The organism is Comamonas sp. MYb21, assembly GCF_037479395.1.
In the GTDB taxonomy this organism is placed as follows: Bacteria; Pseudomonadota; Gammaproteobacteria; order Burkholderiales; family Burkholderiaceae_C; genus Comamonas.
The window spans coordinates 25,797-83,467 of the sequence record NZ_JBBGZC010000017.1; the positions used below are offsets into that span (position 1 = coordinate 25,797).

The following is a 57,671-nucleotide window of genomic DNA, read 5'->3' on the forward strand; positions in this document are numbered from 1 at the left end:
ATGTATGCGGGAATAGCTCAGTTGGTAGAGCGATACCTTGCCAAGGTATAGGTCGACGGTTCGAACCCGTTTTCCCGCTCCAACACATTGCGAAAAAGAGCCTCAGGGCTCTTTTTTGCTTTTCAGCGCCAGCCTTTTGCTTGCCGGAGCTCGCTGCCACCGCGAGCCTGCGAGTCGCGCAGGATTCGCAGCTTCCTTCTTCTCTGTCTTCATGCGCTACACCAGCGCTTGCAATCATCGCTGCAGCGTTGCGCTCAGCCACGATCTGCCGCTGTCTTCCTCCAACAGCGTAGCTGGAGCAGCTAGAATGGCAGGCTGCGTGCCTCGATGGTGAAATTGGTAGACACCCGGGACTTAAAATCCCGTGCCGCGAAAGTGGCGTGCCGGTTCGATCCCGGCTCGAGGCACCATCAACATGATGAATTCCAACAGGAATTCACTCGCCACACAGAGCCCCGTGAAGCTCCAAGAATTCACGGGCATCTCCTGCGGACACATCGCAGAACTCAAGCAAACCCATCAGCAATGCAGCCTCAACTGTGCCGCTGCAGGGAGCCTAACGTTCATCCTTCAGCGGAAAACGCTGACCCGGAAAGAACACGCGCTCAATCTCTCGCAGCGTGCGTGCACCAATCGTGTGGATCTTCAATAGCTTATGCGGATAGGCCTCACGCAGTTGCTCAGGCGTCTTGATGCCGGCGCGGGCAAGTGTGCGCACGGTCACCAGCGGCAGCCTGTCGTTCAAGGCCGAATCCTGGGCAAACCGGATGGATGGCGGGGCAAAGTCCGGCTCAAAGCACTGGTCCGGGAAGAAGGCCATCTCGATCTTGCGAAAGCGCAGCATGCCGATGCCATGCATGCGCAGCAATCGCAGTGGATAGGCTTGTTTGACGGCTTCCACCGAATGCACGCCATTTTTGGCCAGGATTCGGATGATGCGCTCTGACAAATGACCGTCTAGTGGGGTGTGGGGAGGGGGAGATTTGTTGTATTCATTCGACATCCAGCAAGATCGTAGAACCTGCTAGTACGGAGGAATGACGGTCGGCAGAGGGCATCGGCTGTAGGCCTTGGCAGACAGCAAATGCCAGCGCATTTCAGAGGCGGCCCTCACTGCATCTGCGCTTTGTGCTTAGCGGTCCTGCAAATGTTGTTTTTCCCCGCTGGCCTGGATCCCTTCGCGATCAGTCGATTCGTCCTCTTCCAACGGATGCAGCGGCCCCATCCACCGGAACGGCCTGCGGTTGGGGCTTTGTTGGCGCGCCAGCGCATCGACCGATTGCAGCCACTGGGTGAGTTCTTCGGCCCGCATGGTGGCGCTGCGCTGCGCACCCAAACGGCCCAGAAAGCGGCCCAGTTCCTCGTGCCAAGAGGCATAGTCGCCGCAGCCATGGGTGCACCAGTGCGGGCGCATGCCCAGCCAGGCCTTAATGCTGGGGTGCTGGCTCAGCGCGCTGGTGTCGAGGATGCAATGCACATCGACATGCGGGGGGAACATTGCTTCAACTTCGCGCAGAAACACCAGAAACTCCTGGTGCCGCAGGCGTGGTTTGCACTGCGCGGCGGGGCTTTTGCAGACGCTGTTCAGTGCCTTGCAAAGTGCGGCTGATAACGGATGCTGGCAGCCTTCGCTGCCCGGCAGGGTTGAGACTTTGCGAGGTGTTGCGGGGGCTGCCGGCAGGCTGAGTGGGCTCTTGGTATCCAGGCAGATGACCAGCGCCTTGTCGCTGCCGCTCAGGTAGATCGCGGCGGGCGCCTGCAATTGCTCCAGCAGCAGTGGGTCGCTGAAGAGTGCAAAGTGGGGGCGGGACTTGGTCTTGCCCAGCAGCTGCAGATAGCGGGCCACGCTGCTTTTGGACATGCCCGTGCGTGCAGCCAGGGCACGTACGCTGTCGGATGCGGTGTCCTCAGACGCCAGTGCTGCTTTGGCGGTGGTGGTGATAGCTTGCAGCTGGCGGTCATCGATGGTGCGGGGTTTGCCGGTTCGCATGCTGTCGTACAGACCCAGGATGCGATGGCTCGCAAACCGGCGGCGCCATTTGCCCACTGTCGCCTGGGTCAGCGCCATGCTGTTGGCAATGCTGACATTGCTGTCGCCTTCCACGCTGCGCAGGATGATCCTGGCGCGGGTGGCGATATGGGCGGGCTGGCCGGGCTTATTGGCTAAGTGTTCGAGCTGTTCTCGTTCACGCGCAGTCAGTGTGATCCCTGACTTGGGTCTGCCTTTTTCCATCGTGATTTCTCCGTCTCTCGGAATCTTCTGCGAAGCCTTTGCTGAGGGGAGCGGCTAGGAGTTGGGACGCAGCGTAAGGCGTTTTCGCAAGTCAACAGACAGCTATTGACAAGGAAGAACGAGCAGCGAGTCGCCCGAGCCTGCATCCAGCCGACCCCAGGGTTTTCCAGAAGATTCCTTGCTATGTGTTGAGGCAGCCTTTAATGCTGCTTATTTAATGGACAGATGAAATGATTACCAGCTAATTATGGTAATTTATTTTGGGACAGTATCGAATATCGATTGCATATATATGTTGTGTAGTTATGGGACGGGGCTTCATGTGGATAGCTTGGGTCATGATTTCTATGGAATTATTGTGGGATCTGTGCATCTCTGCCTAGGATTGTTCAATAACCCATGGATGTCATCAATATGACAGTTGAAAAATTTCATCTCGCAACAAATTAATTTTGACAAATAAGCTTATTCGGTCTATTTAGAGCAAGAAACACTTTGTTAACATTTTAATGAAAATGGCATGTACATTGACAAAACAGATAGATACCATTGCGCCGTTCAGTAATTGCGCTGCGCGGTCGCATGGCATGGTTTCTGAAATCACTGAATTTTCATCTGAATGATCCATGAATGAGGAGCTAGCCTTGAATATGACAAATCACACCAATTCCCATAGTGCAACTATTGCCAAGCCTGTCGCCCAGCGCAAATCGCGCGGCCAGGGTATGACGGAATACATCATTATCTTGGGCCTGATTGCGATTGCCGCGATTGCTGCTTTCAGCTTTTTTGGCCAAACCGTTCGCAGCCAGGTCGCAGGTATGGCCAAGGAAGTGGGTGGTGAATCGGGCAAGGAAGGTATTACTGCCGCACAGGCTGCTTCGGGTAAGGCGCTGACCAATGCCCAGAAGAATATGAATATGTCGACCTATACCGAAGGCGGTAACGACGGCGCCAAGTAAGAGCCGTTGTCGCAACCCTGGGTACCTTGCTGCAAAGTCGCAGGCCTTGGCCTCTGTCGTACGGTGGTAATGTCTGCGGCTTAGGCTGGGTACTCAGTGCAAACCCTTGGGGTATGCCAGGTTGAGATAATGGTTTGAAGTTATCCATGGGAGGGAGGGCCTCCGGAATTCAACGAATTACATAATAGTGGCAATCATGCATAAACCATCTTCGTATCGGTCTGGCGATCGCGTACAAAAAGGGCAGGTGATTGTCTATTTGTTGGCCATGATTCCGGTGGTTTGTCTCAGCATATTCTTGGTCTATAACACGGCCATTGTTGCGCGAGACAAAATGAAGCTGCAAAACAATGCCGATGCGATGACCTATAGCGCGTCCACGGTATTTGCGCGGCAATTGAATTTTCTGGCCTATACCAACCGGGCCATGGCCGCGAATGAAGCGGGCGTGGCGATGCTGGCCAGCTTTCAGACATCGATTGGCATGGTGGTCAGCACGGCGGCCAATATTCAAGTGGCGCGGGTGGAGATCGAAGGGCAGAAGGGCGTGTGGAACCTGGCCCAGGCATCGGCGGCAGCTGCGCGTTATGACTTCATCAGCGCCATCAATTACCTGGTCAAGTGGGGCCGCAATGTACAGGCCGCTGCCAAGTACCAGCGCCAGGCCAACAATATCGCCAAGGCGATTGAGCCCTCGGCCCGGCCGTTCCAGATCATGGTCGATGCACTGCGGGTGCTCAACACCGCCATTTCGCTGGCCCAGGCGGCAACGACTGGCGTCAGCATTCCCGAGGCCATCGTGGTCGCCAAGGATGTGCTCAACGACAACGACGACAAGGCCTATTTGCCGGTGGCGGCCAATGCACCGCTGATTGCCAGCTCGTCGCTGGAGTTTCTCAACTTCATCAAGCTCTACAGCACCACGTCGGACCGCCGCAACGACGAGGACGATTTTTTTGACGCGATGCGCTTTGCCCATGCGGCGCAGGCCACACGCGATGACTTCACCAAGGACCGGCGCATTTTCCCGGGCTTTATCAAGCAGGGCATCACCGGCATGCAAAACGAGGGCGACAGTTTTGACCTCTCCAGCGGCCCGATTGCCACGGCCATGCAAGAGCTGCTCAAAGGCACGGTGTCCTGGAAGGGCGGCACCGAGCTAGTCGCCACCCGGGGCTCGGATGTGCTGGACGAGCGTGGCCGCATCCGTTGGCAATCGGCTGACTCGGTGAACGTGGCCGGCGCTGGCGTGCTGCTGGCCGAGCGCTTTGTTGGCGACTTCGGTCTGGGCGCGGCCACCGCCACGGGCGGCTCCGGCTATGCGGACAAGGGCTGGTCCGGCAACCGCCTGGCCTTGCGCTCCTACGACAAGAACTTCAAGCCGCGCAATGTGGACCCCGAATACCAGAGCGATGAAAAGCGCGACTACGGCAAGCTGACCAAGGACGGCCTGTCCGACAGCGCCATCTATGCGGCGGGCCGCGACCGCGATGGCAATACACTGCTCGTGCCTTTCGCCGTGCTGCAGTTCAACTCGGCCTACAAGTACAAGCCGCGCACCGACATTGGCCTGGTCACCAAGAATTTCTCCTTGCCCCGCTACTGGGATGTGCGCCAGCTGCGCACGCTCAAGGGCCGGGACCAGGACAAGTGGTACGGCGACCTGTCGATGACCAGCATCAACCCGCGCAAGTGGGGCAGCCTGACCGACAAGGGGCCCACGATCTCGGTGATGGTTGCGCGCAAGGGCAGCGATGTTCGCACCGGCGAGCAGGCGGGCTTTGGCTATGCCAAGGACGACTACAGCATTGGCCTGCGCGACCGCATGTTTGGCGGTGATATGAGCGCGCTGTCGTCGGCCCAGCTGTATTTCAAGCGGCCGCAGGACCGCTGGCAACGCCGCGACATGACCAAGGACCAGTACAAGTCGCTGCAGATTGCCGGGCGCACGATCAAGGTCGGCTTTACCGGCGGCTATATCGAGCACAAGAACCTTTTCTCCCCGTACTGGCAGGTCCACCATGTCGAGCCCTCCATCTGGGCGCGTGGCGTGGCCGTGGCCGGATCGGCCCTGGGCGGGTCGGATGGCCTGTTCGGGGGCGGCGAGCCCGACAACCAGGATGCGGCGCAATGATGTCCCAGACTCCCCCGATGAAGACCCTGCGCCGCCGTGCCCGGCGCCGCGCGCAGCAGGGCAGCGCGTTGGTCGAGGTGACCTTGATCAGCGGCTTTGCGGCATTGCTGATGGCGGCTATCCCCTTGATCGCCGATTACGGCCAGGCGCGCATGCAGGTCACCGCAGCGGCCAAGCTCAATGCCTGGCAGCGCTCGGTCTGGTTTCCTGCAGCGACGGAGACCGAGGTCATGTCGGCCGACCAGTACAAGGGCGCGAGCGGGTCCATCCGCAAGTCCGATGCCGAGCTGAGCAATGATTTGCGCCGCCATGTGTTCCGTGATCCGGCGCAGGACACCGACACCGGCGTGCATGGCGAGACCGTGTCCGAGTTCACGTCGGGCCAGGCGCGCATGCCTGATTTCAACGAGTCGCTCACGGCCAAGACCACGGCCGCGCCGCTGCCCTCGGTCGCCGCCTTCATGGACACCATCTTCTCCAAGGTCGGTGAGGTGCAGAACCTGGCCAAGGGCGAGTCGATTGCCAAGTTCCGCTTTGTCACCCAGGGCTATATGCGCACCGAGGTGGCGCTGGAGCGCGGTGCCGGTTTTTCTGCCGAGCGCTTTCCTACCGAGTTCGGCAAGGTCGCATCGGCCTTGCACAAGAACGACATGCCGCTGCCGCTCAAGCTGCAGATCAAGGACCATGTGACCATGCTGTCCGAGCCCTGGAGCGCCGGCGGCACCAACCGCGAGGAGTCCAAGATCCAGGGCCTGGTGCCGATGAAGCTGCTGGACCGGCCCGAGTACCAGGACTTCCGCGCGCCGCTGGGGCAGCTGGGCAGCACGCTCAAGTGGCTCTGGCCCACCTTTGACCACAACCTGCTCACCATGGGCCTGGCGCCAGGCGATGCGCAGGAGAAGTCGGTACCGCTGGACCGCTACGAGTGGCTGCAGAAGGTGCCTGCGAATGAGCATTACAACGACAACCCGGGCGAGCATGAGTGCGGACCGCTGGAGAAGCCCGACGGCAAGGACTGCTTCCGCTTCTACCGCGCGTTCCCGCCGCCGCCGGTCGTCAACACCTTGCCATGACAATGATGCTGTTGCACCGGCCCAGGCGGGGAGCGTTGGCTGCCCGCCGGCCAGCAGGGCTGTGGGGGCCGCTGGCCTGGTTGCTGTTGGCCGCGCTGGCGGCCGCCATGCCGCTGGCAGCGCGCGCTGCACCCGCCAGCGCCATTGCCTGGCCGGCCATCCTGTTCCCCGACAAGAACCTGTCGCCCTACTGGGTGGCTGAGTTGATCGTACAGAACAAGATACCGATGCAGATCCAGGCCTTTGATGTCGATGGCGACACGCGCAAGGCCCAGCGTTTCTACCAGGAATGGCTGGGCGGCAAGGCCGATTTTTCAGAGACCACGCTCGACGGCATTCCGATCCTCGGCGCGCGTGACGGCAATTTCCGCATCACGGTGGAATTCCGGCCCCTGCCCAGCGGCAAGCAGCAGGTGCGCATCTCCTCGGCCTGGCTGCACGGCGCCGTGCCGCAACTGGTCAGCGACCAGCTGCAGCGCCGCAGCCACCTGGCCGTGCCGATGGGCAGCGATGAGTTCTCCGACACCTTTTCGTTCGATGCAGACCGGGTCAACCGCACCAGCGTCTGGGGCAATACCTTGAGCGTCGAGGCCAATGAGCTCTACATCCGCGAGCAGGCGCTGGTGGCGGGCTGGACGGTGTTGAGCCGCAAGACCATCAAGGGCGGCACGCGTGCCCAGGTGGTGCTGCGGCGTGGCGGGCAGGAGGCGGTGATCGCCATCGCCCACAACGGCGTGGGTTGCTCCATCGTCATCAGCAACACCTTGCCGCAGGCCTAGCCGCGTCCCCCATGCCGATACCCAAGCACCCCACCCCTGTTCCTCGCGCCAGCCGGCAATCCGGGCAGATCATGACCGAGTACGTGATCGTCGCCGGTGTGCTGGCCGCCGTTTTCTTTGCACCGATGCCGGGTGCCGACAAGTCTTTGTTTCAGCTGCTGATTGATGCCTTTCGCGCAGCCTGGGCTTCCTATTCCTACACGATCTCTTTGCCATGGTGACCCCAAACTCTCCCAAACCGAATCGTTTCTCACGGCTGGCCAATGGCTCGCGCCGTGCCGCCCCGCTGATCGCCGCCATTACCCTGGGTGTGGTGGCCGCGGGCCTGGGCTGGTACTACCTCAAGACCTCCGAGGCCGAGATCCAGGCCAACCTGGAGTCCGAAGCCGAGCGCCTGCGCACCGATGTGGTGGTGCCGATCCAGAACATTCCCGCTGGCACCGCGCTCTTGCCCGAGATGGTGGCCAAGCGCAGCGTGCCCTCGGCCTATGTGCATGCCGATGTGCTGACGCCGGACATGATCGACGGCTTTCTGGGGCGCCAGCTGTCGGTGGACATCAGTGCCGGCAAGCCGCTGCTGGCCAACTTTTTTGTCACGCCGCGCAAGCTGTTCTCCGAAGAGCTCGAAGCGGGCGTGCGCGCCGTGACCATTCCGGTCGATGAGGTCAGCACCATCTCGGGCATGCTGCGCGCGGGCGACCATATCGACTTTCTGTTCATTGCCGACAAGGATGGCGGCACCCAGGCCGAGGACGCCATCGTCGTGCCGCTGTTGCAGGACGTGGTGGTGCGTGCGACCGGCCAGATCACCTCCGAGCAGTTCTCCGAGCTGCGCAAGCGCCCTGATATTGCCAACACCGTCGATCCCTACCGCCAGCGCAGCTACACCACGGTGACCGTGGGCCTGCCGCCGGTCGATGCCCAGCGCCTCATCCTGGCGCAGAAGCTCGGCAAGATCGTTGCGGCCCTGCGCAATGCCGATGACCGCCAGAAGCTCGACACCGGCACCAACGCCCAGCAGCTGGCCAGCTATATCGACAGCTTCCGTCCCCAGCAGCCCGTCGTGCGCGCAGCGCCTACCCGCGCCCCGGCGATGGTCGAGTACATCGTGGGCGGTGGCGGGGTCAAGACCCAGATGCAAACCCCGCTGGCGGCCTTGCTGGGCGCTGCGGCCGTGCCTGGCGCTACGGTGCCCGCGCCCCAGGCGCCTGCCGTCACCGGTTCCTACTGATTTCCGCCCCGTCCTGCATTCTTCCCCGGCCACGCTGCGCCATTCGCTCCATAGAGTTGGTAGACCATGAATTCCTCGATGATCTGTATGCCTCGTCCCCGCCCAGCCCTCCCGACTTTGGGGGCAAGGGCTTGCGTTGCGCTCGCCCTGGCCCTGCCCATGGCTCCGTTGCTGGCCGCGCAGGCCTCCTCGGGCAGCACCTCGCCCACCGCGGGCGGCGCACTGGGCGATATGCTGCGCGCCGCGCAGCGAGCGTCGCTGCAGGCCGAGGCCGAGCAGCGTGACGGCGATGGCGGTGATTTCGCCCGCGATACCGAAGGGGGCGCGGCGCCTTCCGCATCGCCGGGCTTTCGCACCTTGCCCACTGTCAGCGTCAACACCCAGCCCGCCTCCGATATATCGGGCATCGGCGGTGTGCAGCCCTTGGTCATCAAGCACCTGCCCACGTCACTGTCGCTCTATGTGGGGCAGATGACCTTGATCGAGCTGCGCGACGTGGTGCGGGTGGCCGTCGGCAATGGCAAGGTGATGGAGGCGCGGGTGGTGGACCAAAAGAGCCTGCTGCTGACGGCGCTGGACGCTGGCGAAAGCACGGTCCATATCTGGCGCAAGGACGGCCAGGTCAGCAGCCTCAAGGCGCGCGTCAACGTGGTCGATCTGGACCGCATCGAAGGCGAGATATCGATGCTGACGGCCGGCATCACCGGTGTGAGCGTCTCCCGCGTGGGCGAGAAGATCATTCTTGATGGCGCCAACCTTGACCCGGCGGCAGTCTCGCGGCTGCGGGAGATTGCGCGCATGTACGGCCCGGCCGTGGTGTCCTTCGCCACCTCCGAGCGCCTGCGCGTGGACCGCATGATCGAGATGGACGTGCGCATTGTCGAGTTCTCGCGCTCGGCGCTGGACGACCTGGGCATGAAGTGGGATACGACCGGCGGTGGCTTCAACTTTGGCCTGTTCTCCGATATCGCCTCCAACGGCGGCTACCGCATCCTGCCGGAGAACTCGCCCTTTCTGAACCTGGACAGCGGCTACGGCCAGGGCTTTTTGGACCAGCGCCGGCGCAAGGCGCGCTACTACTTTGGCCTGAGCACGGCGCTGACCTCGGCCATCAACTTGCAGGTGCAGCGTGGCAATGCGATGCTGCTGGCCTCGCCCAAGCTCACCACCCGCAGCGGCGGCGAAGCGCGCTTCCTCTCGGGCGGTGAAATTCCCTTGCCCGCGATGAGCGCGCTGGGCACCGGCTCGGTCAACTACAAGCCCTATGGCCTGCGCCTGCATGTCAAGCCGATGGCCGATGGCGCGGGCAACATCTCCGGCTCGATCCTGGCCGAGGTCAGCAACATCGACCAGTCGGTCTCGGTTGATGGCATCCCGGGGCTGCTGACGCGCCGCACCGAGAGCGAGTTCAATGTCGATGACGGCGACACCATCATCCTCTCGGGCCTGCTCAGCCGCCAGTCCTCGCGCGCCACCGATGGCCTGCCGGGCCTGCGCAATGTGCCGGTACTGGGCTGGGCCTTCAAGAACAACAACGACAGCGACACCCAGATCGAGACCGTGGTGTTCATCACCCCGCGTGTGGTGACCGCCCGCGATTCGCGCCCCCGCCTGGAGCGCACGCAGCAGATGGAAGAGCAGATCTCCAACGGCTTTACCGACCTGACCGAAGACCTCTACCGCAACTCCAAAAAGGCCGAGCCGCCGATGCCCGAGCGCGGTCTGGACCCCGAGAGCTATTCGCACAACTGATGGCTGCGGCCGCTGATCCCGGAGAAGACCGTGCATAAGTTACTAGTCAATTCGCCCCGCCAGAAGGCGCAGGAGTTCGAGCTCGGCGCCGAGACTTTCACCATCGGCAAATCCAGCGACCGCTCCTTGCACCTGACCGGCTGGAACGTGGCCCGCGACCATGCGGTGGTGATGCTGCATGACGGCGATGTCTTCATCGAAGACCGGGGCAGCCTGTTTGGCACCTGGGTCAACAACGAGCGCGTGACCCGCTATGGCCCCTGCCGAGGGGGTGAGGAAGTGGTGGTCGGTGGGCACTCGATCATCGTCGTGCTCGATGACAAACTGGGCGGACAGCGCGAAGAAGCGCAGAGCCCGGGCCAGACTTCCCAGCCATTACTGGAGCACCAGCGCCCCACGCGCAACGAGCCCCGTCCCGAGGACCCGATGCTGCAGTGGCGCCGCCTGCTGCACCGCCAGTTGCTCGAGCAATTGGAAGCGCGCCGCATCGACACCATCAAGATGAAGGACGATGAGCTGCGCTCCAACGTGCGCGCGCTGATTGCCGAAATCATCCGCGACACGCCCAACCTGCCCGAGACCATTGACCGCGCCGAGCTGAGCCAGCAGCTGCTCGACGAAGCCATTGGCCTAGGCCCGCTGGAAGTGCTGCTGCAGGACGATTCGGTGACCGAAGTGATGGTCAACCGTTTTGACGAGATCTGGATCGAGCGGCGCGGGCGCCTGGAGCGCACCGATGTGTCCTTCACCAGCGACCTGGCGGTCAATGGCGCCATCGAGCGCATCGTGACGCCGCTGGGCCGGCGCATCGACGAGAGCTCGCCGATGGTTGATGCGCGCCTCAAAGACGGCTCGCGGGTGAACGCCATCATCCCGCCGCTGGCGATTCGCGGCCCCAGCATCACCATCCGTAAGTTTCCGAAGAAGCGCATGGGCGCCGAGGGCATGGTGCAGTACCAGTCGATCTCGCAGGCCATGGTCGATTTTCTGCAGCTGGCCGTCGAGAACAAGCTCAACATCGTGGTCTCGGGCGGTACCGGCACCGGCAAGACCACCTTGCTGAACATGATGTCCAACTTCATCCCCAACGACGAGCGCATCCTGACGGTGGAGGATGCCGCCGAACTCTCGCTGAACCAGCCCAACCTGGTGTCGCTCGAAGCGCGCCCGGCCAACGTCGAAGGCAAGGGGGCCGTATCGATCCGCGACCTGGTCAAGAACTCGCTGCGGATGCGCCCGGACCGCATCGTCGTCGGTGAGTGCCGAAGCGGCGAAGCACTGGACATGCTGCAGGCGATGAACACCGGCCACGATGGCTCGCTCACCACCTTGCACGCGAACTCGCCGCGCGATGCCGCAGCCCGTATGGAGGTGCTGGTGACCATGGCGGGCATGAACATCCCCGTCACCGCGATCCGCGAGCAGATTGCCTCGGCCATCCACCTGATGGTGCAGCTCACCCGCTTTCCCTGCGGCAGCCGCAAGATCACCCAGATCACCGAGGTGCTCAACTGCACCGATGGCGTGATCCAGATGCAGGATATTTTTGTGTTCCGCAAAACCGGGCTGGATGCCGAGTTTCGCACCCAGGGCCGCTTTGAGGCGACCGGGGTGATCCCGGACTTTGTTGCCAAGCTGGTTGAGCACGGCGTGCCGGTGAACATGGAGGAATTGTTCTTCCAGGGAGAGCCGGCATGAAGAACTGGCAGTTCCTCGGCTTTTTGCTGGCCGCCGCCGGCTTTGTGGTGCTCTCGGGCTGGCTGGTCTACAGCCGCATGGGCGAGTGGCGCGACAAGTCCAATGTCTACCTGCGCGGCCGTGGCCTCCGGATTCTGGGCATCTCGGAGTTCCATGCGCAAAAGGCGCTGACCCTGGCGACCGGCCATGTGGCCATGGTGGTCGTGGCCGGCATCATCACCTACCTGATTGCGCGCAACTGGTTGCTGGTGGTGGTGGTTTGCGGTGCCGTGTACTTTTTGCCGGCACGCTGGTTTGCCTGGCAGCGCAAGAAGCGGCGCGAGCGCATCGAGGCCGAGCTGCCCGATGCCTTGCTCTTCATTGCCAGCGCATTGCGCGCGGGCAGTGCGCTGTCGGTGGCGTTGCAGATTCTGGTGCGTGACCAGAAAGGCCCGCTGGGCGATGAGTTCGCGATCGTGCTCAAGGAGCAGCGCATTGGCCTGTCCTTTGACGACGCGGTGCAGAACATGTCGCGGCGCATCCAGATTCCGGACTTCATGCTGGTGGTGGTGGCCTTGCGGGTGGCCAAGGAAGTGGGCGGCAACCTGTCCGAGCCGCTGCAGCTGCTGGCCGAGACCCTGCGCAAGAAAGCGATGCTGGAAGGGCGCATCAAGGCGCTCACGGCCCAGGGCCGCATCCAGGGCCTGGTGATGACCATGTTCCCGGTCGTGCTGGGCGGCATTCTGTACCTGATGCAGCCGACCATGCACCTGCTGTTTGTCACGCCCATCGGCTGGGGGGTGCTGGCCGTGATGGTTGTGATGCTCGCCTTGGGCTACATGTCCATCAAGAAAATTGTCGCCATCGACATCTGAGCCATGAAAAACGCCATTCTGCTTGCCGCCATCTTTCTGTCCGCTGTGATGGCCGGCATCATCTTGCTGTACTTCGTCGCCATTGTGCGCAAGGCCCGGCCATCGGTGCGCGAGCACATGGATCCGCTGCCCTGGGGCATTCGCCTCATCTGGCCGGCCGTCAACGTGCTGCAGTTCCATGTCTCGGAGATTGCGCCCACCTCGAGCCTGCTGCGCTGGAAGCGCAAACTGCAACTGGCCGGCCTGGAATATGTGCTCAAGGCCGAGGAGATCATCGCCGTGCGCGTGATCGCGATGGCCGTGGTGGCGCTGGCCTTCACGGGCGCTGCGATGGCGCTGAAGATCGATGGCCAGTGGGTGCGGCTGGCCTGCCTGGCAGGCCTGCTGCTGGGCTGGATGCTGCCGGCGATCTGGGTCAATGACCGCAAGAAGCGCCGCGACAAGGAAGTGCTGCGCACCTTGCCCGGCTACCTCGACCTGATCACGCTGTGCTGCCAGGCGGGTCTGGGCTTGACGGCGGCGATCTCGCAGGCGGTGCAAAAGGGCCCGCGTGGCGCAATGCACGAAGAGCTCGAACGCCTGCTGCGCGAGATGCGCACCGGCATGAGCCGGATGGACGCCTTCAACGCCATGGCCGAGCGCATGGACAACAAGCATGTGCGCGGCCTGGTCTCCAACCTGACCCAGGCCGAGTCGCTGGGTGCCAGCGTCACCGATACCCTGGTCGCCATCTCCGAGCAGCGCCGTACCGAGCGCTTCCAGCACGCCGAGAAGCTGGCGATGGAAGCGCCCGTGAAAATGCTCGGCCCGCTGGTGATCTTTATCTTTCCGGTCACCTTCATGGTGATCTTTTTTCCACTCGCGGTGCAGATGTACCAGACCTTGAAATGAAGGGGCCAGGCATGCCCGCGCTCAAAGTACAGCTGGCCCGGCGCTTTTCCGAGCGCGCCTTTGGCCTCATTTTTCGCCCGCCTCCGGCCAGCGGCGAGGCGCTGGCGTTCGATCGCTGCGCGGCCGTGCACACCTGCTTCATGCGCTATGCGATCGATGTGGTGTTTGTCGATGCGCAGCAGCAGGTGCTGCGCATCAGTGCGGGCCTTGCGCCTTGGCGCATGGCCTGGTGCCGGGGCGCCAAGCGCGTGCTGGAGCTGCGCAGCGGCGAGGCCGCGCGCCTGGGCCTGGCGCCGGGCCAGCGGCTGCAACTGTGTTGAAGGAGCTTTGCCATGTTCTTGAAGAAAACCAAGCCAGCGCGGCAAAGCGGGGTGTCGATGACCGAGACCTTGATCGCGCTGCCGGTGGTGCTGGTGTTCACGCTGTCGCTGATCCAGTTTGCGCTGATCTACCGCGCAAGGCTCACCTTGCAGTACGCCGCCAATGAGGCCGCGCGCGTGGGCTCGCTCAACAATGCGCTGCCGCTGCCCTATGACCTGCGCATTCCGCTGGCCAAGAAGGGCATGCTGGCCGATGTGAGCCTGGGCAATGTCAAATCGGCGCTCACCAAGGGCAGCGTCTGGCAAGGCTTTGTGCGCGGCATGATGCCGCTTTATGTGTCCGAGTCCAGCGTCTCTGGCCTGCTCAAGGGCTGGGTCAACACCAATACCGACCTGATCCAGGGCAGCTGCATCGAGTACGTCAACCCCACGCAAAACACCTTCCTGGACTGGGCGATGGTGGAGAACTATGGCGAGTCGCGCGGCATTGTGCGCATCCCCAACGACAGCCTGCGCTACCGCAAGCCGCTGCCCTATGAGCGCGATGCCCGCACGGGGGCCACCGACACCTACAACGGCGATACGCCGAACCTGGAAGACACGCGGCTGCGCGGTGCCGTCTCCAACAAGACCTTGGGCGAGACCAATATCCTGCACCTGCGCGTGCACTATGGCTACAAGCTCAGTGTGCCGATTGCCGGGCCCATCATCATCAAGGCCATGCAGGGCTACCGCTATGTCTCCAAGCACATCGGCTCGGTGCTGACGACCGGCGACGATGTGCTCAGTGCAGAAGCCACTGACCTCTCGGCCATCAATGCCTTCTTTCTGGCGAGCGACCGCTTTCCGCTGACGCAGGAGGCCTCGGTGGGCATGCAGTCCTCGCTGTACTGGCATCCGTTCTATGCCTTTGGGCCGGCGCGCGATACCTCGGACCTCAATGCCAGCTTCAAATGGGACGTGGCCGACGGCAACAGCGGCCTGGGTGACTACGCCACCCTGGTGCCGGATCTGGTCGGTAATATCCGCAACGGAGCGCAGTGGGTGACCTCCCATGTCGGCAATGCGGCCATGGATGGCCTCAAGGACGTGGTGGGCCTGCGCAATGCCTTCTGCCCGGCGATCTGGGCCAATCCGATGGGGGTGGAGAATGTGCCCAATCCATTCGATGCGGCGCCTTAATGGGCGATTGGCTGCTGCGGCCGCGCTGCTGTTGACTGCCGTGCTGGGCGCCGCCCCGGCCTGGGCGCAGACGGTGTGCAAGAGCGAGGGGGTTGAATACATTCTGGGCGGTGCCGCTGCGAGCGGACCCGGCTGCAAGGCCGCAGCCGCCGCTGCACCGCCAGCACGCCGCACCTTGCGCATGGCCGCACCCGCACCCGCACCCGCCCCGGCGCCTACCCCGTCGCAAGGCCCGCGCCCGCGTGAACGCGCAGATTTTGGCCAGGACGAGCGCCGCCTGATCCTGGAGACCGAGCTGATAAAGGCCCAGCAGGTGCTGCAGGGCTTCTCCCAGGCGCTGGGCGGTTCAGCCGGCAGTGCGGCACCGGCAGACAAGAGCCGCGCGCTGGCCGATGTGCGGGCCCTCACGGCCGAGCTGGCCCGGCTGCCGCCGGTGGCAAGCCGCTGAGCGTTGGTCTTGCTCCTCCAGCGATTGCAGCAGCGCGTCCGCATTCGCATAGCCCGCCGCCTTGGACCGCCGGGCCCAGAACCATGCGCCTGCAGCGTCCTGGGTGTGGATGGCGATTTGCGCCAGGTTGTAGGCGGCGGCGCCATCGCCCAGGTCCGCAGCCAGCACCAGCCAGTCCCGCGCCTGTGCGTCATCGTTGTCTACGGAACGCAGATGCTGGTAGACATTGAGGGCGGCGCGCTTGTCGCCCGCCTGCGCCAGGCGCTTTTGGCGCAGCAGCTCAGACTCCGACATGCGGGCAATGCCGGCGCTGTTGGCGCCGGGCTCATAGCGGATGCCGGTCGGCGGGGCGGGCAGCGGCGCATAGGGGATTTGCTTGCAACCGGCGCTGGCCAGTAGCGCAAGCAATGCCAGGGGGAGGGCGGTGGAGGACAGGCGCATCGCCGCATTGTGGCATTCCGGTGCCATCAACGCTTTCAGCGCACAAAGGTGGAGGGCTGCAGATCCGGTGTGGTGGCCTTGCGCCGCTCCAGCCAGAATGCTTCGTTCCTGGTCAGCATCTGGAAGTCCTGCGCATCCTGCAGCTTTTGCGCCGCATCCATCGGCCAGTTCGGGTTGTAGATCAGCTCACGTGCCAACGCCACCAGGTCCGCGTCGCCGTTGCGCAAAATGGCCTCGGCCTGCTGCGCATGCACGATCAGGCCCACGGCCATCGTGCGCGCGCCGGTGGCGGCCTGGATGGCCGATGCCAGTTCGACCTGGTAGCCATAGCTGGCAGACTCGCCGCCGCGCAGCGGCGAGCCGGCAATGCCGCCCGAGGAGCAGTCGATCACATCGACACCCAGCGGCAGCAGGCGTTTGACCAGCGCGATGCTGTCCTCCAGCGTCCAGCCACCGGGCGCGCCGTCGGTGCAGGACAGGCGCACAAAGAGGGGCAGGCCTGCTGGCCACACGGCGCGCACCGCATCGACGACGGTCAGCAGCAGCCGGCAGCGGTTGTCAAAGCTGCCGCCCCAGGCATCGCCGCGCTGGTTGGCCAGCGGTGACAGAAAGCTGTGCAGCAGATAGCCATGGCCGGCATGCAGCTCCAGCACCTGGTAGCCCGCGCGCGCGGCGCGGCGGGCAGCGGCGGCAAAGGCCTCCACCACCTGCTGGATCTGCTGCAGCGACATGGGTGTCGGCGTATCGAGGCCCTTGCCTGCGGGGATCGCGCTCGGGCCCATCGGCATCCAGGCATCCCAGTCGGCGATGTCCGGCTGGTAGGGCAGAGGCCCCCGGCCCTGCGCGGGTGTCAGCTGCCGGGCCTTGCGGCCGGCATGCATCAGCTGGATGCCTGGCGTGGTGCCGCAGTCGCGCATCAGCTGCACGATGCGCTGCAAGGGCGCGACCATGTCGTCCTGCCACAGCCCGATATCGCCCAAGGTGCCGCAGCCGCGCCGCTCCACACCGGTGCCTTCCTGGAACACCAGGCCGCTGCCGCCGGCGGCCAGGCGCCCCAGGTGCATCAGATGCCAGTCCTGCACCTGGCCGTGGCGGCCCTGGTACTGCCACATGGGGGCGGCGACGATGCGGTTCTTGATCACCACATCGCGCAGCTGCAGTGGGCGGAAAAGCTGGTTCTGGGTTTCGCTGTGGGCCATGGTGCTGCCGCCTACTTCTTGACGAGAGGGCAGGCCGACTCGGACAGCGGCAGGAAGGCCTTGTCGGCCGGCACCGTGCTGATGACCTTGTAGTAGTCCCAAGGGGCCTTGGACTCCTGCGGCGACTTGACCTGGAACAGGTACATGTCGTGCACCATCATGCCGTCCTCGCGCAGACGGCCGTTCTTGGTGAACACATCGTTGATCGGCATCTCGCGCATCTTGGCCATCACCGCCTTGGCGTCCGTGCTGCCGGCCGCCTCCACCGCTTTCAGGTAGTGCTTGACCGAAGAGTAGGCGCCCATCTGGCTCATATTGGGCATGGCATTGACCTTGGCGAAGTACTTCTTCGAGAAGGCGCGCGTCTCGTCATTCATGTCCCAGTAAAAGGCCTCGGACAGCAGCATGCCCTGCGCAGTGCGCAGGCCCACCGAATGCACATCGTTGATGTACATCAGCAGCGAGGCGAGCTTTTGCTTGCTCTCGGGGGTGATGCCGAACTCACGCGCAGCCTTGATCGAGTTGACCAGGTCATTGCCAAAGTTGGCCAGGCCGATCACATCGGCCTTGCTGGCCTGGGCCTGCACCACAGCCGATGAGAAGTCCGAGCCATTGAGCGGGTGCCGGGTCTCGCCAATCACCTTGCCGCCCACGGTGCCAATGGCCTGGGTGGTGGCCTTGACGATGTCATAGCCGCCCGAGTAGTCGGCGGTCAGAAAGTACCACTGCTTGCCGATCTTCTCGGCCGCCGCCTTGCCCACGGTATTGGCCAGCGCATAGGAGTTGTAGGCCCAGTGCGCGACGGTGGGGCCACACATGTCACCGGTGATGCGGTCGCTGGCCGGGCCGCTCATCACCAGCACCTTGCCTTTTTCCTTGGCGATGTTGAGCACCGCGAGCGCGGCCGCCGAGCCGCCCACGTCCTGGATCGCGTCGACGCCGTTGTCGTACCATTCGCGCGCCTTGGCCGCTGCCGAGTCGGCCTTGCTCTGGTGGTCAAAGGTCAGCAGCTCGACCTTGCGGCCCAGCACCTGGCCACCGGCTTCGTCCAGCGCCATCTGGGCGGCGGTGATGCTGCCCTTGCCGGTGATGGCCGAGTAGACGCCCGACTGGTCAACGATCAGGCCGATGCGCACCGGCGGGCCCGATTGTGCGCTGGCGCCCAGCGACAGGCACAGCAGCGCTGCGGCCAGGCCCAGTGGTTTGACGGGGGCGCGCAGCGCAAAGAGGTGAGAAATACGCATGGTGGTGTCTCCTGTTCAGCTTTTGGTCAGTACCTGGGATTCGCGGATCATCTGCTGCCAGCGCAGGCGCTCGGCCTGCAGGAATTTTTCATAGGCCTCCGGGCCCTGGGCGGTGACCGAGACGCCTTGCTTTTCCAGCAGGTTCTTCAGCTCAGGTGCCTGTAGCTGGGCCACGGTGGTGCAGCCCAGGCGGTCGATGACCTCGGCGCCGGTCTTGCGCGGCACAAAAAAGCCGTTCCAGATCGGCGCGGCATAGCCGGGGTAGCCCAGCTCGGCGACGGTGGGGATCTCGGGCCAGGAGGCCATGCGCTGCGCGCTCAACGTGGCCAGCACGCGCAGCTTGCCCGACTGCACCTGCGGGCGGGTGAAGAGCGCCGTCATCATGCCCATGTCCACGCGCTGCTGCAGCAGGTCCGGCAGGGCCGGGGCCTCGCCCTTGTAGGGCGCATGGATCATCTGCGCGCCGCTCAGCTTGCCCAGGTACTCCATCGCCACATGCAGCGGGCCCAGCGGCCCGGTGGACATATAGCGCAGCTTGTCCGGTGTCTTCTTCGCATCGGCCAGCAGCTCGCCCAGGGTCTGGTAGGGGCTGTCTTGCGCCACCACCAGCACATAGTCCACATTGCAGATCGAGGCCACCGCCGCAAAGTCGCGCTGCGGCCGGTAGCCCAGGTCGGGCATGGTGTGCTCGAGCACGATATTGGTGCCCACGCCGCCCATCAGCACGTTGTAGCCATCGGGTTCGGCATGCGCCACCTGGGTGGCGCCGATGGCGCCCGCTGCGCCCACCTTGTTGTCGACCACCACCGGCTGGCCCAGGCCGGGCTCCAGCGCCTTGGCCAACAGGCGGCCGAGCACATCGGTGGCGCCGCCGGCGGCAAAGGGCACCACCAGCCGCAGCGGGCGTGACGGGTAGGGGCTCTGCGCCCAGGCCTGGTGGCCGGCCAGCAGGCTGGCTGCGCCCCAAGCGGTGCTGTGTGCCAGCCACCGTCGTCTGCCGGGATTGACCGGCGCTTGTTGCAGGGAAAGCTTGTCGTTCATGGCATTGTCTCCGTTCCGTTTTTTGTGGTGTGCCGTGTCCTAAGCGAGATGAGAGAGGCGCTACAGCCGGGTGGCGCTGATCGTGAGCCCTCCGTCGATGTGCAAGGTCTGGCCGGTGATGTAGCCAGCCAGCGGGTGCAGCAAGAAGTCGATCGCATGGGCGATCTCCACCGGCTCGGACACCCGCTGCAGCGGCACGGCGGCGAGCAGCGCCTCGGTCTGCGGCGCGCCGGGCGGGCTGGCGGTCTTGAACAGCTCGGTGGCCACGGGGCCGGGGGCAATGACATTGACGGTGATCTGGTCCGTCGCCAGCTCCAGCGCCCAGGTGCGGCTCATGCCGATGACGGCGGCCTTGGTGGCGCTGTAGGCGGTGCGGTTGGGCTTGCCCAGCGCGGCGCGCGAGGAGATATTGACGACGCGGCCGGCGCGCGCCTGGCGCATGCCCGGCAGCAGCGCCTGCATGCAGACCAGGCAGGCGTTCACGTTCAGCGCCATCGCCTCGTTCATGTCGGCCACGCTGGTGTGCGCCAGGTCGGTGGTGTGGGCCAGCGCCGCGTTGTTGACCAGGCCGTAGAACGGCGCCTGCGCGGCCAAGTCGCTGACCAGCGCCCGCGTGCCGTCGAGGTCCATCAGGTCACAGGCGATGAACTGCTCATCGGCCCGCGCATCGGCGGGGATGCTGCGGGCCAGGCCAATGGGCTGGTAGCCCTTGTCGGCGAGGTAACGCATCGTGGCGCGGCCAATGCCCCGGCTGGCGCCGGTGACCAGGACGCGGGGTTGGCGGGAGCTGTCTGTCATGCCAGGCCTTTCAGTAGTTGCCGACCGATGATGGTCTTTTGCACTTCGGTGGCACCTTCGTAGATGCGCATGGGGCGCACTTCGCGGTAGAGGCGCTCGACCACGCTGCCGCAGGTGATGCCCATGCCGCCCCACAGCTGCACCGCTGCATCGACCACCTGGAAGGCGGCCTCGGTGCCCTGCATCTTGGCCATCGCCGCCTCGGTGCTGATGCGGCGCTGGCGCACATCGCGCAGCCAGGCGGCCTTGTGCACCAACAGGCGTGCGGCTTCCAGCTGCGTGGCCATATCGGCCAGCTTGTGCTGCACGGTCTGCATCTCGGCCATCGCCTGGCCATAGAGCTGGCGCTGGCTGACCCGCACCAAGGTCTCATCGAGCGCGCGCTGGCCCATGCCCAGCGCTGCGGCCCCCACCGAGCTGCGGAAGATATCGAGCACGCCCATCGCCACCTTGAAGCCCTCGCCGGGCTGGCCCAGCAGCCGGCCCGCCGGCACCTTGCACGCGTCAAAATGGATCTCGGCCAGCGGGTGGGGCGCAATGATGTCGATGCTGCGGTGAATGCGCAGGCCCGGGGTGTCGGCATCGACCAGCAGGGCCGACAGGCCGCTCGCGCCTCTGGCCTCTTCGGTGCGGGCGATGACGACGTAGAAGTCCGCAATGCCACCGTTGGAGATATAGGACTTGGCGCCATCGAGCAGGTAGTGGTCGCCCTGCAGCACGGCCCGCGTTTTGGTGGCGGCCACGTCCGAGCCGCCATCGGGCTCGGTCAGCGCAAAGGCTGCCACTTTGCGGCCCTGGCTGCAGGCGTGCACATAGGGCGCCACCAGCTGCGCATCACCCTTTTGCCAGAGCGCGGCACTGCCAATGCCCTGCATGCTGAAGACAAAATCGGCCAGCGGCGCGTAGTAGCCCAGGCATTCGCGCACCAGGCAGATGGCACGCAGGTCCACTGCGGGCGCCATGCCCTCGGCCATCGCCGGCGCTGCGTATTCGAGCAGGCCATGCTGGGCCAGGCTCTGCAGCCAGTGGGCGCATTCGGCCTGCAGGTCCTGCGGGGTTTCATCAGCCAGAAGCGCGCGGTTGTCGCTGATCCAGTGGTTGAGCCGGGCGATGACCTCGGCATGCCGCGCGTCAAAAAATGGCGTCTCGGCCAGGGTCCAGCTGTGCTTCATACGCTGGCCTCCTGGGCGAGCAGGTGCTGCGCCAGGTCGCGCAGCGCATTGCGTTTGACCTTCTTGCCATTGGGGCCCATGGTGTAGGGAAAGGTCTCGACCCGGAAGATGCGGATGGGTACCTTGTAGCGCGCAATCTGCTGCTGCAGCTGGGCCTTGATCGCCTCTTCGTCCCAGCGGCTGTCAGCGCTATCGCTGGGCTCCAGCACAAAGGCCACCGGGCGCGAGCTGCCCGAGGCATTGACCGCTACCACCTGGCAGGCACTGGCGCCGCACAGCGCCATCACCGACTCTTCGATCTCGGCCGGGTTGACCAGGAAGCCGCCGATGCGCAGCACATCGCCCAGGCGCGAGATATGCGTGAAGCCGCCATCGCCATTGAGGTAGCCCAGATCGCCCGAGCGCAGGAAGCCGTCGTCGGTGAAGGCCTGCTGCTTCGCCTGCGCGTCGTGCAGGTACTGCTGCATCAAGGTGGGGCTGTAGAACTCCAGCTCGCCGGGCTCTTGCGCCTCGGCGAGGGCGCCGGTCTCCAGGTTGCGCACGCGCACCCGCGCCTGCGGGCAGACCGGAAAACCGCCGGACTGGGCGCGCCGGGGCAGGGGCGCTGCCGGGTCCTGGTGGGCAAACAGCGCAAAGGTCTCGCTCATGCCAAAGCAGCCGACCATCGGTATGCCGTACTGCAAGGCACGGGCGGGCAGCGCATCGAGCCCGGGCACAAAGTTGGCATGGCCAAAAAAGCGCAGCGCCTGCGGCTGCCAGCCGGCGGGCAGGTCGGCGATGAGCTTGTCGACCATGTCGTTGGTGCCAAACATATGGCTGATGGGCTCGTGCTGCAGGCAGGCTGCGGCGCGCGCGGTATCAAACACCTCGTGCAGCACAAGGCATGCGCCAGCGGCCAGGGTGGCCATCGCCGCTGTGTAGCCAAAGGCCCCGCACAGCGGCAAGGCCAGCAGGCTGCGGCAGCTGGTGCCGATGCCAAAGCCGGGTGCCACATCCTGCGCATGCTGGGCCACGCTGGCCTGGCGGTGCACGATGAGCTTGGGCTGGCTGGTGGTGCCCGAGGACGACAGGATGATGCAGGTCTGCGCGCCCTGGCAGTCGCTGCGGTGCGGCGTCGTTGCGGCTGCGGCCATCAGCGCCTGCCAGGGCTGGATCTGCAGCGCGCCGCTACCGGCCTGCAGCGGGGCAGCGGTGGCCGGGCCCAGGCTGGCATCGATCAGGCACTGCAGGCTGCCGCCTTGCTGCGCCAGGATCTGCTCCAGGCTATTGCCGGGCAGCAGGCTGGCAGCACTCGCGGCAGCGCCATTCATCACGGCCAGCGCATTGGCGGTGGCGCGGTCAAAGGCCAGCGCCTTGCAGCCGGAGCGGTCGATAAAGCTGCTGATCTCCTTGACGCCGAGCTTCAGGTTGAGGCTCAGGGTCGTGATGCCCAGCTCGGCGCAGGCCAGGTGCAGCAGCAGCCAGTGGGGGGTGTTGGGCAGCCACAGGCCCAGCACATCGCCGGCCACCAGGCCTTGCTGGCGCAGGCCGTGGGCGCATTGCTGCACCTGGCTGCGCAGCTGGGCATAGCTGTGGGTGCTGGCGCCAAACTGCAGCGCGGGCGCGTCGTCGGCGCCCAGTGCCAGCAGGCTGCGCACATCATTGGCCCGCGCGCTGCTGGGCGCGCTGGCCATGGGTTGGGATGTCATAGGCGGCCTTTAGACGGTGGCGACCGGGGTCACGGGTGAGCCTACGGCACCGGGCAGGCGCAGCGCCGGCGCGGTCAGCATGAAGCGGTAGCGGCCATGGGCCTCCAGCCACTGCGCCAGCGGGTGCAGGTACCACAGCTCACCAAAGGGCATGCCGAGCTTGAACAGGCAGAGCTCATGCAGCGGAAGAAAGGCGCAGCTGCCGTCGACCGGCCGGCCGGGTACCGATTCGATGCCGTAGTTGTCGGCCACCAAGGTGGTGATGTGGCTGTCGATGATCCATTGCTGCAGCTCGGGATCGCGCCCATCGAGCACCGCGCCGACGGTCTCGGGCATGTCCGACTTGGGCGGGCCATCGCAGGCAAGCAGCAACTCGCTAAAGCCGGTGTAGAGCGCCACGATGTCGCCACGGGTGACCTCGATGCCATCGGCCTTCAGCACCTCCTTGAGCATCTTGCCCGAGACGAGGGTGTGGCCGTCGCCAAAGTGGCGGCGCAGGTTGACCAGCACGCCCCGGCCCTGGATGGCCTGCTCGGCCAGGCGCTCCACGCCCAGCGCCTTGGCGCGGGACTGGCCGCCCATGTCCGGCAGGTCATCGGGCGCCAGAATGTCGATACCGGCCTGGAAGCCGTTGTAGTAGACCAGCTCGTCGACGCCATCGCCATTGATGTCGAAATGGCTGCCGACGTGCGAGAGCGCATCCCACTGCGTCGAGTACTGCAGGTAGATCTCGGCGTAGTCGTCGCTGACCACGTCGGTGTAGAGCGGGTTCTCACGCGAGAGCGCAAAGTTCAGCCCCGGGCCCAGCGGCCGGCGCGAGGGCTTGATGACCGGCGGGTGGCGGCGCGGGTTGAGCGCGTTGCCGCCGGGCTTGTCCAGCGGCAGGCTCAGGCAAAAGCGCTCGCCCGTCTGTATCTCCTGCGCCGCTTCCTTGACCTTGTCCGCCGTCAGGTAGTTCAGGCGGCCGAGCTGGTCGTCAGGGCCAAAGTCGCCCCAGTTCGATTGCGCGGGGCGCTGGGTCCAGCGCGGCGAGCCGGCGCTGCCGACAACTGGGGCAAGGTGCGGGGCATGTACAGGGCGGTAGGCGTTCATAGGGTTTTCCAGATAACGGGGGAGACAGCGCGCAGCGGCGATCTGCCGTAGCTTGTGCGCACCTCAAGAGGTACCGAGCAACTATGAGACGGGATGTGCCGGGATGGCAAAAGCTGGCAGCACGGATGTTCACGATATGAACTCAGGTTTTCCCGGGGCGCAGAGCCCTGCGCGCCTGGTCAAGGTGCTGCGGCTGCTGACGCGCCACCATGTGCCAGGCCTGTCGATTGCGGAATTGACCGCGCAGTCCGGGCTGGACCGCTCGACCGCAAGGCGCTTGCTGATGGTGCTGGCCCAATCTGGCTATGCGGCCAAGGATGCGGTCACAGGCCGCTACCGCTTGGGTGTTGAAGCCATGCTGACGGGGCTGGCGGCGATGGCCAAGCCGCCCATCTTTGAGGTCTGCCACCCAGTGATGGTGAACGTGGCCCGGCGCAGCGGCGACACGGTGTTTCTGATCATCCGCGTGGGCGACTTTGCCCACTGCCTGCATGTGCAACCGGGCAGCACCGTGCTGCATGCCCACAGCCTGATGACCGGCCAGATCCGCTTGCTGGGCCAGGGCACGGCCAGCCTGGCGCTGGCTGCCAGCCTGCGCGATGCCGAACTGGAGCAGATCTACCAGCGCCGCCGGCTGGACTACGAGGCCGCCGGCATCAGCCAGGAGCGGCTGATGGACATGGTGCGCCAGACACGCAAACGCGGCCATGCGCTCAGCGTCAACCTGCTCACCTCGGGCGCCACCGGCGTGGGCCTGGCCATCGAGTTCCAGACCGCCCATAGCGCGCACATGGCCGCCATCAGCGTGGCCAACCACGATGCGCAGATGGATGCGCAGCACCAGGCGCAGGCGCTGCAGGTGCTGCGCGAGGAGCTGGCCCAGGCCGGCATTGCGCAGGTGGCCTGCGGCGGGCGCAGTACGGGCAGCGCCTAGCGCGGCGTTCTGGATCTGCGCCGGGCTGCGGGCTGGGGCGCGGATGGCGCCAAGCGGCGCAGCTCCTCATCGCTGAGTATGAATGCGGGGTTGTCCACCAGGCGCTCGACCGCCAGATCGATAAAGGCGCGTGCCCGGGCGGGCTGCGAGCTTCGGCTGCCAAAGTACACAAAATAATGGATGTACTCGGGCGTGTGCTCGACCAGCAGCGGCACCAGGCGCCCGTCGCGGATATAAGGTGCGGCGGTCACCCCTGCCAGTTGACCCAGCACCTTGCCGGCCAGCACGGCATCGAGCTCAAAGGCTTCGTCGTTGCTGCAGAGGGCGGGCACGACGGGGATGTCCACGATCTGCCCGTCGATCAGCACATGCCAGGGCAGCACCTTGCCCGTTGCGGGGTGGCGGTAGGCACTGCAGCGGTGCGCTTCGAGCGCGCTGAGCGACTGCGGCGCGCCGTGCTGCTGCAGGTAGGCGGGCGCGGCGCAGATCACCATCTGCAGCGCCAGCAATTTGCGCGCAATCACCCCCTCGTGCGCCGATGCGCCGAGCCGAAAGCCCACATCCACGCGGTCTTCGACCCAGTTGCCGACCCGGTCTTCGAGCAGCACATCGGGCTGGATGCCGGGGTGCAGGTCACAGAACTCCTCGACCAGGCGCCACAGGATGGGCCCGAAGGTGCTGCGCGGCCCTGCGATGCGCAAGGGGCCTTGGAAGTCGTCCTTGCGCTGGCGGGCATTGTCCAGCGCCCGCTGCATGCCTTGCACCGACGGCTGCACCTCTTCGAGCAAGCGCTGGCCGGCGTCGGTCAGCGACATGACTCGGGTGGTGCGGTGGAACAGGCGCGCATCCAGATGCGCTTCGAGCTGCGCCAGCGCCTTGCTGGCCGCCTGGGGGCTGATGCCCAGGTCCAGCGCGGCCTTGCGCAGGCTGCCCAGCTCGGCCGCCTTGATGAAGGTGGTGACAGATCGCAGTTCGTTGAGGGCCATGCTGTGCTTTCTTGAAGTCCTATTGTCATCAATTCGGTGCTAATAAATCAACCTATTCACCACTATTCAGTATCAACGCCCTTGCTTACAGTGGCCCCCCATGCGCGCTGGAATTCGCAGCGCTGCCCCCCATCACCGGAGTTATGCACCATGAAATCCTTGCTTTGCATCGCATTGGCTGGCGCCGCCACCAGCGCCGCAGCGCAGCCACAGGGCGGCGAGCCGCGCGCGGCCGTGGTGGAGGTTCATGCTGCGGCGACCCAGCCGGCATCTACTGGGGCGGCAGACCGCTTTAGCGGTGCCGTGCGCATCACCACGCCGTTCAGCGCGCCAACGCCTGGCCGCGCTGGTGGTGGCACCGTCGCCTTTGAGGCCGCTGCGCGCACGGCCTGGCACACCCATCCGCTGGGCCAGACGCTGATCGTGACGCAGGGCGCTGGTCTGGTGCAGCAACAGGGGCAGCCAGCGCTGGCGATGCGCGTGGGCGACGTCGTCAGCATTCCGGCCCATGTGCGCCACTGGCATGGTGCGGGGCCGGGCGGGGCCATGGTGCATGTCGCCATCGCTGAGAAGCAGGACGGCCAATCGGTCACCTGGCAGGAGCTGGTCAGCGACGACGACTACCAGGCAGCCTGGCAAGGCGCGGGCCTGCAGCAGGCCGCTGCGACGCAACCGCCAACACGCCACTACCCCAGCGCAGACAGCCTCAGTGCCCGGCAACGGGCGATCCCCTTGATCGCCGCTTTGGCCGCCAGCAGCGATATGGCGCAGCTCGATGCCGCGCTGCGCCAGGGCCTGGATGCCGGGCTGAGCATCAGTGAGAGCAAGGAAGTGCTGGTGCAGCTGTATGCCTATGTCGGCTTTCCCAAAAGCCTGAATGCGCTCGCGCAGTTGATGCAGGTGCTGCAGGCCCGCCAGCAACAAGGCATTCAGGATGCAGCCGGCGCGGCGCCCAGCCGCGCAGTGGTGACCGGTGAGGACCTGACTGCCGTGGGCCGCAGAAACCAGACAGAAATCTCCGGTGGCCCGGTGCAAGGGCCGGTGATGGCGTTTGCACCGGTCATCAACCAGTTTTTGCAGGCGCATTTGTTTGGCGACATCTTTGAGCGCGACAACCTCGATTGGCAAAGCCGCGAGCTGGCCACCGTGGGTGCCTTGGCTGCCACCCCGGGTGCCGAAGCCCAGCTGCGCTCGCACATGCGCGCCAGCCTGCGCGTGGGGCTGCGTGCCTCGCAGCTGCGTGAGCTTAGCCAGGTATTGGCGGCCAGCGGCATGGCCGCAAGTGCCGAGCGGGCGCAGACCGCTCTGGCCCAGGCACTGGCGCTCGCGACGAAAGGACAACCATGAACATCCCCCAACTTTTGTGCGCGACGGCGCTGCTCAGCGGCTGCGCTACGCAGTCCGGCCCGGCTACTGCGCCCCTGCAGATCCAGTCCCAAGGCAGCTTTGCGGTGGGCGGTGTGGTGCAGCAGACCCCCGGGCGCTATGACAACAACCAGCCCACGGCGGCAGGACAGAGTTTTCATGGCGACCATCTGTATGCCTTCTACCAGGTGCCGGTGCAGCCCAAGCCGCTGCCGATTGTCATGCTGCACGGCGCTTTCCAATCTGCACGCAGCTGGGAGAGCACACCAGACGGCCGAGAGGGCTTCCAGACCTTGTTTTTGCGGCGCGGCTTCTCGGTGTACCTGGTCGACCAACCGCGCCGTGGCCGGGCCGGCAACAGCACGGTGGCCGCGATGCTGGAGCCCACACCGAATGACCAGCTGTTCTTTGACCAGTTTCGCATTGGGCAATGGCCCAGGCGATTCGACAACGTGCAGTTTGACCCGGCGCCTGAAACCTTGAACCAGTTCCTGCGCTCCATCACGCCCAATACCGGCCCCTATGACGCAGCGGTGATTGCCGATGCCATGTCGGCGCTGTTCTCCCAGGTGGGGCCCGGCATCTTGTTCACGCATTCACAAGGAGCCGGGCCCGGCTGGCTGACCGCCATCCGCAACCCGAATGTGAAAGCCATCGTGGCCTTCGAGCCGGGCAGCGGTTTCATCTTTGCGCAGCAGGATGCCCCTGAGCCCATGCCCAGCGCAGCTGGCACCCTGGCGCCCGAGATCGTGCCGCTGGACGATTTTTTGAAGCTGACCCGCATTCCCATCGTCATCTACTACGGCGACAACTTTCCGACAACACCGACGGCTGCACGGGGGCAGGACAACTGGCGGGTGAGGCTGGCGATGGCCCAGCGCTGGGTCGCTGCGATCAACCGGCATGGCGGCAAGGCGCAGCTGGTGCATCTGCCCGAGATCGGTGTGCATGGCAATACGCACTTTCTGATGTCCGACCTCAACAACCGCGAGATCGCGGCGCTGGTGGCGCAGTTTCTCTCAGCGCAGCAGCTGGACTGATCGGCGCGCAACGTCCTCTTCACCCCTACCGAAAGGCCTTCTTTTATGACCCTCCTGACCCGACGCCCGGTGATGACGCATTCCGCGCTTGGCCTGTCCCTCAGCACCTTAGGAATTTCCACGATGACCACCACCACAGCGGCCGCTGCCGATGCCCCTAAAAATCCCTTCACCCTGGTCTATGCGGGTGCGATTGCCAAGAACGAACCGGGCAAGGTCAATATCCATCCGGTGACCTACCCGCTCAATGGCCTGGATATCGTTGCCAACGTCTACACCCCCGCCCACTACAACCCCCAGCAGCGCTACCCGGCCGTGGTGGTGGCGCACCCCAACGGCGGGGTCAAGGAGCAGGTTGCCGGCCTCTACGCCCAGCGCCTGGCCGAGCAGGGCTTTATCACGATTGCTGCAGACGCCGCCTACCAGGGCGGCAGCGGCGGGCAGCCGCGCAGCACCGACAAGCCGCAGTTCCGTGTCGAAGATATCCACGGCATGGCCGACTTCATCACGCGCTTTGCCGGTGTCGACCCGCAGCGCCTGGGGCTGTTGGGCATTTGCGGGGGAGGCGGCTATGCGCTCTCGGCGGCCAAGTCGGACAAGCGTTTCAAGTCGATCGCCACCTTGAGCATGTTCAACTCCGGGCGGGTGCGCCGCAATGGCTTTGCCGATTCGCAACTGGCCAGCGTGCAGCAGCGCCTGCAGCAGGCCAGCGATGCGCGGGCTGCGCAAGCGGCGGGCGGTAAGATTGTCTATGCCGGCGATGCCGACATGAGCGATGCGCAGATTGCCGCGCTCCCGTTCGAGATGTACCGCCAGGGCTATGAATACTACTGGCGCAGCCATGCGCACCCGAACTCGACGTTCAAGTACACCAGCAGCAGCCTGTTGGACCTGATGCGCTGGGATGCGACCGACCAGATCGCGCTGCTCGAGCAGCCCTTGCTGATGGTGGCAGGCACTGCCGCCGACAGCCTGTACATGACCGAGGACGCGTTTGCCAAAGCCACCGGCGCCCAGCACAAGGAGCTGTTCAAGATCGAGGGCGCCACCCACATCGAGACCTACTGGGTGCCCAAGTATGTCGATGCCGCCATGGGCAAGCTGGCGCTGTTCTACAGCCAGACGCTGTAATGGCAGCGGCCAACCGCTCCACCCGGCGCGCGCTCTTGGGCACCTTGGCCAGCTTGCCAGTCGTGGGCGCGGCCTCTGCCAAGCCGCGCCAGGGCTGCGGCAGCAGCGCGGGCCAGGTGCTGGTGGCCTACTTTTCACGCACCGGTAACACCCGTGTCATTGCCGGCCTGGTCCAGCGCAGCCTCAAAGCGCAGATCGCCGAGATAGCGCCGGCCACGCCGTACCCCGAGGACTACCTGGAAACGGTGGAGCAGGCGCGTCAGGAGCGCGATACGGGCCGAACCAGGCCACTGGCTCGCCGTATCGATGTGGCAGCCTTTGACACGGTGTACCTGGGTTTTCCGATATGGGGTGAAACCGTGCCTCCGGTGGTGCGGGCCTTTTTGGCAGCGCAGGACTGGCAAGGCAAATCCCTGGTGCCGTTCCAAACCCATGGCGGTTATGGACTGGGCAACAGCCTGGAGGTGCTGGCCGGCTACCTGGCCAAGGGCCGCCTGCAGCCAGGTTTTGCGATGGAAGCCGACCAGGAGCGGCGCACGATGACCCAGGTGGGGGAGTGGCTGCAGAAAAGCAGCTGCCGCTGAGTGCCTGCGGCGTAGGACAACCGCGCAGCTGGCCGGTGGTATTGCATTTGTGCGGAACCCCGGCGGCGCCATGGGCTCCAAGTGCCTCCTTTGTGCACTTTTTATAGCGGAGCCCTGATCCATGACGACTGAAGAAATTCGTGCCACCTTGACCCTGTGCCTGCTCGCCTCGTTTGCCGATGGCGAGAAGCACGAGCGTGAGCGCGAGCAGATCCGCCAGGTCGCCGAGGGCCTGGCGGCCGACCAGCAGATCAACCTGCCCCACCTCTACCAGGATGTGCTGCTGCGCCGCGTGCAATTGGGCGATGTACTGGCCCAGCTGCAGACCACCGAGGCGCGCCAGCTCGCCTATGAGATGGCGCTGTGCGTCTGCGAAGCCGATGGCAGCACCAGCCCCAAGGAGGCGGCCTTTTTGGCGCAGCTGCGCGAGGCTTTTGCTACGGCAGGGCAGGCGCCCGGTCCTAGCGCCGCTCCTGCAGCGGCTGCCGCAACGGGAATGGCTGCTGCGGCCACCCTGGCCACGCCGCCCGCGCAGGCGCTGGCCGGCAACCTGGTCGATGCACCTTTGAATGCCGCCTTGCCCGATGCCCCGCTGACGCTGACCGAGCCAGCGCCCCATCCGGCAGCGGCGGACCCGTTGGTGCCGGCGCAGGCCGAGCGCCGGCCCTCGAGCTTGTCGGTCGAGGCCATGGACCAGAAGATCCTCAAGGCCTCGATTCTCAATGGTGCGATCGAGCTGCTGCCCGAGAACCTCTCGACGTTGGCGATCATTCCGCTGCAGATGCGCCTGGTCTACCAGATCGGGCAGAACTATGGCTACGAGCTGGACAAGGGCCATATCAAGGACCTGCTGGGCGCGCTGGGTGTCGGCTTGACCTCGCAGTACCTGGAGCAGGCCGGGCGCAAGCTGCTGGGCGGCTTGCTGGGCAAGGCCGGCAAGGGCCTGCTCGGGGGCCTGGGCCGGCAGGCGGTCAGCAGCGGCATGAGCTTTGCCTCCACCTATGCGCTGGGCCATGTCGCCAACCAGTACTACGCCGGCGGGCGCCAGCTGTCGACCGAGATGCTGAAAAATGCCTACCAGCATGTGATGCAGGATGGCCGCCAGCTGCAGTCGCGCTACCAGGCGCAGATGCAGGAGACGGCCAGCGGCCTGAACACCGCCAAGATCCTGTCGATGGTGCGCGGCGGCTAGTAAACACATATCTAAATGTAACCATCTCTGTAGGCAAAAGCCTGGAGTTTATGCAGGACGATACCGTCAGTATTGTCGGAATATATTGATTGCTGTATTTGGTTTTTGTGACTGAGATAACCCCAACCCGCCTTCATCGGCGGGTTTTTTTGTCTGAGCGCTACGCCATGAAATCTCTTACAGAAACCAGCACTTATCCCAAATTTCTCCTCTGAAGGAATGCCAATAACAACCGATAAATCTAGCTTGCATTCTGAAGTTGGGGCGGAGATTGGTACGCCTTTCTCAGGCAGTGGGACAGGCGCGCGGAGCTGGCTTTGCTTATAGACCGGAACTAGTCGCGGTTATATGTTATTTCAATAAATTAATTTTAGATTTACCAAAGGTTCGCAGTACGGTTGCCCTTGTGAATAGTTGTGTTGGCATGAGTAATCAGCGGCACCTTTCCTCGCGCGTCGGTTGGTATGGCCTGAGTTGATCTCTCCCCATCCTGGCGTCTTGGCACGGTGCACAAGGAGACGCTATGAACCCGATTGGTGCGCAGAGGACACTCCGCCGTCTGCTGTTTGGAGGGCTCGCGAGCCTGGCTCTCGTCTGCAGTTTTAACGCTTCGGCGGCATCGGCCGGATCCGGCCGGGCCTATGGCCTGCAGGTCACCGCCGATGTGGTGGGGGTGGGGCTCGGCGTCCCGATTGCCGATACCGGGCAGAAAACGGCACCACCGGATTTCAATACCCCCACCTCGGTCGTCAATGCGTCTGTCGCTGCAGGCGTCGGCAATTTGCTGACCGTGCGTACGGGCGTTCTCAACTCCGCCACGCAAAGCAAGCTGGCGCAAAACAGCGTCGTGTCCTCATCGTCCGTCAGCGGCTTGGCCCTCAAGCTCGCCGGGCTGGCGCTGGGGGCAGACACGATCAGCTCGCAAGCCAAGATGTCCTGCGTCAATGGGACGCTGACGCCAGAGGGCAGTGCGCAAATCCTGGGTGCCTCGGGATCGCTCGCCGGCGTCAGTGTGGCGGCAAACACCCGGGTCGATCTGACGATTGGTGTGCCCACTCTTGGGACCATGGTCGGGGTCGTTCTCCACACCAATGAGCAAACCCTGAGCCCAGACGGCAAGACCCTGAGCGTCAATGGGCTGCGTGTGGAGCTCGTGGCGTCTGCGCTCGGTATTCGCTTGCTCGGCGCATCGGTCATCGTAGGCAACTCCACGGCCACGATGGCCGATTGCGCGCCCACGGTCACCTTGGGTTCCTTGCCCTTGATTACCACCAGCAACCAGGCCGCTATCCCCGTCAGCGGAAGCTGCAGCGCCGGCAGCGGCAATGTGGCCATCAGCTCCACGCCCGCCGGCGTGACCCAGTCGCTGCCTTGCTCCGCCACGGGCAGCTATTCCGGTTCGGTGAACACCACAGCGCTGGCCGACGGCCCCGTGACGCTCACGGCATCACAGAGCCCCGCAGGGCCCACCAGCGCGGCGAGCCAGGCCACGACCAAGAACACGGTCCCGGTATTGCAACCGCCGGTTGTGACGGTGGTGTCTGCGCCCCATATCACCCTGGCCAACCAGGCGTCCTATGGCGTCTCGGGCACCTGCTCGGCGAATGGCGCGGGTGTTGCCATCACCATCGGCGGCGTCGGAGGAGTTACGTCTACTGCGCAGTGCAGCGGCGGCCTTTGGTCCTCTACGGGCCTGAATGTCGCCAGCCTGGCCAATGGGCCAGTCACCGTTGCGGCTTCTCAAACGGTCAGTGGTCTGACCGGCACGGGCAGCCTGCTGACCAGCAAGGACTCGACCGGGGGAGTGCCCGTGGTGGTGGTGACCTTGGCACCGGCGATCACGGCGACAAACCAGACCTCCTACACTGTCTCGGGCACTTGCTCGGTCAATGGCAGCAATGTGACTGTGTTGATCGACACCGTCACTGCCTCGGTACCTTGTACCGGCAATATCTGGGCTGCCGCAGGCCTGGATGTCAGTGGCTTGCTCGATGGCGCCCTCACGGTCACGGCCACGCAAACCGCCAATGGTCAAACAGGAACGGGTAGTCTGGGGACCACGAAGGACTCGGCCGGGGCTATCCCGGTGGTGACCATCAGCCTGGCTCCCGCCATCACGCTGGCCAACCAGGCTGCCTATAGCGTTTCGGGCAGCTGTTCGGTCAATGGCAACAACGTGGCCGTGCTGGTGGGCTCGGTCGCTGCCTCTGCGCTGTGTACGAATGGCAGCTGGTCCACGGCCGGCCTGGATGTCAGTGGCTTGCCCAATGGGGCCGTCACGGTCATGGCTTCGCAAACGGTGGGCGCGCAGACCGGATCCGCGACCCTGGTGACCAGCAAGGACGTGACGGGCGCCGTACCCGTGGTAGCGGTGACCTCGGCCCCCGCGATCACGGCGCTGAACCAGGGCTCCTACACGGTCTCTGGTACCTGTTCGGCCAGCGGCAGCAACGTGGCCGTGCTGATCGGATCCGTCGCTGCTGCAGCGCCTTGTAATGGCGGCCTCTGGTCCACCGCAGCGGTGGATGTCAGTGGCCTGCTCGATGGCGCGGTCACGGTGACGGCGTCGCAGACGGTGGGCGGCCAGACGGGATCGGGCAGCCTGCAGACCAGCAAGAACACGGTGGTGGATGCCCCCGTGGTGACCATTAGCTCGGCACCTGCCATCACGGCGCTCAATGAGGGCGCCTATACGGTCTCGGGCACCTGCTCGGCCAATGGCACGAACGTCGCTGTGCTGGTCGGCTCCGTGGCGGCCGCGGCGCCCTGTACGGGCAACATCTGGTCCAGCTCGGGCCTCGATGTCAGCGGCTTGGCGGATGGGCCGGTGCTGGTCTCGGCCTCGCAAACGGTAGGCACGCAAACCGGGTCGGGCACGCTGGTGACAGCCAAGGACACGGCGGGTGTCGCACCCGTGGTGACCATCAGCGCTGCACCCGCCATCACGGCGCTGAACGAGGCAGCCTATACGGTCTCGGGCACTTGCTCGGTCAACGGTACCAACGTCAGCGTCCTGGTCGGCTCCGTCTCTGCATCAGCGGCCTGCGATGCCGGCCTCTGGACCACCTCGGCGCTGAATGTCGCGGCCTTGCCGGATGGCGCGGTCACGGTGACCGCTTCGCAAACCGCCAATGGCCAAACCGGATCGGGCACGCTGGTGATCGCCAAGGACACGGCCGGGGTCGCTCCTTCCGTGGCCGTCACCTCGGCACCCGCCATCAGCGCTGGCAACCAGGCGTCCTATGTCGTGTCGGGCACCTGCTCGGCCAACGGCAGCAACGTGGCCGTTCTGGTCGGCTCCATCGCTGAATCGGCCATGTGCGACGGCGGTGTCTGGGCCACGGCGGGCCTGGATGTCAGTGGCTTGCCCGATGGCGCGGTCACGGTCACGGCCACGCAAACCGTCGGGGGCCAAACGGGATCGGGCAGCCTGGTGACGAGCAAGAGTTCGGCGGGGGTTGCTCCGGTGGTGAGCATCACCTCGGCGCCTGCGATCACGGCAGCGAACGAGTCGTCCTATACCGTCTCGGGCACCTGCTCGGCCAATGGCACGGGGGTGGATGTTCAGGTCGGCACCGTCACTGCCTCGGCGCCCTGCAGTGGCGGCATCTGGTCCACCACGGGCCTCAATGTCAGTGGCCTGGCCAATGGCGCTGTTTCGGTCGTTGCCGCGCAGACGGTGGGCGGCCTGACCGGCTCGGGGAGCTTGGTGATCACCAAGGACTCGCAGGGACTTGCCCCGGCGGTCACCATCACCTCGGCGCCTGCGATCACGGCGGCCAACCAGTCGGCCTATACCGTCTCGGGCACCTGCTCGGAAAACGGCGTGGTGTTGACGGTGCATGTCGGTGACGTTGCAGCGGTGCCGCAGCCTGTGTGCAGCGGTGGCATCTGGTCGACCGCAGCGATGGATGTCAGCGGCTTGCCCGATGAAATGGTGCTGGTGACGGCCTCGCAGACGCTGAACGGCCAAACCGGATCGGGCAGCGTGGTGACGGCCAAGGACACGGCCGGCATTGCGCCGGTGGTGGCCATCAGCTCGGCACCGGCCATCACGGCAGCCAATGCATCGGCCTATACCGTCTCGGGCATCTGCACGGTGGACGGCAGCAATGTGGCGGTACTGGTCGGCTCGGTTGCGGCTTCGGCCCCATGCAGTGGCGGCATCTGGACCAGTGCAGCGTTGGATGTCAGTGGCTTGCCCGATGGGCCGGTCACGGTGACGGCCTCGCAAACGGCCGGTGGCCTGACGGGATCGGGCAGTTTGGTGACCGCCAAGGACACGGCAGGCGTTGCCCCTTCGGTGGCCATCACCTCGGCAGCGGCGATCACGGCGGCCAACCAGTCGGCCTATGTCGTATCGGGCACCTGCTCGGTCAACGGCACGGATGTCTCCGTTCTGGTGGGCCAGGTCGCGGCAACGGCGCCCTGCAACAACGGCGCCTGGACCAGCGCCGCCATGGATGTCAGTGGCTTGCCCGCTGGGGCGGTGACGGTCATGGCCTCGCAATCAGTCGGTAGCCAAACGGGCTCGGCCAGCCTGGTCGTCACCAAGGAGTCGGGGGGTAGTGCACCGGTGGTGAGCATCACCTCGGCGCCTGAGATCACGGCGGCCAACCAGTCGGCCTATACCGTCTCGGGCACCTGCTCGGTCAACGGGGCGGGCGTCGCAGTCCAGATTGGCACCATCTCCGCGTCGGCAGCCTGCAACAGCGGCAGTTGGACCACTGCAGCGCAGGATGTCAGTGCCTTGCCGGACGGCTTGGTGACCCTGACCGCCTCGCAAACCGTGGGCGGCGGAACGGGGGCGGCCAGCCTGGTCATCGGCAAAAACGCGGCCGGCGCGGCGCCGGTGGTGACCATTGGCTCGGCCCCCCCCATCACGCTGGCCAACCAGGCGTCCTATAGCGTCTTTGGCAGTTGCTCGGCCAACGGTACGAATGTGGCGGTCCAGGTCGGCAATGTCTCTGCCACTCCCCTGTGTGACGGCGGAAGCTGGTCTGCGTCGGGCCTGGATGTCAGCGCCTTGCTAGATGGCGTGGTCGTCGTGACGGCTGAGCAAATCGTAGGCGGCCTGTCTGGCTCCGACAGCGTGGAGACCACCAAGACCACGGCAGTGGTGGTTCCTGTGGTGGTCATCACCTCAGCCCCTGCAATTACCGCTTCGAATCAGGCCGCCTATACCGTCTCGGGCACTTGCTCGGCCAACGGCCAAGCTGTGAGCGTGCTTGTCGGCACGCTACCTGCAACGGCACCGTGCAGCGATGGCATCTGGGCCACCGCTCCCATCGATGTCAGCGGCCTGGACGATGGACAGATCACGGTGCAGGCCTCGCAAGATGCTGGTGGTCAAACGGGAGGGGTCAGCCTGGTGATCAGCAAGGACACGGCTGGCGCAGCACCTGCCGTGAGCGTGACCTCGGCACCCGCGATCACGGCAGCCAACCAATCGGCTTACACCGTCTCGGGCACCTGCTCGGCCCATGGTGAAGCGGTAGCGGTTGAAATCGGTACGGTGCCTGCATCGGCGCAGTGCAATGCGGGCATCTGGTCGAGCGCGGCCGTGGATGTCACTGCCTTGCCCAATGGCCCGGTCACGGTGAAGGCCTCGCAGACGCTGAACGGCCAAACCGGCTCGGGCAGCCTGGTGACCAACAAGGACGCGGCTGGGGTGACACCCGTGGTGAGCGTGACTTCGGCACCGGCGATCTCGGCGGCGAACCAAGCAGCCTATACCGTCTCGGGCACCTGCTCGGTGGACGGCAGCAACGTGGCAGTCCTGGTGGGCTCGGTATCGGCATCGGCACTGTGCAACGCGGGCATCTGGTCCTCGGCGGCCGTGGATGTCACGGCCTTGCCCGATGGGGCGGTCACGGTGATGGCCTCGCAAACTGCCAATGGACAATCGGGATCCGGCAGCTTGGTGACATCCAAGGACTCGGCAGGCGTCGCTCCTGTGGTGGCCATCACGTCCGCCCCTGCGATCACGGCATTGAATGTGTCGGCGTACTCCGTCTCGGGCAGCTGCTCGGCCTATGCGGAAGCGGTGACCGTCCAGGTTGGCTCGCTGTCCACTTCGGCGCAGTGCAACCTCGGCATCTGGGCCACGCCAGCCATCGATGTCAGTGCCCTGGCCGATGGCTCGGTCACCGTGACGGCCTCGCAGCTGGTTGGCGGCCTGACAGGGTCCGGCAGCCTGGTGATTGGCAAGGACACCGCAGGCACGGCCCCCGTGGTGAGCGTGACCGTGGCTCCCACGATCACGGCGGCCAACCAGGCCTCGTATGCCGTCTCCGGTACTTGCTCGGCCAATGGCAGCCCCGTGGCGGTTCAGGTGGGCTCGGTCGCTGCAACGGCCTCCTGCGCGGGCGGCAACTGGGCCGCTACCGGCCTGAATGTCACTGCGCTGGCTGATGGATCCGTCATCGTGACAGCGGCGCAGACCGTCGGCAACGTGATCGGATCGGGCAGCCTGCTGACCCTCAAGGACACGGCAGGCGTCGCCCCCGTGGTGACCGTGACCTCGGCACCCGGCATCACCGCAGCCAACCAGGCTTCGTATATCGTCTCGGGCAGTTGCTCGGCCAACGGTAGCACCGTGGCGGTTCAAGTCGGCGCGGTGGCTGCATCGGCGCCATGCGCTGGCAACAACTGGGCCATCCCCGGCGTGGATGTCAGTAGCTTGCCCGATGGCCTGGTGACCGTGACCGCTGCGCAGACGGTTGGCGCCCTGCAGGGATCGGGCAGCCTGGTGACCAACAAGACCACCGGCGCAGTCCAACCCGTGGTGACCATCACCTCGGCACCCGACATCACGGCAAGCAACCAAGCGGCCTATACCGCCGCGGGCACCTGCTCGGTCAACGGCACCAACGTGGATGTCGAGGTCGGCTCGGTGTCTGCATCGGTGCCCTGCACCAGCGGCAGCTGGACGACCGCCGCGTTGAATGTCAGCACTTTGCCCGATGGAACGGTGACCGTGACGGCGGCGCAAACGGTTGGCGGACAGTCCGGGTCGGACAGTGTGGACATCAACAAGGCCACGGGTGGAGCCATACCGGTGGTGACCATTACGTCGGCACCTGCCATCACGGCAGCCAATGCGTTGGCGTACTCCGTCTCGGGCACCTGCTCGGTGGGCGGCAGCAATGTGGATGTGGAGGTCGGCTCGGTGTCTGCCACTGCGCTGTGCAATGGCGGCATCTGGGCGACCGAGGGCATGGACGTCAGCGGTCTGGCGGATGGATCGGTTGAGGTGACGGCGACGCAAACGGTGGGCGGCCAGACGGGGCTGGGCAACTTTGTGACCAGCAAAGATGCCGCTGGGGTTGCGCCCGCCGTGGCCATCACCTCGGCTCCTGCGATCACGGCAGCCAACCAGTCGGCCTATACCGTCTCGGGCACCTGCTCGGCCAATGGCGCCAATGTGGATGTGCTGATCGGCGGCCTCGCTGCATCGGCGGTTTGCAACAACGGCATCTGGGCCAGCTCGGCGATCGATGTCAGTGGCTTGGCCAACGGGCCGGTCTCCTTGTCGGCGTCGCTGACGGTGGGTGGCCAGACGGGCAGCGGCGGTTTCACGACCAGCAAGGACGCTGCGGGCGTGGTACCTGTGGTGGCCATTAGCTCGGCACCTGCGATCACCGCATTGAACCAGGGGGCTTACACCGTCTCGGGCACCTGCTCGGCCGATGGCGCCACCGTGACCGTGCTGATCGGCTCCATTGCTGCATCGGCACCGTGCAATGCAGGCATCTGGGCTAGCGCGGGTGTGGATGTCAGTGGCCTGGCCGATGGTGCAGTCACCGTCATGGCGTCGCAGACTGCGGGGGGGCAAACGGGATCGGGTAGCCTGGTGACCACCAAGGATTCGGCAGGAGCTGCCCCTGTGGTCGCGATCACGTCGGCTCCATCGATCACTGCAGCCAACCAGACGGGCTATACCGTCTCGGGTACTTGCTCGGCAGAGGGTGCCAACGTCAGCGTGCTGGTGGGCGCCATCGCGGCATCGGCAGTGTGCAATGGTGGCATCTGGGCGAGCGCGCCCATCGATGTCAGTGGCTTGCCTGATGGACCGGTTTCCGTGACGGTGTCGCAGACGGCGGGTGGCCAGACCGGCACCGGCGGCTTTGTGACCAGCAAGGACGCGGCCGGCGCCGCACCTGCGGTGGCCATCACGTCGGCCCCGGCGATCACTGCAGCCAACCAGACGGGCTATACCGTCTCGGGTACTTGCACGGCCGACGGCAGCAATGTGGCGGTCCTGATTGGCTCGCTGTCTGTTTCCGCTACTTGCAACGGCGGCATCTGGGCGACGCCGGCTGTGGATGTCAGTGGCTTGCCTGATGGACCGATCACGGTGACCGCTTCGCAGACGGCGGGCGGTCAGACGGGCAGCGGCGGCTTTGTGACCAGCAAGGATTCGGCTGGCACCAAACCATCGGTGGCCATTACGTCGGCCCCGGCGATCACGGTAGCCAACCAGACGGCCTATACCGTCTCGGGCAGCTGCTCGGTCAATGGCAGCAATGTGGTGGTGCTGATCGGCTCGCTGTCGGTTACCGCATCCTGCAATGACGGCACCTGGACCACCGGACCTGTGGACGTCAGTGGCTTGCCCAATGGACCCATCACGGTGACGGTGTCGCAAACGGCAGGTGGCCAGACCGGAACCGGTGGTTTTGTGACCAGCAAGGACTCGGCAGGCAGCGTCCCTGTGGTGACCGTGACCTCGGCCCCGGCGATCACCTTGGCCAACCAAGGGGCCTATACCGTCTCGGGCAGTTGCTCGGCGGCTGGCACCAACGTGGCCATTCTGGTCGGATCCATACCGGCATCGGCACCGTGCAACGCTGGCGCCTGGTCCGCATCGGGCATTGATGTCAGCAGCTTGCCCGATGGTGCGGTCACGGTGACGGCTGCACAGACGGTGGGCAGCCTGACCGGCTCGGGCAGCCTGGTCACCAGCAAGCAGGGCACGACTGCCTCTGTGACGGTCACTGCGGCGCCACGTATCAGCAGCGCCAACCAGGCCAGCTATGGTGGCGTCTTCGGCAACTGCAGCGCAGCAGCTGGCGCGGTGACGGTGGCCATCGGTAGCATCAGCAACACGGTGGCCTGCACGGGCGGCAACTGGACCTTGGGCGCTGTCGATGTGCGCAGCCTGCCCGAGGGCACGGTGGTGGTGACGGCATCGCAGGCAGTCGCTGGCACGGTCATCTCCGGCACGCGCAATACCGTCAAGGACACGACGGCGCCTGCGGTCTCGATCACCACGGCAGCGAACATCGACAATGCGAACCAGGACGCCTACAGCCCTGCAGGTACCTGCAGCACCGGTGACGGTATCGTGACGGTGAGCGTAGGATCCATCCCGGCGACGGCGGCCTGTGCCAGCGGTAGCTGGACAGCGCCTGGCATGCGGGTAGGGGCCCTGCCCAATGGCCAGGTGACGGTGACGGCGTCGCAGACCGATGAGGCCGGCAATACCGGCAGCAGCACGCGCCAAGTCACCAAGAGCTCCGACTCGGGTGGCGAGCCGCCCGAGCCGCCTGCCGGCCGGATTGCGGCGCAGAGCGGCACCTGGATCGTCAGCGACGAGCTCAATGGGGAGCCAGGTCGCGGCATGGGCATCGATATCCAGGATGGCGTGCTGTTCATGCAACTCTTCGGCTACCGCGAATCGGGTGAACCCACCTTCTTCACGGCACTGGGTAGCTTGCGGGACAACGCCGTGACCGCGCCGCTGTACTACTACGAAGGCGGGCGCTTCTTTGGCGGTGAGCAGCGCGATGGCCATGAGGCGGGCAGCCCCGGCAATGTGGTGATCACTTTCACCAGCCGCACCACCGGCACGATCCAGTTCCCGGGCGAGCCAGCCAAGCCCATGCAGCGCTTTGACTACGAAGGCACGCCAGCGGGTGTCTTCTCTGACCCGGCCTTTGTCGACCGCTGGGCCATGGTCGAGCTCAACAGCAGCAACCAGCCGGTGCGCAGCTGGTGGGCCGATATCGGCACGAGCGAGCAGGTTTCCATGAGCGAGGACTGGGCGGCGACCGCGATGAGCTGGCCTTATCCGCCTGGCGTGGCGACGACGGTGCACGGCTTTGGCGGTACCTTGACGGACCATGTCGTGGCGGAATGCAGCTACGGAGGCAATGGGCTGGTGTTCCGCTGCTCGGGCAACCGGCGCGGTGCCACCGGCGGCCCGGTGATCGCGATGACGATGCAGCGGGAGGTGGACCAGATCAGCGGCACCCTGCAAGAGGGTGGTGGCGATGTGCGGCGCCTGGTGGGCTTCCGCGTGGGGCGTGCAGCCTACACCTGGCAGGACAACCAGAGTGTGCGCACCAGCTACTACGCGCCAGGCTATGCCCCTGAGTCGGGTACCTGGGTGGTCAGCAGCGAGCTGCGCGGCCTGCCTGGACGCGGTCTGTCGATCGAGCTGCAAAAGCCCATCAACAACGAAGACCATATGTTGTTCATGTCGGTCTACGACTATGAAAGCGACGGCAAAGCCACGTTCCACAGTGTGTTGGGCGCGCATGACGCATCCACCACGCCAGAGCCCCATACGCCCGATCTGTCCACGGTCCAGTACCAGGGTGGGCGCTACTTTGGTGGACCGGCTGCGATTGCCCGCTTCAAGGCCGATGCCGGTCCGACCAGTGCGATCCACTTCAGCGCGCCATCGGTGGGGACGCTGGCCTTCCCGGGTGAAGATCCGGTGCAGATCGAGCGCTTCTACTACGGTGTGAACAAGGGTTCGGCCCAGTCGCTGCGCGGATCCTGGGTGCTGCTGTCGCAAACGGATGCGATGCCCAGCCGCAGCTTCCGCTTCCAGACGCGCGACGCCAACTCGGTGATCGATACCGAATCGGGCTATGTCTGTGTTGCCCAAGTGCTGCGCCAGTTCAACTTCCACTGCACCGGCCCCTCGGGCTCCCCGGCCTTCCGCTTTGTGGCCGGCTTCTATGGCGCCAGTACCGGCATTGTGGGAGACGCCGAGGATGCACCGGCCATCACCGTGGTGCGGGTGACCGATCCAAACGGCGAGAGGGTGCAGGCAGGCGACTGAGGAGGGGGTACCGCTGGGCCGGCCGGTCCTGAACCGGCCGGACCTCACCCGGCGGGACCTCACCCGGCCGGACCCAGCGGCGGCCTCTGACCCCGCATCACCGGACGCGGGGATGCTGCCTGATCGGCATGACATCTATGCCGGCAGCTAAGAACCTGTTCAAAGTCTCTACGCAGCCGCGTTGGAGTGCAATCGGGATGAGTTCGAAGGGATGGAACGCAGCTTGCACCGGGGTGCAAGCAAGGGCCAGCGCGCAGAAATCGCCCGATTTCACTCCAACCCTTCGGGACAGTGGCTTTGCGAGCGGTCTGCGTCGTTGCAAATCCTCGCAATAGCTGGGCTATTGCTGCGGTATTGCGCCTCGCATCCCATCTCGCAAAGACACTGTCGCGGCGCGAGGAGACTTTGAACAGGTTCTCAGGCCCACTGTAAGCCGAGGCCTTGATTTGGAGGTGGACGGCGCTGTCAGTGCTGTCAGACAGCGCTGAATCGCGCACAGCCTGTGGCCTGCCTGGGTGAGTGCCAGCGACCCTACCCGCCCTCCGTGGCGGGTTTTTTTGTGTGAACGGCCGCCGCTGGATCGCCTTACAGAAAACTGCACTTAACCGCGATTTCTCCTCTGAAACCTGCGGCCAAGGACGGGGAAATACGGCCAGAAATCGCGGGTTTGGCCGGGACCTATGCCGCCGCCGATAGGGCAGCCGCCGACCGGCGTTGCTGTAACAGACCATAGGCCAGAACTAGCTGTGCTTATAAGTGAGTTCAATAAATTAATTTACCGTTTACCAAAGATTCGCAGTACCTTCGCCCTTGTGAGTAGTTGTGTCTGTATGAGTAATCAGCGGCACCGGTCCTCGGCCGTCGTTTGGTAGGGTCTGCGTCGACCACACCACATCTGGCGTTCTGGCAAGGTGCAGAAGGAGACGCTATGAACCCGCTTGGTGCACAGAGATCCCTACGCCGTCTGCTGTACGGAGGGCTCGCAAGCATGGCCCTGGTCTGCAGCTCCGCCGCCCTTGCGGCATCCTCAGGCGCCGGGCGGGCCTATGGCCTGCAGGTCACGGCCGATGTGCTCGGGGCCGGGCTGGGAATCCCATTTGCGGATACCGGGTCAAAGACTGCACCACCGGATTTCAACACGCCCATGTCGGTTGCCAGTGTCGGGGTGACGGCCGGGGTCAATCTTCTGAGCGTGGGGACGGGCGTCATCAACGCCTCCACCCAAAGCAATCTGGCGCAAAACAGTGTGGTGTCGGACACCTCCGTGGACGGCTTGAACCTGTCGCTGGCGATGCTGTCCCTGGGTGCCAATACCATCAGCTCGCAAGCGCGCATGGCCTGTGTCAACGGTGTGCCTGTGGGCTCGGGTGATGCCCAGATTCTGGGCGGAACGGGTGCGCTCAGCGGCGTCAGTGCTGCGGTCAACGGCCTGGTCAACCTGACCGTTGGTGTGCCGGGCTTGGGCACCGAAGTCGGCGTCAAGCTCTACACCAATGAACAAAGCCAAAGCGGCACTACCATGAGCGTGACGGCGCTGCGCATCGAGTTGGTGGCCAAGGCACTGACCCTTCCCTTGCTCAGTGCGTCCGTCGTCGTGGGCAACTCCACCGCGTCGATGCCCGACTGCAAGCCCACCGTCACGCTCAATCCGCTGCCAGCGATCACTGCCAGTAACCAGTCGTCCCTGCCCATCAGCGGCAGCTGCAGCGCCGGCAGCGGCAATGTGGCCATCAGCTCCAACCCTGCAGGGGTGAGCCAGTCGCTGCCTTGTTCCGCAGGCGGCAGCTATGCCGGTGCAGTCAACGCACAAGGCTTGCCCGATGGCACGGTGACCATCACCGCCACGCAGACGGCCTCCGGGCAAAGCAGCTCGGCGAGCCAGTCGACCAGCAAGGACACGGGCTCGGTGCCGCAGCTGCCGGTGGTGGCTGTCGTTGCGGCGCCCCAGATCACGGCAGCGAACCAGGCCTCCTACACGGTGTCGGGCACCTGCTCGGCCAACGGTGAAGCGGTGGCTGTCATGGTGGGCTCCGTGTCCGCATCGGCGCTGTGCGGCGGTGGTGTCTGGTCGGCCTCGGGCATCAACGTGAGCGGCCTGCCCGATGGCGCGGTGACCGTGACGGCTTCGCAAACCGTGGCTGGCCAGACCGGATCGGGCAGCCTGGTGACCGGCAAGGATGCGACCGCCCCTGCGGTGGCGATTACTTCGGCGCCGGTGATCAATGCGGCCAACCACTCGTCATACGGCGTGGCGGGCAGCTGCTCTGAAAACGGGGCGGCGGTCACGGTGCGCGTGGGGACGGTGGCCGCTGTGCCGCAGCCGGTCTGCAGCAGCGGAATCTGGTCCACCTCGGGCATGGATGTCAGCGGCCTGCCGGCCGGCGCAGTCACGGTGACGGCGATGCAGACCGATGCCGCGGGCAACACCGGCAATGCCAGCCGCACCACCAGCAAGGACAGCAGCGCAGCCGCCGTCACGGTGGTGGTGGCGCCGCGTATCAATAGCAGCAACCAGGCCAGCTATGGCGGCGTCTCTGGCGCCTGCAGCGCCGCTGGTGGCGCGGTGACGGTGGCCATTGGCAGCATCAGCAACACGGCGGCCTGCACCGGCGGCAACTGGACCTTGAGCGCTGTCGATGTGCGCAGCCTGCCCGAGGGAACGGTGGTGGTGAAGGCCTCGCAGACGGTGGCCGGCACGGTCATCTCCGGCACGCTCAACACCGTCAAGGACACGACGGCGCCTGCAGTCTCGATCAGCACCGCGCCGACCATCGATACCTCGAACCAGAATGCCTACAGCCCAGCGGGCACCTGCACCAGCGGCGACGGCGCGGTCACGGTGAGCGTGGGATCCATCAAGGTGACAGTGGCCTGCGTCAACGGCAGCTGGACGGCGCCTGGCATGCAGGTGGGTGCCTTGCCCAAGGGGCCGGTCACGGTGACGGCGTCGCAGACCGATGAGGCTGGCAATACCGGCAGCAGCAGCCGCGAGGTGACCAAGACCTCGGACCCCAATGGCGAGCTGCCTGCCGGTCTGATTGCGGCCCAGAGCGGCACCTGGATCATCAAGGACGAACTCAATGGGGAGCCGGGTCGCGGCATGGGCATCGACATCCAGGACGGCGTGCTGTTCATGCAGGTCTACAACTACCGTGCCACGGGTGCGCCCACCTTCCACACGGCGCTGGGCAGCTTGCACGACAACACGGTGACCGCGCCGCTCTACTACTACGAAGGCGGGCGCTTCTTTGGCAGCGAGCAGCGCGACGGCCATGAGGCGGGCAGCCCTGGCAATGTGGTGATCACTTTCACCAGCCGCAGCACCGGCACGATCCAGTTCCCAGGTGAGCCCACCAAGGTGATGCAGCGCTTTGACTACGAGGGCACACCAGCTGGCGTCTTCTCCGACCCGGCCTTTGTCGACCGCTGGGCCATGGTCGAGCTCAACAGCAGCAACCAGCCGGTGCGCAGCTGGTGGGCCGATATCGGCACGGGCGAGCAGGTGCCCATGAGCGGCGAATGGGCGGCAGCAGCCATGGCCTGGCCCTATCCCGCCAACGCGGCGACGACCATGCATGGTTTTGGCGGCACCTTGTCCGGCCGTGTGGTGGCGCAGTGCAGCTACAGCGGCGCTGGCCTGGTGTTCAACTGCGCGGGCAACCGCACAGGCGGCGCAGGCAGTGGTGCCGTGGTGTCGCTGACGCTGCAGCGTGGCGTGGACCAGATCAGCGGCTCGCTGCAAGAGGGCGGTGGTGATGCCCGGCGCCTGGTCGGTTTCCGCGTCGCTCGCGCGGCCTATACCGCCCAGAACAACCAGAATGTGCGCACCAGCTACTACGCACCGGGCTATGCTCCTGAATCGGGCACCTGGGTGGTCAGCAGCGAGCTGCGCGGCCTGCCTGGCCGAGGTCTGTCGATCGAGCTGCAAAAGCCTGTGACCAGCGAGGACCATATGCTGTTCATGTCGGTCTATGACTATGAGAGCGATGGCCAGGGCAGCTTCCACAGCCTGCTGGGCGCGCATGATGCTTCCACCACGCCAGCGCCCAATACGCCCGATCTGCCCACGGTGCAGTACCAAGGGGGGCGCTACTTTGGTGGCCCGGCTGCGATTGCCAGCTTCAAGGCCGATGCAGGTCTGACCCGGTCGATCCACTTCACGGCGCCATCGGTGGGAACGCTGGCCTTCCCCGGCGAGCAGCCGGTGCAGATCGAGCGCTTCTACTATGGCGTCAACAAGGCCTCGGCCCAGTCGCTGCGTGGATCCTGGGTGCTGCTGTCGCAAACGGATGCGATGCCCAGCCGCAACTTCCGCTTCCAGACGCGCGACGCCAACTCGGTGATCGATGCGGACTCGGGCTATGTCTGTGTTGCCCAAGTGCTGCGCCAGTTCAACTTCCACTGCACCGGCCCCTCGGGCTCCCCGGCCTTCCGCTTTGTGGCCGGCTTCTATGGCGCCAGCACCGGCATTGTGGGCGATGCCGAGGATGCGCCAGCCATCACCGTGGTGCGGGTGACCGATCCAAACGGCGAGATGGTGCAGGCGGGCGACTGAGGAGGGGAACCGCTGGTCTGGCCGGACCTCAACCGGCTGGACCTCACCCGGCCGGACCTGACCCGGCCGGACCTGACCCGGCCGGACCTGACCCGGTGGTAACTCAGCGGCGGCCGCTGACCCCGCAGGGCCAGGCCCGGGCCGGACCTGTTAAAATGCCCCGGCGCCATGCACTACAGAGCAACGGTTTCGCAGAAAAAGCCTGCAAACCGTTGTTTTTTATTGCCTGCGCCACAGACGCGGGCCGGGCATCGCTCATGCATGCTGGCAGCGACGAAGACCGTTTCGCATCCCGGGCTTGTGCCCGCTGGGGTGCGGGGCGTGAGCCAGCAGGCCTCCTGCTGGCTTTTTCTTCGTCTGTGGTCGACAAACCGGGCACAATGTCCGATATTGTGGATATTGCGCCGCTCGGGTGGGTGGCGCATGGAGAGTCGCCAACCTGGCCCCGCATTGGTGGCTGTGCTGGCGCCTTGTGCAGAGCGATGCGGCGTGCCGTGTCATCAGGCGTGGGGTTGGCGAGCGCAAGCGGGCGGCCCCCATTTAGGAAGGTACAGAACATGCCCAGTTACAACCCACCCTTTGAGATCCATGTCCACGGACAAGTGCTGCTGCGTGCCGATGTCGGCTTTGACCAGCTGCAAGAGGCCTTGAAACCGCTGTGGGCCTATGCGGGCGCCAAGTCGCTGGTCGATGGATCCGAAAGTGCCTACGACGAAGAGCCGGGTATCTTGTTCGAGCCCAAGGACCATGTGCTGCAGATGTGCTGGACGGTGCGCGGCGATGATGATTTTCGCCAGTCGCTGGACGACATGTGCATGAACCTCAACGAGCTGGCCGACCAGGGCGCCGCGATCGAGGTCACCTTCTACGACGCCGAGTTCGACGACGAAGAGCAGGACCGCAGCGCCGAGTCGCGCGACGACTTCATGATGCTGTTTGTGGGCCCGACGCCGGCGGCCATCATGCAGGTGCAGCGCGACATGCTGGTGCAGGATGTGGTGAGCACGATGGAGCGCCACTTCGATGCCGGCGAGCTCGTTGGTGTGGTTGGCGAGATCGACAAGCTGTTCAGCCAGCGTTTTGATGCGCTGGTCGATTCGCTCGAGATCGGCAAGCCGCCACGCGGCACCGGTGGCCCAGGAGGCCCCGGCGGCCATGGGGGTGGCGGACGCCGCCCGCGCCACCTCCACTGAAAATAGCGCTGCGTCCACTGGGCGCGGCATATCTTTGGAATCCCAAGGCAGCCGCTGTGCTGCCTTTGCTGTTTGCTTGAACCATGTCCAGCCCTGTCTTGCTTCCCTATCTGCAGTCCTACCCCGCCAGCTTGCAGCAGCAGGCGGGCAATCTGCTGCAATCGGGCAAGCTGAGCCAGTGGCTGCTGCAGCGCCACCCGCAGCCGCACCAGATGCGCTCGGACAAGGCCTTGCATGCCTATGTGATGGGCCTTAAGGGCGAGCACATGCGCAACAGCGCGGGCCTGGCCAAGGTGGTGTATGACAGCAAGCTGCAGCTGGTCTACCAGGCGCTGGGCATCCATGTGCGCAGCGGCAAAAACCATGGCGGCAAGACCCAGTCGCGCCACGAGATCCGCATTGGCAGCCTCTTCAAGCATGCGCCCGAGGCCTTTTTGCGCATGATTGCCGTGCATGAGCTCGCGCATCTGCGCGAGTCCGACCACAACAAGGCCTTCTACCAGCTGTGCGAGTACATGGAGCCGTCCTACCACCAGCTGGAGCTGGAGGTGCGCCTCTACCTGACCTGGCTCGACCAGGGCGGCCACCGGCTGTGGCAGCTGGGGGCGGATGCGGCGGACAGCGCCGGCTGATCAGTCCGCAGCCTGGCAAAGCTGCGGCGGCAATCCCAGCCACTGCGCAGCGGCGTATTGCAGCGCCGCCAGCTCGCCGGTCGTCGTCAGGCGGCAGGCCTCGTCAGCGCTGGGCGCCTGCGCGGGCTTGCGCAGCATGCCGGTGGCATGCAGCAGGCTGTAGGTGCGGCGGGCCACGGGTGTGGCCGTGTCGATCAGCGCCACCTCGTCGCCCACCAGCGCGCGCAAGGTATCGGCGGCAAAAATGTAGTGCGTGCAGCCCAGCACCAGGGTGTCGATCTGGCCGGGCTGCGCGCCAAAGTCGCCCATCGCGGCCAGGTAGGTCTGGCACAGGCTCTGGATATGCGCGGCATCGGCGGCTGCATCGCGCCCGGGCCGGGTGCTGTCTTCAATCGCGCGCGCCAGTCCGTTGCAGGCCTGCACCACAAAGCGGGTTTGCGTGGCATGCGCTGCCTGCAAGGTGGCAAAGCGGCTGCTGTTGACGGTGCCCTGGGTGGCGATCACGCCCACCACATGGGTCTGGCTGTGCTGGGCGGCGGGCTTGAGCGCGGGCTCCACACCGATGATGGGCAGGCCCGGGTGCTGCTCGCGCAGGCCTTCAATCGCCGCTGCGGTGGCCGTGTTGCAGGCAATCACCAGCGCCTTGATGTCGTGGCGCTCGCGCATCTGCTGGGTGATGTGGGCGCAGCGCTGCTGCACAAAGGCATCGCCACGCTCGCCGTAGGGGGCGTTGCCGCTGTCGGCCACATAGACGAACTGCTCATCGGGCAGCACATCGCGCAGCGCGCGCAGCACACTCAGGCCGCCGATACCGCTGTCAAAAACACCAATGGGGGAGAGAGGGTGGGGCATGGAAGCGTGCAGGGTCAAAGCTGAGAAAAAGGCGCGGGCGCCGTGATTGTAGGCAGGCTGCAGCTTTTATGCATCGACCGCAGCGAGCAGCATCAGGCAGGTGCAGACAATGCTGATAAGCCAGACCCCGAGCACGACGCCCAGCACATGGGGCCAGCGCGACAAGCCAGGCCAGCAGCGCCGCAGCAGGCAGTGCAGCGGCGTGATCAGCAAGGCCTGCAAAAAGCTCGCCGAGATAAGAATGGGCCAGAGGCTGTCGCCATGGATGGCCTGGAGCAGCGCGCCATCGCCCGCCCAGACAAAGAGCTGCTCGGCCGGCGCATAGCTGGCAAAGCCGGGCAGGCCCAGCAGTACAAAGGACAGCACGAGGCCGCCCAGGCTCCAGAGCAGAGGGGTGCGCTGGGCCTGGGTCCATCGCCAAAGTCGCTGCAGAACTTGCATGGCGCCATTGTGCCCTTGAACGGCGGGCGCAGCCCGCGCGGCGCCGTCGCCCCAGCGTCGCCTGGCCGCAGCGATGCCCCAGGTTTTTGGCACAGATTTCCCCTTATGCTCAGCACAGCCTTGGGCGGCAGTGTATAAATTTGCCCTGTCAATCTGGGCTTTGCCCGGCATTGTTGCCAGCAGCGACCGCTGCTGCCCAACCAACAACTAGGAAAACGCAGCCATGGGCGCGCAATGGAAAGCAAAGGGCAAGGCGCTGGTCGCTGATGCCAAGGGAAAACTCTTTGGCAAACTGGTCAAGGAAATCACGGTGGCGGCGCGTTTGGGCGGGGGAGACCCGGCCAGCAATTCGCGCCTGCGCATGGCTGTGGAAGCGGCCCGCAAGGCATCGATGCCCAAGGACACCTTGGAGCGCGCGATCAAGAAGGGCTCGGGCGCTGGCGCCGATGCCGTCAACTACTCGACCGTGCTGTTCGAAGGCTATGCGCCGCACCGCGTGCCGGTGATGGTCGAGTGCCTGACCGACAACCCCAACCGCACGGCACCCAATATGCGCGTGTGCTTCCGCAAGGGCCAGCTGACGGCCGTGGCCTGGGATTTTGACCATGTGGGCATGGTCGAAGGCGAGCCAGAAAACGGCGCCGATGTGGAGCTGGCCGCGATCGAAGCGGGCGCGCAGGATTTCGAGCCGGCGGAAGAAGAGGGCGTGACCCTGTTCATCACCGAGCCGACGGACCTGGACACCGTCAGCAAGGCCTTGCCAGAGCAGGGCATCAAGGTGCTGTCGGCCAAGCTGGGCTACAAGGCCAAGACCCCCATCAGCATGGCCAGCCTGCCTGCCGAAGCGCAGGAAGAGGTGCAAGCCTTCCTGGCCGGTCTGGAAAACGACGACGATGTGCAGAACATCTATGTGGGCCTGGTGGACTGATCCCAGTCCCTGCCCACCCGCTTGAGAACGGCCGCGCAGGCCGTTTTTTCATGGGCGCTTGTGTGGCCGTCGTAGGCAGTTTGCGCTTCTTTATCATCTGCCCATTGACAGGGCGGGCCAGATATGCAGAAATTCGCATGCGCTGGTCGTCGGCGCAGTTTAGATAAGAGCCCATACCATGAAAAAACTCATCGTCCTTGCCAGCATCGCGCTGGCATCCCAGTTTGCGCTGGCAGCCGACAAGACCCCCACGGCCCAGCAGCAGCTGATGGGTACCTGCAACACCGAGGCCAAGACCAAGGAGCTCAAGGGCGATCAGCGCAAGGCTTTCATGTCCAGCTGCCTGTCCGACGGCCGCAAGCGCCAGCAAGAACGCATGAAGACCTGCAACGTCGATGCGACCGGCAAGAAGGGCGACGAGCGCAAGGCCTTCATGAGCGAGTGCCTGAAGAAGTAAAGACTTCTCTCGATCCGGCGCTAAGGCGCTGGGTCTGCCGAACCGACAAGAAAAAACGCCAAGCATGTACACATGCTTGGCGTTTTGCGTGGTGGGCCCGAAGGCCGCACAGATCGCTACAGAAACCGTTTAGAAGCGGTGGCGGATGCCGACGCCAAAACTGGTGCCATTGCCGAAGTCCTTGACCTTGTCGTACATCACGATGGCGTAGCCGTCGGTGCGCTTGGAGAAGTCGTAGTTGTAGCCGACGGAGACGGTGTCACGCTTGGCATTGCTGTCTTGCAGCTTGCTGTGGGCCCAGCCGGCAAGGATGCGGCTGGTGGCGCCCAGCGGCACGGTCGCGCCCAGGCTGGCAGTCTTGATCTTGAAGTCGGTGTCCTTGCCGGTCGTCTGGCCGTAGGTCGCATAGGCCTTCACAAAACCGGCGTCATAGCTGCTGCCCAGCATCCAGTTGCGGTGGTTCTCGGCCAGCACGGCGGGGACGGGGTTGCTCATGTCCACGTCTTCATAGAAGCCGGTGATGGCAAAAGGACCGTTGGCGTAGGTGGCGTTCAGGCCGATGTTGTTCTTGCCGCCTTGGCCGGCCTGCTCACCAAACTGGTAGTGCAGGTTGCCGCTGAAGCCGCCGACCTTGGGCGTGCTGTAGATCACCTGGTTGCTCCAGCCGGTGTCGGAGGGGTTGCTGCTCTGCCAGCCGCTCTTGTTGAACAGCGACACGTTTTGGTGCAGCACCAGCGGCGAGAAGGTGAAGGAATCACCAAAGGGGTTCATCGAGATCGATGGCACGAAGTTGGGCGCCACGGTGCGGCCCAGGGTCACGGCACCAAAATCGCCGGACAGCGAGACCAGCGCATCGCGCGACCAGAAGACGTCGCCGGTGAAGCGGCCGGGCGTGCCAGTATCGGCACGCATGAAGCTGGTCAGCAGGAAGCTGGCCTTGAGGCCGCCGCCCAGGTCTTCGGTGCCCTTGAAGCCGAACCAGGAGGTGGTCATGCCACCGCTGCCCAGCGTGGAGGTGCGGCCATCATCGCCTGGAGCCTTCATCGAGCCGATATACATATCGACCAGACCGGTGGCGGTCACCGACGATTGGGCCTGCGCTGCGGAGGCGCAGACGGCCATCACGGCCAGGGCGAGCAGTTTTTTGTTGTTCATGGCATTCCTTTGTTACAAGCGTGTGAATTTGTGATAGCGGTGAATTGTGAAGTCAGTGCCGACCGCTCTGAGCAATATGTGTGCCAAAAGCTAAAAAAACCGCTGGTAAAGACCCGAGGTGTGGCGTGGACGCCGCATATTGGGGGTATATGGTTTTTGCAAGGAGTTAAGGCAGGTTCTTGGCCGCTGATGCCTGATGAGGCCGCTGGTTTGGGGCTGAAGCGGCCGCTGCTGGGGCTGCCGATCGCTGGTAAGGATTGATGTAGCTCAATGTGCGCAGGCGGCAATCGGGGCAAAGTGCGGCCCATGCCTGACTTACTCTGCCTGGATGAATTTGCCCCGAACAGCGCCGGCGCCGGTGCCTTGCTGCGCCAGCGCCACCAGCCCTTGCTGGATGTGCTGTACCTGGAGCGGGGCTCGGTCGCCTTTGGGGTGCAGGAAGAGGGGCGCATGCGCCACCTGCTCGGGGTGATGGAGGGGCCCTGCTGGCTCGATGCCGCGCCGGCACTGGCCGACCAGCCCTGTGCGGTGGACATGGTGGCGCGCACCTCCGTGCAATGGCGCGCGGTGCCGGTGGCGCAGCTGCGCGGCTACCTGCTGCAATGGCCCGCGGAGGCCCAGGGCCTGGTGGCCAGCATGGCCCAGGGCTACTGCCAGCAGGCGGCGCTCGCGGTCAGCCGTGTGGCGCAGGACGCTGTGGCGCGCTGCGCCGAGTGGCTGCTGCAGCATGCCGAGCCCGGCGACCAGGGCCTGCGGGTGCAACTGGCGCAATCCAAGCGCCAGATTGCCGCCCACCTGGGCATTGCGCCCGAGACGCTCTCGCGCGTGCTGCGCCAATTGCGCGACCAGGGCCTGCTCGACGGCCTGGGCAAGAACCTCTGGCTGCCGCAGCCCGAATCGCTGCGCCAGCTGGCCAAGTCCTAGACAGCCCGATTGGCGCCCCCGCACTGGATCGGCCGGGCCAAACGGTGACCCGGGTTTTCTCGGTCCGGTTTTGTCCTGATACCGGCGCCGGTACATAAGCGCCAAGATGTGGCACCTGAAAGGAGGTGCCCTGTGCCAAAGACGATGACTTGCCCTTGCCGGATCGGCTGGTGCCTCCGGGCCCTGCGGGCCAGGTAGCCCGGCATGGATGACAGGCCGGTGCATTGGCAGCCCGATCCCGCCCCTCCGGTAGACGACCTGCGTGATACGGCCGGGCCCTGGCTGTGGCGGCTGTGGGTGGTGGTGCCCTTGATGGTGCTGATGGGCACGGCGCTGGTGCAGTGGCTGGCAATCCATGCCAGCCAGCAGACGGTGATCACCCAGCTGTCGGCCCAGCAGGCCGACGAGACCGAGATGCTCGCCAGGCTGATGGGCAGCAAGCTCGAGCAAAGCCAGAAGGTGCTCGGCGCCCTGGCCGAGGCGGCGGCGCCCTGGGTGCAGGGCCCCGCGTCCCAGCAGCCCCCGCTCCTGGAGCAGGGCCTGGCGGCCACGCGCTATTTCGACAGCCTGGTGTATGCGCGCGGCGCCGAGGTTTTCCGGCGCCATGTGCGCGATGCCAGCGAGGGCGATGAGGCCGTGGAGCCAGCGGAGCGGGATCTGCTGCGCCGGGTGATGGTCGACGGCAAACCGCTGGTGTCCGAGCCCTTCAAAAGTGCGTCCGGCGGGCCCAGCATTGCGCTGGGCATTCCGCTGCGCGACAAGCAGGGCACGGTGCAGGGCGCGATGGCCGGGGTGTTGCGCCTGCAGTCGCAAAGCCTGCTGCCGGTATCGCTGGCCGCCACCCCGCCCGACAGTGGGCAGCTGGTGCTGATGACGGCCGCAGGCGTGCTGATCTCCCACCCCGACCCGGCCCGCATTCTGGGCCCGACCGACGATGACCCCTTGCTGGCCCCGGTGCTGCAGCGCTGGCAGGAGCGCGCAGCCCGTGGCGGCGCGCAGACTGCGCAGTCCTGGTGGCTGGCGCCCAATCTTGTCAGCGTCGCGCAGATGCCGGCAGCCCGCTGGTTGGTGGTGCGTGTGATGCCCCATGACCAGAGCCTGCAAAGCTGGGGACGCCAGTGGCGCAGCTGGTGGTGGCTGCTGCTGATGCCGCTGGCCCTGGCGGCACTGACCTGGCTGTGGCTGTGGGGGCACAGCCGGCGCTTCAAGCAGTTGGTGGCGCAGACACCGCTGCCCGTTGCGCCCGCCCCGGTGCTGGCGCTGGCCTCGGGCCCGGTGCAGGCGGCCGACCCAGCCAGCGGCCCGCCGCCCGATGAGATTGACCGCATGGGCATGCACTTGCAGGAGCTGGGGCAGCAACGCGAATCGCTGGCCGAGCAGTTGCGTGAGCAGCAGCAACTGGCCGAGAGTGTGCTCGCGCATGCGCGCTTTTCCTTTTTGCTGCTGCAGCGCGATCAGATTCAACAGGTCTCCCAGGCGCTGGCCCATTTGCTGGGCTACAGCCGCCAGGACTTGCAAGGCCAGCCGGTGCACATGCTGGCCATGGCCGACCAGGATTTTGACCAGGCCTGGGCGCAACTGGCCCCGGACCTGGAGCGCCTGGGCAGCGCCGAGACCAGCGTGGTGCTGCGCCACCAGTCGGGTGCGCCGGTCATGGTCAGCCTGCACCTGGTGAACATTGCGCAGGCGGGGCCCGATCTGCGCTGGTGCTTTGTGCGCGCCGGCCAGGCCCGCGTGGCCGCGCAGTCGCCCAGCCGCATGGACAAGCTCACCCTGCTGCCCAACTACGAGGCCTTGCTGCTGCACCTGACCGCCTTGCTGCAGGCCCGGCGCGAGGGGCTGGACCAGTCCTCGCCCAGTGCGCCGGTGCTGTTCTATGTGAATGTCGACAATATGTCGGCCATCAATGCGCTGGCCGGCCATGCGCAGGGCGATCTGGTGCTGCAGCATGTGGCGCGCCAGCTGCAGCTGCTGCAGCCCTTCCAGGGCTATGCGGCGCGGGTGGCGGGCGACAAGTTTGCGCTGGTGCTGCGCCAGTGCAGCCCGGAAAAGGCCCATGAGCTGGCCGCCCAGCTCTGCGACACCTTGCAGAACTGGCAGCCCCAGTTGCGCAGCAAGCATTTTGTGGTCACCGTCAGCATCGGTCTGCTGCAGATGGATGCCTCGTTTTCCGATGCGCTGCAGGCAGTGCGCGCCGCCGACATGGCCAGCTACAGCGCCAAGCGCCAGGGAGGCAACCGCGCCTGCTGGCGTGAGGCCAAGGTGGCCTGAAGGGAGGGGGCGCAGGGCGGGGAGACTTTGAACAGGTTCTGAAGGCAAGGGGCTGAGGGACATCCGCCACAGCTTGGGGTAACAACCGGGATAGGCTGCAGCCCCCGGCTGATAAGCTTGAATGTCCACATTTCGAGAACGTATTTACGATCTCCTCACGCCGCGACAGTGTCTTTGCGGGATGGGATGCGAGGCGCAACACCGCAGCAATAGCCCGGCTATTGCGAGGATTTGCAACGACGCAGACCGCCCCTGCCCGGGCGGCCGCAAAGCCACTGTCCCTACGGGTTGGAGTGAAATCGGGCGATTTCTGCGCGCTGGCCCTTGCTTGCACCCCGGTGCAAGCGGCGGACCAGCCCTTCGAACTCATCCCGATTGCACTCCAACGCGGCTGTGTAGAGATCGTAAACACGTTCTAAACACCCGCATGCGCGACCAAGCCCTGTTTGACAAGATTGACCTGCACCTGATCCGGGTGCTGCACACGGTGCTGACCGAGCGCAGCGTCTCGCGGGCCGCCTTGCGCCTAGGTATGTACCAGCCGGCGGTGTCGGCCGCGCTCAAGCGCCTGCGCGACCTGGTGGGCGACCCTTTGCTGGTGCGCTCGGGCGCGGCGATGATGCCCACCGACAAGGGCCAGCGCATGGTCGAGCCCGCAGCGGCCATCCTGCGCGCTGCCGAAGGCCTGTTCAGCGATGCCCGCGATTTTGACCCGCAGACGGCGACCCGCACCTTCCGCATAGCAGCGAGTGATTACTTCGATCCGCTGTTTTTGCCCGCGCTGGTCGCGCGCATCAAGTCCGAGGCGCCGCTGTGCGTGGTGGAGATCTACCCGCTGTCGTCCGAGACCCATTACCACGCCCAGCTCGCCCAGGGCGATATCGATGTGGTGGTGGGCAACTGGCTGCAGCCCACCGGTGACCTGCACATGACCAGCCTGATGAGCGACGACGTGGTGAGCCTGGTCAGCCGCCGCCACCCGGCGGTGCGGCGGGGCTGGGATGTCGAGGCCTGGCTGCAGGCCGAGCATATTGCGCCCACTGCCACGCACCCGGGCGCGCGCGGCATCATCGATGCCCGGCTCGATGCGTTGGGGGTGGAGCGGCGCATCATGGCGCGCTGCGCCCACTTCAGTGCGATTCCGGCCATGGTGGCATCGAGCTTGCTTGTGCTGACCACGGGGCGCCAGTTCTGTGAGCGCTTTGTCGACACGCATGCGCTGGCTATCCTGGACTGCCCGCTGGCGCTGCCGCCGCTCGATTACTACCTGCTGTGGCACGCCCGAACCCATGCCTCTGATGCGGCCATCTGGCTGCGCAGCTGCCTGAAAAAAACCGCGCTCTCGCTGCGAAGCCCGGCGGGCTATTCGCCGTGAGTGAGCGCATCTTCGCGTTTTATCCCGCGCTCGGGTAACAATTTGAGGGACAATTGCCGCCCATGAAAGAACAGACCCCGACACCGACAACCGATGGCGCGGCCGTGCCCCGGTTACAGCTGATCGGCATCACCAAGCGCTACCCAGCGGTTGTAGCCAATAACAAAGTATCGTTAAAAGTGCGCGCCGGGGAAATCCACGCCGTGCTGGGCGAGAACGGCGCGGGCAAGTCCACGCTGATGAAGATCATCTACGGCTCGGTCAAACCCGATGAGGGCCAGATCCTGGTCGATGGCCAGCCAGTGCAGATCCGCAACCCCCAGGAGGCACGCCAGCTGGGCATCAGC

43 protein-coding genes and 2 tRNA genes (1 of these 45 only partly in view) are annotated in these 57,671 nt (G+C 65.1%); 31 read left to right on the forward strand and 14 right to left on the reverse strand.

Going from position 1 to position 57,671, the window contains the following annotated elements; translation table 11 throughout:
* Positions 1-6 precede the first annotated feature (6 nt).
* Together WH367_RS21890 and WH367_RS21895 are read left to right on the forward strand one after the other, a co-directional pair.
* A tRNA-Gly gene (locus WH367_RS21890) sits at positions 7-82 on the forward strand.
* Positions 83-321: 239 nt separating this feature from the next.
* Positions 322-410 (forward strand) — tRNA-Leu (locus WH367_RS21895).
* A 146-nt stretch (positions 411-556) separates the two neighbouring features.
* Here WH367_RS21895 and WH367_RS21900 read toward each other — a convergent pair.
* Both WH367_RS21900 and WH367_RS21905 read right to left on the reverse strand, forming a co-directional pair.
* Entirely contained in the window at positions 557-1,003 is a 447-nt protein-coding gene (locus tag WH367_RS21900; protein WP_339537657.1) for a helix-hairpin-helix domain-containing protein, read from the reverse strand.
* A gap of 129 nt (positions 1,004-1,132) precedes the next feature.
* Entirely contained in the window at positions 1,133-2,233 is a 1,101-nt protein-coding gene (locus WH367_RS21905; RefSeq protein ID WP_339537658.1) for a helix-turn-helix domain-containing protein, read from the reverse strand.
* A 626-nt stretch (positions 2,234-2,859) separates the two neighbouring features.
* Here WH367_RS21905 and WH367_RS21910 point away from each other — a divergent pair.
* From WH367_RS21910 to WH367_RS21970, 13 genes are all read left to right on the forward strand, one after another.
* Complete coding sequence (locus tag WH367_RS21910; protein ID WP_021027438.1) at positions 2,860-3,195, forward strand: hypothetical protein; 336 nt, start codon at positions 2,860-2,862, stop codon at positions 3,193-3,195.
* Between the two features lie 334 nt (positions 3,196-3,529).
* Positions 3,530-5,329, forward strand: coding sequence for a hypothetical protein (locus WH367_RS21915; protein ID WP_339518862.1), 1,800 nt, complete (start codon positions 3,530-3,532; stop codon positions 5,327-5,329).
* Entirely contained in the window at positions 5,329-6,402 is a 1,074-nt protein-coding gene (locus WH367_RS21920) for a hypothetical protein (protein ID WP_148293198.1), read from the forward strand. The genes WH367_RS21915 and WH367_RS21920 overlap by 1 nt, the downstream gene beginning before the upstream one ends.
* Positions 6,399-7,181 (forward strand): hypothetical protein, encoded by a 783-nt coding sequence (locus tag WH367_RS21925; RefSeq protein WP_339537659.1) that lies wholly within the window; start codon positions 6,399-6,401, stop codon positions 7,179-7,181. Before WH367_RS21920 ends, WH367_RS21925 begins: the two co-directional genes overlap by 4 nt.
* Before the next feature lie 11 nt (positions 7,182-7,192).
* Positions 7,193-7,402, forward strand: coding sequence for a hypothetical protein (locus tag WH367_RS21930; RefSeq protein ID WP_312987518.1), 210 nt, complete (start codon positions 7,193-7,195; stop codon positions 7,400-7,402).
* Entirely contained in the window at positions 7,396-8,412 is a 1,017-nt protein-coding gene (gene cpaB / locus WH367_RS21935) for a Flp pilus assembly protein CpaB (protein WP_182345174.1), read from the forward strand. Before WH367_RS21930 ends, cpaB begins: the two co-directional genes overlap by 7 nt.
* Positions 8,413-8,571: 159 nt before the next feature.
* Entirely contained in the window at positions 8,572-10,164 is a 1,593-nt protein-coding gene (locus tag WH367_RS21940) for a type II and III secretion system protein family protein (protein WP_339537660.1), read from the forward strand.
* A 30-nt stretch (positions 10,165-10,194) separates the two neighbouring features.
* Positions 10,195-11,862, forward strand: a complete 1,668-nt coding sequence (locus WH367_RS21945) for an ATPase, T2SS/T4P/T4SS family (protein ID WP_021027431.1) — start codon at positions 10,195-10,197, stop codon at positions 11,860-11,862.
* Complete coding sequence (locus WH367_RS21950) at positions 11,859-12,716, forward strand: type II secretion system F family protein (RefSeq protein ID WP_339537661.1); 858 nt, start codon at positions 11,859-11,861, stop codon at positions 12,714-12,716. Before WH367_RS21945 ends, WH367_RS21950 begins: the two co-directional genes overlap by 4 nt.
* A gap of 3 nt (positions 12,717-12,719) precedes the next feature.
* Positions 12,720-13,607, forward strand: a complete 888-nt coding sequence (locus WH367_RS21955) for a type II secretion system F family protein (RefSeq protein ID WP_021027429.1) — start codon at positions 12,720-12,722, stop codon at positions 13,605-13,607.
* Between the two features lie 11 nt (positions 13,608-13,618).
* A complete protein-coding gene (locus WH367_RS21960) occupies positions 13,619-13,927 on the forward strand; it encodes a DUF192 domain-containing protein (RefSeq protein WP_148293196.1) in 309 nt (102 codons plus the stop codon).
* A gap of 12 nt (positions 13,928-13,939) precedes the next feature.
* Positions 13,940-15,109 carry a TadE family protein gene (locus tag WH367_RS21965; protein WP_339537662.1) on the forward strand — a complete coding sequence of 390 codons (1,170 nt, stop codon included), beginning with the start codon at positions 13,940-13,942 and terminating at the stop codon, positions 15,107-15,109.
* Positions 15,110-15,116: 7 nt separating this feature from the next.
* Entirely contained in the window at positions 15,117-15,557 is a 441-nt protein-coding gene (locus WH367_RS21970) for a hypothetical protein (RefSeq protein ID WP_339537663.1), read from the forward strand.
* On the opposite strand, the gene WH367_RS21975 is transcribed toward WH367_RS21970, so the two are convergent.
* Genes WH367_RS21975 through WH367_RS22010 form a run of 8 tightly spaced genes read right to left on the reverse strand, consistent with a single transcriptional unit; the run spans position 15,456 to position 24,232 of the window.
* Complete coding sequence (locus tag WH367_RS21975) at positions 15,456-16,025, reverse strand: hypothetical protein (RefSeq protein ID WP_339537664.1); 570 nt, start codon at positions 16,023-16,025, stop codon at positions 15,456-15,458. The genes WH367_RS21970 and WH367_RS21975 overlap by 102 nt on opposite strands.
* Before the next feature lie 8 nt (positions 16,026-16,033).
* Complete coding sequence (locus WH367_RS21980; RefSeq protein WP_339537665.1) at positions 16,034-17,197, reverse strand: NADH:flavin oxidoreductase/NADH oxidase; 1,164 nt, start codon at positions 17,195-17,197, stop codon at positions 16,034-16,036.
* Positions 17,198-17,208: 11 nt separating this feature from the next.
* The gene (locus WH367_RS21985; protein WP_339537666.1) at positions 17,209-18,441 is read right to left on the reverse strand and encodes an ABC transporter substrate-binding protein; all 1,233 of its coding nucleotides are present in this window, start codon (positions 18,439-18,441) and stop codon (positions 17,209-17,211) included.
* A gap of 15 nt (positions 18,442-18,456) precedes the next feature.
* Positions 18,457-19,482, reverse strand: coding sequence for a Bug family tripartite tricarboxylate transporter substrate binding protein (locus WH367_RS21990; RefSeq protein WP_339537667.1), 1,026 nt, complete (start codon positions 19,480-19,482; stop codon positions 18,457-18,459).
* 60 nt (positions 19,483-19,542) lie between these two features.
* Positions 19,543-20,280 (reverse strand): SDR family oxidoreductase, encoded by a 738-nt coding sequence (locus WH367_RS21995; RefSeq protein WP_339537668.1) that lies wholly within the window; start codon positions 20,278-20,280, stop codon positions 19,543-19,545.
* Positions 20,277-21,452, reverse strand: a complete 1,176-nt coding sequence (locus tag WH367_RS22000) for an acyl-CoA dehydrogenase family protein (protein WP_339537669.1) — start codon at positions 21,450-21,452, stop codon at positions 20,277-20,279. Before WH367_RS22000 ends, WH367_RS21995 begins: the two co-directional genes overlap by 4 nt.
* A complete protein-coding gene (locus WH367_RS22005) occupies positions 21,449-23,140 on the reverse strand; it encodes an AMP-binding protein (RefSeq protein ID WP_339537670.1) in 1,692 nt (563 codons plus the stop codon). Before WH367_RS22005 ends, WH367_RS22000 begins: the two co-directional genes overlap by 4 nt.
* A gap of 9 nt (positions 23,141-23,149) precedes the next feature.
* The gene (locus tag WH367_RS22010; RefSeq protein ID WP_339518841.1) at positions 23,150-24,232 is read right to left on the reverse strand and encodes a cyclase family protein; all 1,083 of its coding nucleotides are present in this window, start codon (positions 24,230-24,232) and stop codon (positions 23,150-23,152) included.
* Between the two features lie 136 nt (positions 24,233-24,368).
* Here WH367_RS22010 and WH367_RS22015 point away from each other — a divergent pair, with 136 nt between their 5' ends.
* Complete coding sequence (locus WH367_RS22015) at positions 24,369-25,166, forward strand: IclR family transcriptional regulator (protein WP_339537671.1); 798 nt, start codon at positions 24,369-24,371, stop codon at positions 25,164-25,166.
* Here the strand turns inward: WH367_RS22015 and WH367_RS22020 are convergent.
* A complete protein-coding gene (locus tag WH367_RS22020; RefSeq protein WP_339537672.1) occupies positions 25,163-26,152 on the reverse strand; it encodes a LysR family transcriptional regulator in 990 nt (329 codons plus the stop codon). The two genes, WH367_RS22015 and WH367_RS22020, sit on opposite strands and share 4 nt — an antisense overlap.
* Positions 26,153-26,302: 150 nt before the next feature.
* Between WH367_RS22020 and WH367_RS22025 the strand changes: the two genes are divergently transcribed.
* The 9 genes from WH367_RS22025 (at position 26,303) to WH367_RS22065 (ending at position 48,921) form a co-directional block, all read left to right on the forward strand.
* Positions 26,303-27,499, forward strand: a complete 1,197-nt coding sequence (locus WH367_RS22025) for a (R)-mandelonitrile lyase (RefSeq protein ID WP_339537673.1) — start codon at positions 26,303-26,305, stop codon at positions 27,497-27,499.
* Positions 27,496-28,557: an alpha/beta hydrolase gene (locus WH367_RS22030; RefSeq protein WP_339537674.1), complete on the forward strand. Its 1,062-nt coding sequence runs from the start codon at positions 27,496-27,498 to the stop codon at positions 28,555-28,557. The genes WH367_RS22025 and WH367_RS22030 overlap by 4 nt, the downstream gene beginning before the upstream one ends.
* Before the next feature lie 123 nt (positions 28,558-28,680).
* On the forward strand, positions 28,681-29,688 hold the full coding sequence (locus WH367_RS22035; protein WP_339537675.1) for an alpha/beta hydrolase: 1,008 nt from the start codon (positions 28,681-28,683) through the stop codon (positions 29,686-29,688).
* Positions 29,688-30,272: a flavodoxin gene (locus WH367_RS22040; protein WP_339537676.1), complete on the forward strand. Its 585-nt coding sequence runs from the start codon at positions 29,688-29,690 to the stop codon at positions 30,270-30,272. The genes WH367_RS22035 and WH367_RS22040 overlap by 1 nt, the downstream gene beginning before the upstream one ends.
* Before the next feature lie 121 nt (positions 30,273-30,393).
* Complete coding sequence (locus WH367_RS22045; RefSeq protein ID WP_339537677.1) at positions 30,394-31,464, forward strand: TerB family tellurite resistance protein; 1,071 nt, start codon at positions 30,394-30,396, stop codon at positions 31,462-31,464.
* 523 nt (positions 31,465-31,987) lie between these two features.
* Positions 31,988-42,541, forward strand: a complete 10,554-nt coding sequence (locus tag WH367_RS22050) for a beta strand repeat-containing protein (protein ID WP_339537678.1) — start codon at positions 31,988-31,990, stop codon at positions 42,539-42,541.
* 988 nt (positions 42,542-43,529) lie between these two features.
* Positions 43,530-47,096 carry a choice-of-anchor P family protein gene (locus WH367_RS22055; RefSeq protein WP_339537679.1) on the forward strand — a complete coding sequence of 1,189 codons (3,567 nt, stop codon included), beginning with the start codon at positions 43,530-43,532 and terminating at the stop codon, positions 47,094-47,096.
* A 557-nt stretch (positions 47,097-47,653) separates the two neighbouring features.
* Entirely contained in the window at positions 47,654-48,289 is a 636-nt protein-coding gene (locus tag WH367_RS22060; RefSeq protein ID WP_312987545.1) for a DUF6806 family protein, read from the forward strand.
* 83 nt (positions 48,290-48,372) lie between these two features.
* The gene (locus WH367_RS22065; protein ID WP_339537680.1) at positions 48,373-48,921 is read left to right on the forward strand and encodes a YgjP-like metallopeptidase domain-containing protein; all 549 of its coding nucleotides are present in this window, start codon (positions 48,373-48,375) and stop codon (positions 48,919-48,921) included.
* On the opposite strand, the gene murI is transcribed toward WH367_RS22065, so the two are convergent.
* The gene (murI, locus tag WH367_RS22070; protein WP_339537681.1) at positions 48,922-49,773 is read right to left on the reverse strand and encodes a glutamate racemase; all 852 of its coding nucleotides are present in this window, start codon (positions 49,771-49,773) and stop codon (positions 48,922-48,924) included.
* 66 nt (positions 49,774-49,839) lie between these two features.
* Entirely contained in the window at positions 49,840-50,214 is a 375-nt protein-coding gene (locus WH367_RS22075; RefSeq protein ID WP_339537682.1) for a hypothetical protein, read from the reverse strand.
* Positions 50,215-50,437: 223 nt separating this feature from the next.
* Here WH367_RS22075 and WH367_RS22080 point away from each other — a divergent pair, with 223 nt between their 5' ends.
* Together WH367_RS22080 and WH367_RS22085 are read left to right on the forward strand one after the other, a co-directional pair.
* A complete protein-coding gene (locus WH367_RS22080) occupies positions 50,438-51,142 on the forward strand; it encodes a YebC/PmpR family DNA-binding transcriptional regulator (RefSeq protein ID WP_021027751.1) in 705 nt (234 codons plus the stop codon).
* Between the two features lie 178 nt (positions 51,143-51,320).
* Positions 51,321-51,599 (forward strand): PsiF family protein, encoded by a 279-nt coding sequence (locus WH367_RS22085; protein WP_021027750.1) that lies wholly within the window; start codon positions 51,321-51,323, stop codon positions 51,597-51,599.
* Between the two features lie 129 nt (positions 51,600-51,728).
* Here WH367_RS22085 and WH367_RS22090 read toward each other — a convergent pair whose 3' ends face one another.
* On the reverse strand, positions 51,729-52,754 hold the full coding sequence (locus WH367_RS22090) for a porin (RefSeq protein WP_021027749.1): 1,026 nt from the start codon (positions 52,752-52,754) through the stop codon (positions 51,729-51,731).
* A 306-nt stretch (positions 52,755-53,060) separates the two neighbouring features.
* On the opposite strand from WH367_RS22090, the gene WH367_RS22095 reads away from it, so the two are divergent.
* The 4 genes from WH367_RS22095 to WH367_RS22110 all read left to right on the forward strand — a co-directional run.
* The gene (locus WH367_RS22095) at positions 53,061-53,678 is read left to right on the forward strand and encodes a Crp/Fnr family transcriptional regulator (RefSeq protein ID WP_339537683.1); all 618 of its coding nucleotides are present in this window, start codon (positions 53,061-53,063) and stop codon (positions 53,676-53,678) included.
* Positions 53,679-53,882: 204 nt separating this feature from the next.
* On the forward strand, positions 53,883-55,949 hold the full coding sequence (locus tag WH367_RS22100; RefSeq protein ID WP_339537684.1) for a sensor domain-containing diguanylate cyclase: 2,067 nt from the start codon (positions 53,883-53,885) through the stop codon (positions 55,947-55,949).
* Between the two features lie 427 nt (positions 55,950-56,376).
* Complete coding sequence (locus WH367_RS22105; RefSeq protein WP_339537685.1) at positions 56,377-57,324, forward strand: LysR family transcriptional regulator; 948 nt, start codon at positions 56,377-56,379, stop codon at positions 57,322-57,324.
* A 62-nt stretch (positions 57,325-57,386) separates the two neighbouring features.
* On the forward strand, positions 57,387-57,671 hold the beginning of the coding sequence (locus WH367_RS22110; protein WP_339537686.1) for an ABC transporter ATP-binding protein. The gene runs 1,308 nt beyond the window's last position; 285 of the gene's 1,593 nt are visible here — the first part of the coding sequence; the start codon lies at positions 57,387-57,389; the stop codon falls past the right edge of the window.

Coding starts and splice junctions, on each gene's coding strand:
- WH367_RS21900 (WP_339537657.1), bottom strand. CDS start 1,003: ATGTCGAATGAATACAACAAATCTCCCCCTCCCCACACCCCACTAGAC.
- WH367_RS21905 (WP_339537658.1), bottom strand. CDS start 2,233: ATGGAAAAAGGCAGACCCAAGTCAGGGATCACACTGACTGCGCGTGAA.
- WH367_RS21910 (WP_021027438.1), top strand. CDS start 2,860: ATGAATGAGGAGCTAGCCTTGAATATGACAAATCACACCAATTCCCAT.
- WH367_RS21915 (WP_339518862.1), top strand. CDS start 3,530: ATGAAGCTGCAAAACAATGCCGATGCGATGACCTATAGCGCGTCCACG.
- WH367_RS21920 (WP_148293198.1), top strand. CDS start 5,329: ATGTCCCAGACTCCCCCGATGAAGACCCTGCGCCGCCGTGCCCGGCGC.
- WH367_RS21925 (WP_339537659.1), top strand. CDS start 6,399: ATGACAATGATGCTGTTGCACCGGCCCAGGCGGGGAGCGTTGGCTGCC.
- WH367_RS21930 (WP_312987518.1), top strand. CDS start 7,193: ATGCCGATACCCAAGCACCCCACCCCTGTTCCTCGCGCCAGCCGGCAA.
- cpaB (WP_182345174.1), top strand. CDS start 7,396: ATGGTGACCCCAAACTCTCCCAAACCGAATCGTTTCTCACGGCTGGCC.
- WH367_RS21940 (WP_339537660.1), top strand. CDS start 8,572: ATGGCTCCGTTGCTGGCCGCGCAGGCCTCCTCGGGCAGCACCTCGCCC.
- WH367_RS21950 (WP_339537661.1), top strand. CDS start 11,859: ATGAAGAACTGGCAGTTCCTCGGCTTTTTGCTGGCCGCCGCCGGCTTT.
- WH367_RS21955 (WP_021027429.1), top strand. CDS start 12,720: ATGAAAAACGCCATTCTGCTTGCCGCCATCTTTCTGTCCGCTGTGATG.
- WH367_RS21960 (WP_148293196.1), top strand. CDS start 13,619: ATGCCCGCGCTCAAAGTACAGCTGGCCCGGCGCTTTTCCGAGCGCGCC.
- WH367_RS21965 (WP_339537662.1), top strand. CDS start 13,940: ATGTTCTTGAAGAAAACCAAGCCAGCGCGGCAAAGCGGGGTGTCGATG.
- WH367_RS21975 (WP_339537664.1), bottom strand. CDS start 16,025: ATGGCACCGGAATGCCACAATGCGGCGATGCGCCTGTCCTCCACCGCC.
- WH367_RS21980 (WP_339537665.1), bottom strand. CDS start 17,197: ATGGCCCACAGCGAAACCCAGAACCAGCTTTTCCGCCCACTGCAGCTG.
- WH367_RS21985 (WP_339537666.1), bottom strand. CDS start 18,441: ATGCGTATTTCTCACCTCTTTGCGCTGCGCGCCCCCGTCAAACCACTG.
- WH367_RS21990 (WP_339537667.1), bottom strand. CDS start 19,482: ATGAACGACAAGCTTTCCCTGCAACAAGCGCCGGTCAATCCCGGCAGA.
- WH367_RS21995 (WP_339537668.1), bottom strand. CDS start 20,280: ATGACAGACAGCTCCCGCCAACCCCGCGTCCTGGTCACCGGCGCCAGC.
- WH367_RS22000 (WP_339537669.1), bottom strand. CDS start 21,452: ATGAAGCACAGCTGGACCCTGGCCGAGACGCCATTTTTTGACGCGCGG.
- WH367_RS22005 (WP_339537670.1), bottom strand. CDS start 23,140: ATGACATCCCAACCCATGGCCAGCGCGCCCAGCAGCGCGCGGGCCAAT.
- WH367_RS22010 (WP_339518841.1), bottom strand. CDS start 24,232: ATGAACGCCTACCGCCCTGTACATGCCCCGCACCTTGCCCCAGTTGTC.
- WH367_RS22015 (WP_339537671.1), top strand. CDS start 24,369: ATGAACTCAGGTTTTCCCGGGGCGCAGAGCCCTGCGCGCCTGGTCAAG.
- WH367_RS22020 (WP_339537672.1), bottom strand. CDS start 26,152: ATGGCCCTCAACGAACTGCGATCTGTCACCACCTTCATCAAGGCGGCC.
- WH367_RS22025 (WP_339537673.1), top strand. CDS start 26,303: ATGAAATCCTTGCTTTGCATCGCATTGGCTGGCGCCGCCACCAGCGCC.
- WH367_RS22030 (WP_339537674.1), top strand. CDS start 27,496: ATGAACATCCCCCAACTTTTGTGCGCGACGGCGCTGCTCAGCGGCTGC.
- WH367_RS22035 (WP_339537675.1), top strand. CDS start 28,681: ATGACCACCACCACAGCGGCCGCTGCCGATGCCCCTAAAAATCCCTTC.
- WH367_RS22040 (WP_339537676.1), top strand. CDS start 29,688: ATGGCAGCGGCCAACCGCTCCACCCGGCGCGCGCTCTTGGGCACCTTG.
- WH367_RS22045 (WP_339537677.1), top strand. CDS start 30,394: ATGACGACTGAAGAAATTCGTGCCACCTTGACCCTGTGCCTGCTCGCC.
- WH367_RS22050 (WP_339537678.1), top strand. CDS start 31,988: ATGAACCCGATTGGTGCGCAGAGGACACTCCGCCGTCTGCTGTTTGGA.
- WH367_RS22055 (WP_339537679.1), top strand. CDS start 43,530: ATGGCCCTGGTCTGCAGCTCCGCCGCCCTTGCGGCATCCTCAGGCGCC.
- WH367_RS22060 (WP_312987545.1), top strand. CDS start 47,654: ATGCCCAGTTACAACCCACCCTTTGAGATCCATGTCCACGGACAAGTG.
- WH367_RS22065 (WP_339537680.1), top strand. CDS start 48,373: ATGTCCAGCCCTGTCTTGCTTCCCTATCTGCAGTCCTACCCCGCCAGC.
- murI (WP_339537681.1), bottom strand. CDS start 49,773: ATGCCCCACCCTCTCTCCCCCATTGGTGTTTTTGACAGCGGTATCGGC.
- WH367_RS22075 (WP_339537682.1), bottom strand. CDS start 50,214: ATGCAAGTTCTGCAGCGACTTTGGCGATGGACCCAGGCCCAGCGCACC.
- WH367_RS22080 (WP_021027751.1), top strand. CDS start 50,438: ATGGGCGCGCAATGGAAAGCAAAGGGCAAGGCGCTGGTCGCTGATGCC.
- WH367_RS22085 (WP_021027750.1), top strand. CDS start 51,321: ATGAAAAAACTCATCGTCCTTGCCAGCATCGCGCTGGCATCCCAGTTT.
- WH367_RS22090 (WP_021027749.1), bottom strand. CDS start 52,754: ATGAACAACAAAAAACTGCTCGCCCTGGCCGTGATGGCCGTCTGCGCC.
- WH367_RS22095 (WP_339537683.1), top strand. CDS start 53,061: ATGCCTGACTTACTCTGCCTGGATGAATTTGCCCCGAACAGCGCCGGC.
- WH367_RS22100 (WP_339537684.1), top strand. CDS start 53,883: ATGGATGACAGGCCGGTGCATTGGCAGCCCGATCCCGCCCCTCCGGTA.
- WH367_RS22105 (WP_339537685.1), top strand. CDS start 56,377: ATGCGCGACCAAGCCCTGTTTGACAAGATTGACCTGCACCTGATCCGG.